43 protein-coding genes and 1 pseudogene (2 of these 44 cut by a window edge) are annotated in these 57671 nt (G+C 61.2%); 28 read left to right on the top strand and 16 right to left on the bottom strand.

What is annotated here, in order from left to right:
- From MAIT1_RS02070 to MAIT1_RS02005, 14 genes are all read left to right on the top strand, one after another.
- Positions 1 to 664, top strand: the 3' portion of a protein-coding gene (locus MAIT1_RS02070; RefSeq protein WP_085440356.1) for a hypothetical protein. The gene continues 602 nt to the left of window position 1, outside the view; only the last 664 of its 1266 coding nucleotides appear in the window; its start codon lies beyond the left edge, outside the window; its stop codon occupies positions 662 to 664.
- 39 nt (positions 665 to 703) lie between these two features.
- Positions 704 to 1933, top strand: a complete 1230-nt coding sequence (locus tag MAIT1_RS02065) for a type II secretion system F family protein (protein ID WP_085440355.1) — start codon at positions 704 to 706, stop codon at positions 1931 to 1933.
- Between the two features lie 16 nt (positions 1934 to 1949).
- Positions 1950 to 2315, top strand: coding sequence for a hypothetical protein (locus MAIT1_RS02060; protein ID WP_085440354.1), 366 nt, complete (start codon positions 1950 to 1952; stop codon positions 2313 to 2315).
- Positions 2312 to 2803, top strand: a complete 492-nt coding sequence (locus MAIT1_RS02055; protein WP_085440353.1) for a pilus assembly FimT family protein — start codon at positions 2312 to 2314, stop codon at positions 2801 to 2803. Before MAIT1_RS02060 ends, MAIT1_RS02055 begins: the two co-directional genes overlap by 4 nt.
- Before the next feature lie 11 nt (positions 2804 to 2814).
- Complete coding sequence (locus MAIT1_RS02050; RefSeq protein WP_158089261.1) at positions 2815 to 3210, top strand: type IV pilus modification PilV family protein; 396 nt, start codon at positions 2815 to 2817, stop codon at positions 3208 to 3210.
- A gap of 4 nt (positions 3211 to 3214) precedes the next feature.
- The gene (locus tag MAIT1_RS02045) at positions 3215 to 3700 is read left to right on the top strand and encodes a PDZ domain-containing protein (RefSeq protein ID WP_085440351.1); all 486 of its coding nucleotides are present in this window, start codon (positions 3215 to 3217) and stop codon (positions 3698 to 3700) included.
- On the top strand, positions 3697 to 4146 hold the full coding sequence (gspG, locus tag MAIT1_RS02040; RefSeq protein ID WP_085440350.1) for a type II secretion system major pseudopilin GspG: 450 nt from the start codon (positions 3697 to 3699) through the stop codon (positions 4144 to 4146). Before MAIT1_RS02045 ends, gspG begins: the two co-directional genes overlap by 4 nt.
- Positions 4124 to 4705, top strand: coding sequence for a PulJ/GspJ family protein (locus MAIT1_RS02035; RefSeq protein ID WP_158089260.1), 582 nt, complete (start codon positions 4124 to 4126; stop codon positions 4703 to 4705). The genes gspG and MAIT1_RS02035 overlap by 23 nt, the downstream gene beginning before the upstream one ends.
- Before the next feature lie 173 nt (positions 4706 to 4878).
- Positions 4879 to 5754: a helix-hairpin-helix domain-containing protein gene (locus tag MAIT1_RS02030; RefSeq protein WP_338038431.1), complete on the top strand. Its 876-nt coding sequence runs from the start codon at positions 4879 to 4881 to the stop codon at positions 5752 to 5754.
- The gene (locus MAIT1_RS02025) at positions 5751 to 6977 is read left to right on the top strand and encodes a PilN domain-containing protein (protein ID WP_158089259.1); all 1227 of its coding nucleotides are present in this window, start codon (positions 5751 to 5753) and stop codon (positions 6975 to 6977) included. Before MAIT1_RS02030 ends, MAIT1_RS02025 begins: the two co-directional genes overlap by 4 nt.
- A 10-nt stretch (positions 6978 to 6987) precedes the next feature.
- Entirely contained in the window at positions 6988 to 8532 is a 1545-nt protein-coding gene (gene pilO, locus MAIT1_RS02020; RefSeq protein WP_085440346.1) for a type 4a pilus biogenesis protein PilO, read from the top strand.
- A 29-nt stretch (positions 8533 to 8561) separates the two neighbouring features.
- Entirely contained in the window at positions 8562 to 9563 is a 1002-nt protein-coding gene (locus MAIT1_RS02015; RefSeq protein WP_143814604.1) for a Do family serine endopeptidase, read from the top strand.
- 36 nt (positions 9564 to 9599) lie between these two features.
- Positions 9600 to 11201, top strand: coding sequence for a secretin N-terminal domain-containing protein (locus tag MAIT1_RS02010; protein WP_158089258.1), 1602 nt, complete (start codon positions 9600 to 9602; stop codon positions 11199 to 11201).
- A 30-nt stretch (positions 11202 to 11231) separates the two neighbouring features.
- Entirely contained in the window at positions 11232 to 13661 is a 2430-nt protein-coding gene (locus MAIT1_RS02005) for an ATPase, T2SS/T4P/T4SS family (RefSeq protein WP_085440343.1), read from the top strand.
- A gap of 267 nt (positions 13662 to 13928) precedes the next feature.
- On the opposite strand, the gene MAIT1_RS02000 is transcribed toward MAIT1_RS02005, so the two are convergent.
- A complete protein-coding gene (locus MAIT1_RS02000; protein WP_085440342.1) occupies positions 13929 to 14957 on the bottom strand; it encodes an integrase core domain-containing protein in 1029 nt (342 codons plus the stop codon).
- Between the two features lie 42 nt (positions 14958 to 14999).
- Between MAIT1_RS02000 and MAIT1_RS01995 the strand changes: the two genes are divergently transcribed.
- Together MAIT1_RS01995 and MAIT1_RS22555 are read left to right on the top strand one after the other, a co-directional pair.
- The gene (locus MAIT1_RS01995; RefSeq protein ID WP_085440341.1) at positions 15000 to 15956 is read left to right on the top strand and encodes an Rpn family recombination-promoting nuclease/putative transposase; all 957 of its coding nucleotides are present in this window, start codon (positions 15000 to 15002) and stop codon (positions 15954 to 15956) included.
- 300 nt (positions 15957 to 16256) lie between these two features.
- Positions 16257 to 16514 (top strand): IS1/IS1595 family N-terminal zinc-binding domain-containing protein, encoded by a 258-nt coding sequence (locus tag MAIT1_RS22555; RefSeq protein ID WP_085440340.1) that lies wholly within the window; start codon positions 16257 to 16259, stop codon positions 16512 to 16514.
- Here MAIT1_RS22555 and MAIT1_RS01985 read toward each other — a convergent pair.
- Positions 16498 to 17429 (bottom strand): annotated as a pseudogene (locus MAIT1_RS01985) (IS3 family transposase). The gene MAIT1_RS22555 and the pseudogene MAIT1_RS01985 overlap by 17 nt on opposite strands.
- Before the next feature lie 130 nt (positions 17430 to 17559).
- Here MAIT1_RS01985 and MAIT1_RS22410 point away from each other — a divergent pair.
- A complete protein-coding gene (locus MAIT1_RS22410; protein WP_275531620.1) occupies positions 17560 to 17691 on the top strand; it encodes a hypothetical protein in 132 nt (43 codons plus the stop codon).
- A 351-nt stretch (positions 17692 to 18042) separates the two neighbouring features.
- Here the strand turns inward: MAIT1_RS22410 and istB are convergent, their stop codons facing one another.
- Together istB and istA are read right to left on the bottom strand one after the other, a co-directional pair.
- Positions 18043 to 18843: an IS21-like element helper ATPase IstB gene (gene istB / locus MAIT1_RS01980; RefSeq protein WP_085440234.1), complete on the bottom strand. Its 801-nt coding sequence runs from the start codon at positions 18841 to 18843 to the stop codon at positions 18043 to 18045.
- Complete coding sequence (gene istA, locus MAIT1_RS01975; RefSeq protein WP_143814603.1) at positions 18840 to 20339, bottom strand: IS21 family transposase; 1500 nt, start codon at positions 20337 to 20339, stop codon at positions 18840 to 18842. Before istA ends, istB begins: the two co-directional genes overlap by 4 nt.
- A 582-nt stretch (positions 20340 to 20921) precedes the next feature.
- Here istA and MAIT1_RS01970 point away from each other — a divergent pair.
- The 9 genes from MAIT1_RS01970 (at position 20922) to MAIT1_RS01930 (ending at position 40108) form a co-directional block, all read left to right on the top strand.
- The gene (locus MAIT1_RS01970) at positions 20922 to 21266 is read left to right on the top strand and encodes a sulfur globule family protein (RefSeq protein WP_085440339.1); all 345 of its coding nucleotides are present in this window, start codon (positions 20922 to 20924) and stop codon (positions 21264 to 21266) included.
- A gap of 692 nt (positions 21267 to 21958) precedes the next feature.
- A complete protein-coding gene (locus tag MAIT1_RS01965) occupies positions 21959 to 23410 on the top strand; it encodes a PfaD family polyunsaturated fatty acid/polyketide biosynthesis protein (protein WP_158089257.1) in 1452 nt (483 codons plus the stop codon).
- 7 nt (positions 23411 to 23417) lie between these two features.
- A complete protein-coding gene (locus MAIT1_RS01960; protein ID WP_158089256.1) occupies positions 23418 to 27452 on the top strand; it encodes a type I polyketide synthase in 4035 nt (1344 codons plus the stop codon).
- A 47-nt stretch (positions 27453 to 27499) separates the two neighbouring features.
- Positions 27500 to 28960 carry an SDR family oxidoreductase gene (locus MAIT1_RS01955; RefSeq protein WP_085440336.1) on the top strand — a complete coding sequence of 487 codons (1461 nt, stop codon included), beginning with the start codon at positions 27500 to 27502 and terminating at the stop codon, positions 28958 to 28960.
- Complete coding sequence (locus tag MAIT1_RS01950; RefSeq protein WP_158089255.1) at positions 28953 to 37700, top strand: beta-ketoacyl synthase N-terminal-like domain-containing protein; 8748 nt, start codon at positions 28953 to 28955, stop codon at positions 37698 to 37700. The genes MAIT1_RS01955 and MAIT1_RS01950 overlap by 8 nt, the downstream gene beginning before the upstream one ends.
- A gap of 243 nt (positions 37701 to 37943) precedes the next feature.
- The gene (locus MAIT1_RS01945) at positions 37944 to 38246 is read left to right on the top strand and encodes a transposase (RefSeq protein ID WP_085440078.1); all 303 of its coding nucleotides are present in this window, start codon (positions 37944 to 37946) and stop codon (positions 38244 to 38246) included.
- An 11-nt stretch (positions 38247 to 38257) separates the two neighbouring features.
- Positions 38258 to 38767 carry an IS3 family transposase gene (locus MAIT1_RS01940; protein WP_143814601.1) on the top strand — a complete coding sequence of 170 codons (510 nt, stop codon included), beginning with the start codon at positions 38258 to 38260 and terminating at the stop codon, positions 38765 to 38767.
- A 43-nt stretch (positions 38768 to 38810) separates the two neighbouring features.
- A complete protein-coding gene (locus MAIT1_RS01935) occupies positions 38811 to 39113 on the top strand; it encodes a transposase (protein WP_085440078.1) in 303 nt (100 codons plus the stop codon).
- A gap of 11 nt (positions 39114 to 39124) precedes the next feature.
- Positions 39125 to 40108: an IS3 family transposase gene (locus MAIT1_RS01930; protein ID WP_198947775.1), complete on the top strand. Its 984-nt coding sequence runs from the start codon at positions 39125 to 39127 to the stop codon at positions 40106 to 40108.
- 310 nt (positions 40109 to 40418) lie between these two features.
- On the opposite strand, the gene MAIT1_RS01925 is transcribed toward MAIT1_RS01930, so the two are convergent.
- The 4 genes from MAIT1_RS01925 to dinB form a co-directional block, all read right to left on the bottom strand.
- On the bottom strand, positions 40419 to 41627 hold the full coding sequence (locus MAIT1_RS01925) for a multidrug effflux MFS transporter (protein WP_085440333.1): 1209 nt from the start codon (positions 41625 to 41627) through the stop codon (positions 40419 to 40421).
- A 66-nt stretch (positions 41628 to 41693) separates the two neighbouring features.
- Positions 41694 to 44489: a cyclic nucleotide-binding and patatin-like phospholipase domain-containing protein gene (locus MAIT1_RS01920; RefSeq protein ID WP_158089254.1), complete on the bottom strand. Its 2796-nt coding sequence runs from the start codon at positions 44487 to 44489 to the stop codon at positions 41694 to 41696.
- A 121-nt stretch (positions 44490 to 44610) separates the two neighbouring features.
- Positions 44611 to 45192: an RNA 2',3'-cyclic phosphodiesterase gene (gene thpR, locus MAIT1_RS01915; RefSeq protein WP_085440331.1), complete on the bottom strand. Its 582-nt coding sequence runs from the start codon at positions 45190 to 45192 to the stop codon at positions 44611 to 44613.
- A 22-nt stretch (positions 45193 to 45214) separates the two neighbouring features.
- Complete coding sequence (dinB, locus tag MAIT1_RS01910; RefSeq protein ID WP_198947774.1) at positions 45215 to 46348, bottom strand: DNA polymerase IV; 1134 nt, start codon at positions 46346 to 46348, stop codon at positions 45215 to 45217.
- 130 nt (positions 46349 to 46478) lie between these two features.
- Here dinB and MAIT1_RS01905 point away from each other — a divergent pair, with 130 nt between their 5' ends.
- Together MAIT1_RS01905 and MAIT1_RS01900 are read left to right on the top strand one after the other, a co-directional pair.
- Positions 46479 to 47069, top strand: a complete 591-nt coding sequence (locus tag MAIT1_RS01905; RefSeq protein WP_085440329.1) for an invasion associated locus B family protein — start codon at positions 46479 to 46481, stop codon at positions 47067 to 47069.
- A 358-nt stretch (positions 47070 to 47427) separates the two neighbouring features.
- Complete coding sequence (locus MAIT1_RS01900) at positions 47428 to 48471, top strand: IS110 family RNA-guided transposase (protein WP_085440328.1); 1044 nt, start codon at positions 47428 to 47430, stop codon at positions 48469 to 48471.
- Positions 48472 to 48967: 496 nt separating this feature from the next.
- On the opposite strand, the gene MAIT1_RS01895 is transcribed toward MAIT1_RS01900, so the two are convergent.
- From MAIT1_RS01895 to hypB, 8 genes are all read right to left on the bottom strand, one after another.
- Positions 48968 to 50422 carry a nickel-dependent hydrogenase large subunit gene (locus tag MAIT1_RS01895; protein WP_085440327.1) on the bottom strand — a complete coding sequence of 485 codons (1455 nt, stop codon included), beginning with the start codon at positions 50420 to 50422 and terminating at the stop codon, positions 48968 to 48970.
- Entirely contained in the window at positions 50419 to 51414 is a 996-nt protein-coding gene (locus MAIT1_RS01890; RefSeq protein ID WP_085440326.1) for an NADH-quinone oxidoreductase subunit B family protein, read from the bottom strand. The genes MAIT1_RS01895 and MAIT1_RS01890 overlap by 4 nt, the downstream gene beginning before the upstream one ends.
- Positions 51411 to 52793 carry a PAS domain-containing sensor histidine kinase gene (locus MAIT1_RS01885; protein WP_085440325.1) on the bottom strand — a complete coding sequence of 461 codons (1383 nt, stop codon included), beginning with the start codon at positions 52791 to 52793 and terminating at the stop codon, positions 51411 to 51413. Before MAIT1_RS01885 ends, MAIT1_RS01890 begins: the two co-directional genes overlap by 4 nt.
- On the bottom strand, positions 52777 to 54276 hold the full coding sequence (locus MAIT1_RS01880) for a sigma-54-dependent transcriptional regulator (protein WP_085440324.1): 1500 nt from the start codon (positions 54274 to 54276) through the stop codon (positions 52777 to 52779). Before MAIT1_RS01880 ends, MAIT1_RS01885 begins: the two co-directional genes overlap by 17 nt.
- Before the next feature lie 253 nt (positions 54277 to 54529).
- Positions 54530 to 55561, bottom strand: a complete 1032-nt coding sequence (hypE, locus tag MAIT1_RS01875; RefSeq protein ID WP_085440323.1) for a hydrogenase expression/formation protein HypE — start codon at positions 55559 to 55561, stop codon at positions 54530 to 54532.
- Positions 55558 to 56709 carry a hydrogenase formation protein HypD gene (gene hypD / locus MAIT1_RS01870; RefSeq protein WP_085440322.1) on the bottom strand — a complete coding sequence of 384 codons (1152 nt, stop codon included), beginning with the start codon at positions 56707 to 56709 and terminating at the stop codon, positions 55558 to 55560. Before hypD ends, hypE begins: the two co-directional genes overlap by 4 nt.
- Positions 56706 to 56957: a HypC/HybG/HupF family hydrogenase formation chaperone gene (locus MAIT1_RS01865; protein WP_085440321.1), complete on the bottom strand. Its 252-nt coding sequence runs from the start codon at positions 56955 to 56957 to the stop codon at positions 56706 to 56708. The genes hypD and MAIT1_RS01865 overlap by 4 nt, the downstream gene beginning before the upstream one ends.
- 6 nt (positions 56958 to 56963) lie before the next feature.
- Positions 56964 to 57671: the 3' portion of a hydrogenase nickel incorporation protein HypB gene (gene hypB, locus MAIT1_RS01860; protein WP_085440320.1), read on the bottom strand. It continues 237 nt past the right edge of the window; 708 of the gene's 945 nt are visible here — the last part of the coding sequence; the start codon falls outside the window, past its right edge — the gene reads right to left on this strand; its stop codon occupies positions 56964 to 56966.

The following is a 57671-nucleotide window of genomic DNA, read 5'->3' as shown; positions in this document are numbered from 1 at the left end:
GAAAAGCTGGAGCGAACCTTTTCCCGTCGCCAACGGCGCCGCTTTGAACACGCTCGGGGTAGAGCTCAAGGGCGTTGGTCTGACCCTAGAGAACGTTGACCTGAACTATGCACTCGATTTGATCTTCTCCTGGAGCGCCAGCGCCAAGGGAACGGGCACCTTGCTGATGAACGTGGGGCTTAATCTTGATGCGCAAGGCCGCGCGCGTGGCTGGAGCGATAAGGTCACGCCGTTGCCCATGGTCGCCATTGGCGGAGCCGGGGCGGGTCTGGCGTCGGCGCGGGTGGATAACAAGCCCCAACCCGACTTCATCGCCGCTTGGGGGGCGCCGCAAGGGTTCCCGGGCGGGGTGCGCGAGTATGTGGCGTTGAACCAGGAGCCCGTGCCCGCTTATCAGCCCACGGAAGCGGATCTCAACACGCAGGGGGACGAGACGACCGGACTCAGCCGGGCGTCGGTCAACACGCAGATAGCCAAGGGGATCTATAGTCCCGCCATGTTGGAGGAATACGTCCGCGCACACATGACCGACACGCCGATCATCCCCGAGCAGATCGAGCAGGTCAATCGCGCCTTGGACGCTTTGGCCGTGGATGATACGGTGCGGGGCGAATTGGAAGCCTTGATTCTACAGCGATTGGGCATTCAAAGCGGGGCCCTGTAAATGCCGCGCGGTATGCGCGCGCTGCAATGAGATCACTCCATGGCCAAATTTGCCTATACTGCGTTGGACAAAGGGGTCAAACGCAGCGGAGAAGTGGACGCATCGGACCGTCGCGAGGCGGTCGGATTGTTGCGTCAGATGGGACTCAAGCCGACCTCTGTACAAGCTTGCGACGAGTCAGCGGAGGGCGTGGGCGGCGCGTCAACAGAGGGTTCGCTGTTCGCCTTCAAGAAAGCCGTCAAGCCAAAGGAGATAACGCGGGTAACGCGGCAGATGGCGACTCTGCTAAACGCCGGTTTTCCTCTGGCCAAGGCGCTGAAATTTATTAAGAAACAAGAGAAGATTCCGCAGTTGTCGGATGCCCTCGGTCAGGTGGATGAAGATGTGCGCGCCGGGGCAACCCTGTCGGAGGCGCTGACTCGACATCCGGGCTATTTTAACGCGCTGTATGTCAATATGGTCCGCGCAGGCGAGACTGGTGGAATCCTCGATCAGATGGTGGAGCGTTTGGCGGACATGCGCGAAGCCGATGAGGAGTTGGCCGCCAAGATCAAGGGCGCGATGACCTACCCTGCGTTGATGATGTTGGCGATGTTGGGTTCGATCTTGATTCTGTTCGTTTTCGTCATCCCCAAGTTTGCGGTGATGTTTGAAGACATGGGGCAGGCGTTGCCAACGCCGACGCTGATCATGCTGGGGATCGGCGATGTGCTGCAGCAGGGGTGGTGGCTGATTGTTGGAACGCTGGTGGGTCTGTATGTCGGCGTGCATACCTATGGTCAAACGCCTAATGGACGTCTGACACTGGACCGGATTCAACTCAAAACGCCGTTAATCGGCGATTTTGTTAGTAAGGTCGCCATGGCGCGACTGTGCCGGATTATGGGCACCTTGTTGGATTCGGGCGTGCCGTTGCTGACTACCTTTGAGGCCGGTAAAGGGGTGGCGGGCAATGCGGTGATCTCAGATGCGATAACCGGATCGCTCAACGCCATACGCGAGGGTGGACGCATCGGACCGACGTTTGCGGCGACTGGCGCGTTTCCGGAACTGGTGACGGAGATGATTACGTTGGGCGAGGAGTCTGGCCGGGTGGGCACGATGATGCTGAAGGTCGCCGCCATCTACGAGCGCCAGACGGATGAGACGGTGAAAACCCTCACCTCCATCCTGGAGCCCGTCATGATCCTGGTGATGGGGGGCGTTGTCGGCATGGTGGTGGTCGCCATGCTGATGCCCATTTTTGAAATGAATCTGATTGGTGGCTAAACGGGGAGAAACGGTGATGGCGCGTGCGGTTTTCGCCTTGGTTTTCACGCTTGCGGCCAGCGTTGCGTCGGGGGTGTCGCACGCCCAGTCGGCTGCCTCCGATTTTAGCGCGCCGCCAGCGCCGAATGTTACTTCGGAGCCGTTGAGCCTGGAAGGGATGTCGACTCTGCTGGAAAAATTAGATTTGTTACGCAGCGACGTGCAGCGGGTGACAGATACGCAGTGGGAGTATCGTCTGATGCAGCGTAATCGGTTGGAGCAATTAGAGCCGCGCTTGGCGGAGCTGGGCGATGCGGGGTGGGAACTGGTGGGCGTGACCCGCGATGAAGGGTTTGTGTTCAAGCGACGCAAAGGGCGCGCGTCCTCTGACGCCAGGCCATGAGTGCAATTGACAGAGGCTTTTCCCTGATCGAGTTGCTGGTGGTTATGGCGATCATGAGCATTGCCTTGGCGGTGGTTGCGCCGCGCTTTTCCGACCGCTTGACCACAAGCCGCCTGTCGAACGCGGCCAGAAGCTGCATCACGATGGCGCAGATGGCGCGGTTTGCCGCTCTAAAGAGCGAGCATCTGATTTGTCTGCGTTTATCCCAAAGCGGGAGGGCGCTGATGGTAACCGAAGCGAATGCGCATGATGTCTGTTTGCCGGAGGCGGCTCAGGCGGATGGAATGCCTGCGCCCCGCACTCTACCGGAGAGCGTGACGGCGGTTTTTCAGCCTGTTGGAGGGCAGCAGGGCGCGGCGCGCAATCAGTTGCGATTTTGGCCGGACGGTTCGTCCGATGCCGGAACAATGACGCTGGCGGCGCCAGGCGCTGAGGAGTTGGTATTGGTCATGTCGGCCCCGCTTGGCCGTTTGAAATTGGCGCCATGAGACGCCGTCGGTTGTGTGCTTGGTTTGGCATAAGCACAGGCTTTACGCTGCTGGAAGTGATGGTTGCGCTAGCGGTGCTCGCTGGCGGATTGAGTGCGGTTCTGAGCGTGTTTTCCAACGCGGCGTGGTCTACGGGTTTGGCCAGCGACTATGGCCGTGCGCGCGATCTGGCCGAGAGCCGGTTGGTCCTGGCGGTGACCAATCACCCGCTCCAGGCAACCCGTGAAGATGGAGATGATGGGCGTTTTCACTGGCGTATTGAGGTGTCTGAGGATTCGCGCCAGAAAGCGCTGTTCCATATTGTGTCAATCGTCTCATTTGTCCGTGGTGGGCAGAGCCGGGATGTGCGCTTGGAGACGTGGGAAGCTCAACGGATATTGGAGCGTCAGGGTTTGAAGGAAAGCTGAAACGATGCAGGTAAAAATCAGGCGAATATTCGGACGCGTTGTGTTCTCCGTTCTTCTATTGTCTTTCTTGGCTGGTTGCGCTCAGTCAATGCAGTTGGACAATTTGTTGGCGTCGAATGCTTGGAATTCCGTTCATCAGGATCGTGCTAAATTAGGCGTTATGGTGACGGTGGCCGACCGGGCGACTCTTCCGGAAGATATGACGATCTCTGCGGAGCCTGTGCTACGGATCACGCGAATTACCCCCAACTCTCCCGCCGCCAGGGTGGGGTTGACGGTTGGAGATACGCTGGTCGCCATCAATGGTCGGCGCATCAGCGGCATGGGCAGCGCCTATGCGCAGATGATGGAGGTCCATGCAGAGCCTTCTGTGCGGCTGTCGGTCGTGCAGGCTGGGACACTCAGGGAGGTCACCGTGTTGTTGGGGCCATTTGAACCGAAAGAGGCGTCCGAAACCAGCGAACTCAATGAGAATGAGGAAAGACCATGAGCCGTGCTGTGCGCAGGAGGTTTAATGAAGCTGACAAGGGCTTCAGCCTGATTGAATTGCTGGTGGTGATTGTGATTATTGGCGTTTTGGCGTCCGTTGTGGGGCCGCGCTTTTTTGGAAAAACCGAACAGGGCAAGATTGCTGCGGCCCAGGCGCAGATCGAGAATCTTGCCATGGCGTTGGATAACTACCAACTGGACAACGGCTACTACCCCAGTTCAGAGCAGGGGCTCAAAGCGTTGTTGCAACAACCCAGCGGCAAACCGCCAGCGCGTAATTGGCGTGGTCCCTATATGAAAGCGCGGGAAGTCCCCATGGACCCCTGGGGCAATGCCTACCAGTTCGTCTCTCCAGGAAAAATCAATCCGCAATGGTACGACATCGTCTGTTACGGCAAGGATGGCTCCGAAGGGGGAGAGGGGGATGATGCCGACATCACCAACTGAGCGGCGCAAGCTGGCGGGCTTCACCCTCATTGAGTTGATGATTGCGTTGAGTTTGGCCGGTTTGGTCTCTTCGGCCATTTATGGCGCCTGGAGCATGGGCGCTGAAACAAGCAGGCGGGTCCAGCAGCGACTGGAGGCCGATCAATATTGGCGGTATCTGATCACACAGTTGCGCCGTGATCTGAGTAATCTGACAGCGGCGCCGGGCCCATTTCTTGGCAGCCCACAGGGGTGGAGCGGCGATATCGCCTCCACGGATGGGGTCATCTACTCTGTCGCATACGTCAACAAACAGAGTTCTGATAGCGTGGATGTATGGCGCAACGTGCGTAATGATTCGGCGGAGCCCTCATCCGGTGTTGTGGTATACAGCGCGCAGCAGCCAGTGAGCTTTCGCTATCTGACCCCAGCAGGGTGGAGTGATAACCTGTCTGGAGATGACGCGCAAGGGGCTCCGCTGGCGCTGGAAGTAAACGCAGTACAGGGTGGACAACGTCGCGTGATCATAGGCGTTGAGGTCGATTCCCCGCCCCCTGTCGAAGTGCTGAGGAAGCGGTGAGGCGCGCTGAGCAATACTCCTCTGGGTTTGTGCTGCTCATGGCGCTGTGGGTCATGGTGATCCTGGGCGGCGTGGCGGCGACCCTCGCGTATAACGTGCGTCTGGAGGCGCGCGCGCAGACCCTGGCTTTGACGGACTCTCGCCTGCGCTGGGCGGCGCGAGGCGGAATCCATTTGATCGCGGCGCGGATTCTTCAGGAGTCGGCGCGGCCAGTTCATGCTTTGGGAGACACGTGGCGAAACGACGCCGATTTTTTTGCCGAGCAGCTCCTGGGAGAGACGCTCTTCTCCGCGCAAATTCCGGAGTTTGAGCAAGTCACGCCGCAACAGCAAAAAGAGGAACCGGTCTTTGGGGTAGTTGATGAGAGCGCCCGCTTGAATATCAATGTCGCAACGGCGGAACAGTTGGCGCGCGCCCCCGGGCTCTCAACCGTGTTGGCGGAGGCGATCATCCGTTTTCGTAACCAACTGCCGGGGGCGGAACAGGCGCAAGCTTGGCTTAATATGCAAAAAAACCACAAGCAGGGTGGTCCGCCGCAGTCAATGCTCGTGACGGGACCAATTCAATCCCTACAGGCGTTTGCCCAACTGAGTGAGTGGGGTGGACGCGATGTTCGCGCCGCCCAGGTTGACGCACCGCCGCTGAGCGCGTTGTTAACTTGCGTCTCCTCTGGTCGCGTTAATCTGAATACTGCGCCAAAACAGGTGTTGACCATGCTCGGTTTTGACCAAAAACAGGTCGCAGAAATTCTCAAACGTCGCGGCGCCAACGGACAGGGCGTCGCATTCCGAAATATGGAAGCCGTGGTGAAATTTTTCCTGCCGAAGGCGTTCTTACAGGAGGGTGCAGGCAAATCTTCGCCGCAGATGATTCAACGCGCCAAAAAGTGGCGCAGCATGGCGCCGTACGTGGCGGTGAAATCCGATACCTTCAGCATCTATGGCGTGGCGCAGGATCCACAGCGCAAGGCGGAGCAGAAAATCCGCGCGACCGTGAGTCTGGATGCGCGCCGTTTGTTGTTTCCGGTATGGCGGGAATCCTGGAAATGAGCGCTCCGTTGCAACAATCGCGCAGCGGCGCAGTAGACAAAAGCAGTTGGCGGCAACAGCAACTGCCGACGAAGCGGTGGTCGCGCACACCCCAGGTCGCGTTGCTCGGTGGCGAAGGGCAACTCTTGTTACGACGTTTGGATTGCCAGGGCGTAGAGCCAAAGGGGTTGTCGGAGTTCTTGGCTTTAACGGCAGAAGAGACGCTTCCGCAGGGTGTGGACGCCTACGCGATTGACCATTGGCGAATTGATGAAAACCATGTGTGCCTGGCTGCGTTGCCACGCGATGCCATGCAAACGTCACTTGCCGATCAGAGGATTGATGGCGCGCAGGTGACACGGGTTTGGATGCCGGAGTTGCGCACCCCTCCCGGCCAAGGTGTGCGCTTGGTGTTACGGCACGCCGCTCAGCGTCTTTCCGCCTATGTGTGGCGAGACAATATATTGATTGACTGGTGTATTTTTAATGCTGAACGGCAACGCACATTGGCGCTTCAGTGGATCAATCAAGCGGCGCCGGAGCCGCCAGCGCGGGTTTTTGTTTCCGGCTGTTCGGACCCAACATTAATGGCGCAGACGTTTGCTGCGCTTTGGCCCCGGGCGACAGTCGAAGAGTATGACTTCAACGCATTTGATCCCAGCCAAACGCTTTGCGCAGGCGTCACCTTCACGGCGTTTTTGAAGGAGTTGGACAATCTGCCGACGGATGCGGGCGCCAAATTGCGTTTGGGGGCCGCTGTCGCGGGTTTTGCCGCGGCTCTGCTATTTCTTGGTTTTGCCAATTTGCTGACTTTGGAGGAGCAGGTTCAGGCGCTCGAGCGTCAAGTCTCGACGCTGAAAATGCGCGCCAACCGTTCCAACCAAGTCGCCTCTCGCATTGGCGAACTCACTCAACAGTTGGATGAGATCAAGACGCTGACTACGGAGAGAATCAGCGCGCTGCGCGCGTTGGGCGCTATCGGCGACACCATGCCTGGCGCTGTGGCTCTGGAGCGCATCGCCATTGAACGCAGTGGTTTGATTGCGCTGGAAGGCGTGGCGGACAGCGAACTGGAGGTGGGTCACCTGCTGTGGCGTTTAAGCAATGCGGATCTGTTTGAGGATGTGCGGACGCCCCTGTTGCAAAAAGGGGAGAATCAGGATCAGGCGCAGGTCAAATTTCGCATCGAGATGCGGCTCATTGCGCCACTGTTGACGATGCCGGAAGAAGCGTCGGAATTATAATGGGGCGCAGATGATTGTTCAGGCATACAAAAATCTGAAACCCAGCGACCGTCGCGCGCTGCATCTTTGCGTTGCGTTTCTTGTCGTCATTGGCGGCTACGTCAATGTGGTGGAGCCTTTGCTGCAGCGTTTTGAAGCCGTCGCCGCCAAACAGGAAAAGCTTGAGAAGAAACGTCGGGAGTATGCGCGCAATGTGCGCATGCTGCCGCGCCGGGAAGCAAAATTGAACGCCTATCGTCAGGAGATGGCGCAGTTCGCATTGCGTTTCCCGGCATTGCAGCCTTCCAGTACGGAGTTGGAGACCGTACGCACCATCCCGGAATTGATGCGCTATGCGCGCCTCTCCGGGGTGTTGGTCAAAGAGATCCGGCCGTTGGCTTCCAGTACGCAGAGCGGCTATGTCGATCTCCCGTTTGAACTGCGGGTCAATGCGACAAACTACGATGACTTCCAACGTTTTCTCTATTATCTGGAAGCGTCTGGGCGCCTATTGATCGTAACCGATCTGGATGTAAAGGCGGATCTGAAAGGCGCGCGTAAAGGGCTGGACAGGTTTCAGGCGCGCGTCAAATTCTCCAATGTGCTCAAACACGCAGACGAAGAGGCGTTTGCAAGCGCGCTCCCAGATTTGGGTCGAAGGGCGGAAACTCTGCGCATTTTGTTGCCAAAACGTCCTTGGCACGCCCCACTTCTGCTTGCCGCGGAGCGGCTTAACGCAGAGCAAGGCAATCGAATCAAGCTGGAATTCATAGAGGACGCCATCTCAGCCGAAAGTATGCTCCTGGGCGCCAATGTGGATGGCGTCGTGATGTCGTTGACCCGCTTTCTCAACGCGATCAGTCGCGGAATGGAGCTAAAAGCACTGACCGTGCTCTCTCATGGCGCCGCTCAGAGGGGGGTGGTCGCCAGTTGGGAGTCTGGGATCCAAAGTGTATCTCAATTACAAGGACGCGCCATCGGCGTAGAGAAGGGCGGTGTTGGCCGGTTCCATCTGTTCGTTGCGCTCCAACAAGCTGGATTGTCTTTGGACGCGGTGCGGATGGTGGAAGTCAGCCCGCAAGACGTCACGCGCGCGGTGTCGAACAATTTGTTAGATGCAGGCGTGACCGAGGGGCGCTTCCTCAGGCAGGCGACGGCAAATGGCGGCGCGCGCTTGATCCCGCCGCCAGACGACAGGCGGCTGGATACGCTTTATGTTTTGGCTGTTCCCCAGGAGCGGCTGGAATCACAGCGCAAGCCACTGATGGCGCTTCTATCGGCTATTGTGGAAAGCGGCGAGAGATTGGCGGACCCCGCACTACTCTCGCGATTGTTGACCGGATGGCGGTTTGATGCCGATGTCGCTCAACAAGACCTCAATGGCGTTCACTTTTATGATGTCGCGTCGCTACGCGCGCGTTGGAGCAGCAGTGGCATGGCGGAGCCACTGGCGGTTCGAGAACGCTATTTCCAGGAGAGCCGTTTGCAATTTCCCGATTTGCGCCAGACGGATCCCTTCCTGTTCGAGTGGTTGAGCGAGGCTCTGGATCCCAAACGCGCGAGGGTTGCGCGATGATGAAGCGGGCAAAGGCGTCCTCACTAAGCATGAAACAGGCTCAATCGCTGATGCGCGCGTGTTTGGCGGCGACAGTGCTGACCCTTGCTGGCGGCATCGCGCTCCTCTTCGGCGTGGAGCCTGTGACAACTGAAAAGATCGATGTGATTCCAGCCGCGCAACGGGAGATCACAGACGCCTTCTATGGCGCGCCGCAATTTGCGGCATTGATCTCCGCCCAGCGTACCTCGCCATTCGAGTTTGATCGCCATCAACTGCGAGACATTACCCTGCGGCCCGTTGTCGTCGCGCCAACCAAAACTGAGACCAAATCCGCACCGCCGCCCCCGCCGCCACCTAAACCCGACATACAGGGGCTTGCTTTGCTGGGCTCGATGCCGGGAGAGCGCATCTCCTACGCTTTGATCTCAGACTCCCGCCAAGGCGGCGTAACATTGGTGGTCACTCCCGGGCAGTCGTTGCGCAACGCCCAAGTTGAGCAGGTGCTTCCCGACCGAGTCATCGTCGCATTGGGTGAGCAGAGGGAGACGTTGCGCCTGCCCAAGGTGCGAGGCAGTTTGGAAACTGCGGAAATGGCCAAACGTATGGCATCAGATTGGGGGTGGATTGCCGGGCGGAGCGAAGCGGGGGTAAGCCCGTTGCAGGCAAAGCGCGATGTTGCTTTGCCCAACTCCGCCATGGCGCAAGAGAACCCGAGGCAAACGCTTAGTTTGGAGGAGAGGGTCCGCAGCTACAAGCGTTCCCAGCAGTCTGCGAAAAGCCTCGGGATAGCTGGGCGTTTGCTGAGCAGACAGCAGGCGCGTGAACAGGGCCTTGCTGGCCAAGCCATTGAAGTGACGTCGGTCAAGCGTGCGCAGAGTCCGTTTCAAAGTGGCGATCTGATTGTGAAGGTCGGAGGAGAGCCGGTTGTGAGTCTGTGGCGTACGACGCGGCAGGTGCGCGCGAGTAAGCAGGATCAACTGGTCGTGTCCGTCCTGCGCAATGGGGAGCAGATGACGTTGACCACGCCCCTTGTTGGCGGCGCAGAGTAGTCGGACCAATTGAGAGAAGAGCCAATGAGAATACGATTGAAAAAGAACGCAGCCCTGGCGGTTGCGCTGACGGCTACCCTCTGTTGCAGCGGATTGTCGATATCCGTCGCGATGGCCAACGACAAGTCAGGACGGCAAATCTCCAAGGAAGAAAAAATCCTCATCAATTTTCGTGATACAGAGTTGATGGCGGTGTTGGAGTATTACGCCAAGCTGATAGGTAAGACGTTCGTCCCAGAAGAGAATATCAAAGGCCGCGTGACCGTACTATCGCCCGAACCGGTTTCCCGCGCCAACGCTATCAAACTGCTGTTTTCTATTTTGGATATGCGCGGCTACGCTGTGGTCGAGGTGGATGGTTTCTATAAAGTTATTAAAAAACAAGTTGCTATGAAAAGCTCAGTGGCGGCGTTCAGTCCCAAAGAGGCGGGCGACCGTCTGGTGACGGAAGTGATCCAGCCTCGGCATGTCAAAGCCCGGGCTATGGTGGACAGTTTTCGACGTTTGATCTCATCTGAAGGGAGCGTCACCGCCGATGAGTCCGCTAATTTCCTTGTGATTACAGATAGCGCCGCCAATGTCAAAAAGCTTAAGAGTCTGATCTATCGCATCGACAAGCCGGGCGATGAACCCGTGACGCAGAACTATCGTTTGCACTATCTGACGGTCAAGGAGGTGGCGCCGACGCTGGAAAAATTGCTGGCTGATTCGAATGTTCAGCAAAATCAGAAAGCGCCTAAGGTTCTATTCGATGAGCGCACCAATACGGTGATCATCTCTGCGGTTCCCGCATTGCAGACGCAAGCGGAAAAGACCCTCAATGCGCTGGATGTGCGCACGCTGCAAGTTCTCTTGGAGGCGCGCATCGTGGAGGTGACCCTCGATGAGAGCTCGCGCATGGGATTGAACTGGGCGGCTTTGATCAAAGGGGACGATTTCAATACGACCTTGTCACTGGTGGAGTCCGGCGGCAATTCCACCACCGCTTCGACAGGCATTAATGCTTCGATCGTTCAAGCCGGGGCCTATTCGGTCATCCTCAACATGCTGGAGAGCGATACCCGCGCGCGCGTCCTCTCCAGCCCACACTTGGTGACTTCCAACAATCAGGAAGCCTCTTTGTCGGTGGGCGAGGAGATTCCCATGCTTAAGGAGTTTCGTCTCGACGCCAACAATAATCCCATTGAGACCTATGAGCGGCAAAAAGTGGGCTTGGATCTGACCATTCGTCCCACCATCGCCGACAATCATGATGTGACATTGAATTTGAATATGAAGCTGAGTTCCGTACTGCAGGAAATCGACGCTGGTCGTTCTTTCAGCACCTCGCAACGCGAGGTGAAGACCACCGTCGTTGTGAAAGACGCCCAGACCCTGATCATCAGTGGATTGATCCGAGACGATTTCAGTCGCGGCTCCATCGGCGCGCCCTTTCTCAAAGACATTCCGATACTGGGTAAAGCATTGGGCGCCCAAAGCGATGTGGGCGCCAAGCGGGAGTTGTTGCTGCTGATTACGCCGACCGTGATTCGTACGGAAGCAGATGTGAACGCCGCCTCGGATCGAGAGTCGCGCAAACACCCTGAGGCGGTTAAGGCGGGCGCGGTTCATGCCGAACCAGGGGAGTTTGAGTTATGAACCCGCGTGCATGCCCGGGAGGGGAGCCTGATGCAAAGCGATGAAGCGCTCTCAACAGGTCTGCGTCCTGCGCCATCCCAGATCAAGGCTCTGTTTGGCGGTGGGGGAGCGGCGTTTTCTGCGCTGTTAACAGATGAGTGGGTCGACTGGCTGGTTGAACGGTTAACGGTTCTCACGGTGGATGCCGGAGACTATTTATGCCGTCAGGGAGAAGCGTCTCCCGGCTTGTCCTGGGTTGCTCAAGGGCGCGCGCGCGCCGTCAATGATGAGCATCCGCGCAATCCGTTTGTCATGCAGGTGTTTGGCGAGGGGGGTTATTTCTGCGAAGAGGGGATGTTTGAGGCGCACGCGGCGTTCTCCATTCAGGCGACCGAGAAGCTTTCAATATTTCGCCTATCGCCACAACATAGCGCGGAACTCGCCGCGCGTTTGCCGCAGCTGGCTGAGCAGTTGCAGTTCCAAAGGCGATATCTGGATAAAATCAAATTCCTGAGCAATGTCAAATTGCTCCAGGAGTTGGTGTTGCTGGATCTGGAGCGACTGGCCGCCACCATGGAGACGGTGGCCCTGGAGTCTGGCGAGTATCTTTTTCACGAAAATGACGCTGGAGGATCCGCCTTTGTGATCTATCAAGGCGCTCTGGAGATCATCAAGGAGAGCACTGGCAATCTTCACGTTGTGTCATTGTCCGTCGGCGATGTGGTGGGCGAGATGTCCCTGGTGGATGGGCTGCCACGTAATGCGGGCGCTCGCGCCAGTCAGCCCACAGTGGTTTGGCGTTTGCTGAGCGGAAGCTATCTGGAGGTTATTGACGCCAGCTTGAAAAAGCAGGTGGATGAGCGCTTGGTGGTGCATCAGGCGATGGCTTTCGACAGCCATACATCCAAAGGGCAACGCAATATCGTCAGCGCCTTCTCACACGCGGAAGATCTGCAACGTTACTGGGAATTGATCAAGCAGGAGCGCAAACCGATTGTTGAGGCGTTGGCGGAAGTGGCGCAGGTGTTGGAAATGGACTACCTGGCTCCGTCGAGCAATGTTCTGATGGACCCCGAGTTGCTGCGCCATGTGCCGCACCATTATGCGCAGGCGCATCAAGTCCTGCCAATCTATCGGGTTGGCGATCGGGTGGAGGCATTATCGGTTACGCCATTTCTCGGCGGCGTATTGACCGAATTGACCTCATTGCTCGGGCAACGGGTTGCTTTGCGTTTAACCGAGCCCGAATTCCTGAATAAATTGATTGAGAGCCGGTACGGGGCTGATACTGGCCTGTCTGGCTCCCTGTCAGATCTAGGCGATATCGGCAATTACGATGAGTTGGACACGATTGAGGATCTTGTCGATCAGGCGCAGGCGGCGCCGATCATCAAGCTGGTGAATAACTTCTTTGTCGATTCCATCGCCAATAAAAGCTCGGACATCCATATCGAACCCTATGAAGAGCATCTGGAGGTGCGTTTCCGCACCGATGGCATTCTGCACCCAGTTTCGACGTTTCCACGCAAACTCCAGGGGGCCATCGTCAGCCGAATCAAGATCATGGCCAATCTGGACATCGCCGAAAGACGTTCGCCGCAGGATGGGGCCATCTCATTGCGACTGGAGGGTAAGAGTTTCGACATTCGCGTCGCCACCGTGCCGACGGTGTTTGGCGAAGGGGTGGTGATGCGGATTCTGGACAAGTCCAATGTTCAGATTGACTTGGAGCAGATTGGTTTTAGTGAACAGACCTTGACCCTGTGGCGAGAGGCGATCGGCAATACCAACGGCGTCATTCTGGTCACAGGGCCGACCGGATCGGGTAAAACGACGTCATTGTACGCCACCTTGAATCATGTCAAATCCCCGGAGGTGAAGGTTATCACTACAGAAGATCCAGTTGAGTATCAATTGGCTGGCATCAAGCAGATTCAGGTGAACCCCAAAGTGAATTTGACCTTTGCCACCGCGCTGCGCAGTATTTTGCGACTTGATCCAGATATTATCATGGTGGGGGAGATCCGCGATGAGGAGACCGCCAACATCGCCATCGAATCCGCTTTGACGGGGCATTTGGTCTTCTCCACGCTGCACACCAACGACGCGCCGGCCAGTATGACGCGCCTGATTGAGATGGGCATCGAGCCCTATCTCGTCGCCTCTGCCGTGAAAGCGGTGTTGGCGCAAAGACTGGTGCGACGCTTGTGCCCAGCGTGTCGTGAGCAGGATGACAGTGGCGTCTGGCGGGCTGTTGGGTGCAAGGCGTGTGGCCAATCCGGCTATAAAGGACGACTGGGCATTTATGAGTTGATGCTGATGAGCGATCCGCTGCGCGCGTTGGTCAATGAGCGTGCAGACGCCCGGGTCTTGTCCCTGAAAGCCCAGGAAATGGGGATGGTGACATTGCGGCAGGATGGTGAGGAGAAGGCCGCCGCCGGATTCACCACGCTGGAGGAGGTGCGCCGGGTTGTGAATTAGGCGCTTGTCCAGAATTCGGCGTCCACGAATAGTCAGAGGGGGACCTGTGCCTCTCGTTTATTCCATCCAGCCACAAATCGGTTCTGCCAATGGTTCCAGCAGGGCTGATTTCTCTGGACTGAACAGTCGGATTCCCCGACAATCGGCCATGTGGACCAAGCTGGGTCTGGTGTGGGGATGGTAGAAAGCCGATTTGCCCCATGGGTAATTGGAACGCTCCCAGCTTGAAGCGCTCTTTGACATTCAGGAACAGGATGGCTGACGACGTTAGGCGGCGACTCGTTCGTAGCGGTGATGCAGACCGCCAAGCACGGGAAATGCGACGACGCTCCCCGCCTCTTTGGGCTGAATATCGCGATGAACTGGGCAGTCCTTGCTCAAGCCCAAGTGGGTGCGTGATCCGTGATAGTAGGCCACGTACTCACCAAGCTTCTGACGCAGGTGCGCTTCGTTGAACACGATGACATGGTCGAAGCAATCCCTGCGAAGTGTACCGATCACTCGCTCAGCGATGGCATTTTGCCAAGGACTTCCAGGAGCAGTAATCACTGTCTCGATCCCCATACGCTTGAAAGCAAATTGACTAGCCATGAAGAGCTGATCACGGTCATGAAGTAGAAATCGAGGAGTTGTATCCCAGGGGAAGGCTTCACGGATCTGCTGAATGACCCAGGCGGATGTCGGGTTGGTGGTGACGTTGAAGTGAATGATACGCCGCCGCTCATGGTCGATGAGAATCAGGACGTGCAGCACCTTGAAGAAAATGGTCGGCACGGTGAAGAAATCCATGGCGACGATCTGATTGGAGTGGTTCTCCAGGAAGGTCCTCCAAGTTTGGGATGGAGGCTTCTCTGGCCTGACCATGTACTTACCCACCGTTGTTTGCCCCACATCATAGCCAAGCATGAGCAACTCGCCGTGTATGCGCGGTGTGCCCCAAAGTGGGTTCTCTCGTGACATTTGCCTGATCAAGTCGCGTAGCTCCTTTGGAACAGGCGGACGACCAGGACGCTTTTTCCGGGACTTCCATCGCCAGTATAGTCTGAAGCCCTTCCTGTGCCACTTCACGACGGCGGAGGGCTTAACGATCACGAGGGCGTTTCGCCAGGCAGGCCATAGCCTCATCAGCCAGACCCAGAACAGACGATCCCACACTTTGAGCGTTGGCCGCTTTGGGCTCTTGCGCTGAAGGACATTGAGTTGATGGCGCAGCGCCAGAACCTCCAATTGGAGTGCCGTTCTGCATTTGAAGAACCCCGTGATGAACCGGATGAGTTCCGATAGGGTGGTTAGCATGGTAAATATCCTTTGGAGCATTAACATCAGAGCAGAGCGTGCATGACGGACATTGCGCAACCCCACGATCGGTTTCTGAAGGCGCTGCTGAGCATTCCGGAGCAAGCGGGAACTCTGCTGCGCGAGCGACTGCCAAAAGAGGTGACGGATCTGCTATCCCCGGAGCCGCCAGAGTTGGTGGATGGCAGTTTCATTGATGGTGAGTTCCGAGAGCATTTAACGGACCGGCTGTTCAAGGTGAAGACGCTGTCGGGGAAAGCGGCGTTCATCTACACGCTCATTGAGCACAAGAGCTACCCTGACGAATGGATTGCGTTTCAACTGTTGCGCTATCTGGTTCGTATCTGGGAGCAGGTGAAGAAAGACAGGGCAGGGAAGCTGCCACCCATTGTTCCGCTGGTCGTCTACCACGGGGCGCGCACGTGGAGTGTTTCGCCGAAGTTCTCGGCGTTGATCGAAGCGGATGAATCGCTGTTGCCGCATCTGCTGGATTTCAGCTTTGCGGTGGCCGACCTGGGCCGGATTCAGGACGAGGAGTTATCGCAGGATAGGCGTTTACGCGCCGCCTTGATGGCGATGAAGTATGCGTTTCAAAAAGGTGACGGCATCCTGATCATTCCCGAGATCGGGGAGGGGGTTCAGGGTGATCCAGAGTTTGCAAAGCTGGTGTTGAGATATCTGATTCAGACGCACAAGGGGCTGACGATGGCTGATGTTCAGACATACGCGGAAAAGGCGTTTCCTGGCGAAGCGGAGCACTACGCTTCGGTGTTCGCCGAGGAGATGATGTCCAAAGGGCGTCAGGAAGGGCGTCAGGAAGGGCGTCAGGAAGGGCGTCAGGAGGAAGCCGCAGCCATGTTGACCCGGCTTTTGAAGCGCCGTTTCGGCTCTCTGCCCGACTGGGTGGAGACAAAGATCACGGCAGCTAGCTTGCCCGAAATCGAGGACTGGATGGACACTATATTTGATGCGGAATCGTTAGATGCTGTTTTTAAATGAGAAGTGAGTTTTCGTTCCGGCTTACTCGCCTACCGATATCAACGGTTTGCAAACTCAAACTGGTTGCGGGTGAAATGGAGAATGGTTCGAGGTTGGTAGCACTCGGTCAACCAAAGTAAACAAGAAGCCCCAAGTCCCCTAGGATTTGGGGCTTTTTGCGTTTTCCGTATTTTATTATAGCGAATTTTCCGAGCGTTTCTGCTAATTCACGAAAGGGTCGTCTCGCACCCTGGTTGAGTCTGTATATATCAGCTACAGTTTTATAGACCTGTTCATCCACACGGAGCGTGGAGAGATTTCATGGCTATGATACCCGTCACCTGCCCCAGTTGTGGCAGCGAAAACACCGTCAAATACGGCAAGCGCCCAAACGGCACGCTAAGGTTTCGGTGCGATAACCCGGAGTGCAAGCGCCGGTACTTCCAACTCACCTATGCTTACAAGGGGAATGAAGAGGGCATGGGTGAGAAGATTCTGGATATGGAGAAGTGGCCCCATTATTTGGACAGATCAGAGGCCTCGATAAAGTTGAGTCCGCCAGTTACGCTGCTTTGTTGAAGGCCTGCCCCTGATAGACCTCATCTGGCGTCCCCCCGCCAAGGCGGAATGAGGCAGGTTATTGTTGTAGAAAGAGACTCATTCGCCAATGCCCTGTCGAGCCTGTGAGCCGGTTTCAAAGGCGTTCAGGTAGACGCACTCGTATTTCAGGGAACGCCATAAGCGTTCGATGAAAACATTGTCCAGCCAACGGCCTTTGCAATCCATGGAGATCCGTGCGCCAGCGTCTTTCAACACATCCGTGAAGGCTTGGCTGGTGAACTGGCTGCCCTGGTCGGTATTGAAGATCTCTGGAGCGCCAAACTTGGCCAACGCCTTTTTCAGCGCCGCCACACAGAACTCCGCCTCCATGGTGTTGGAGAGCCGCCAGGAGAGTACGCGCCGACTGAGCCAATCCATGATGGCCACCAGATACAAATACCCTCGACGCATGGGAATGTAGGTGATGTCTGCACACCAGACCTGGTTGAGTCGGTTGATGGGTAGATCCCGCAACAGGTAGGGATAAATCGGATGCGCCGGATGCGGTTGAGTGGTCCTGGGTTTCTGATAGATCGGGACCAATCCGATTTTGGCCATCAAATGCCTGACACGCTTACGACTGACATAATATCCTTCATGATTGCGCAGGTATCGCGCCATCTGGCGGGAGCCATAAACGGCGTCTCCAGAAACTGCTTGTCGATCAGCTGCATCAGCTCCAGGTTCAGCAGGCTTTCGCCTTTGGCCTCATAGTAGAACGAGGAACGACTGATCCCCACCAACTCGCACGGTCTGACAATGCTCACAATTTCGTGACCAGAGTTGGGTGAATGCCGTATTTGGTCGCCATCTCCATAAGGTCAATTCTCCACGGATGGCGTCCAGCGCCACACGCGCTTTGAATTCCTCAGAATGCTGTTTGCGTTTCGCCATATCATTCTCCTGCTGCTCAATGGGCGAAACTCAACCTTAACCACCTGTCCGACAAATTGGTGCCACCTCTCTCGCTGCAATGGCGTCCGTGCGCTTGCGCACGTTGGGAATGAAGTGGAGAAACGTCTTCTTGAGCGACTACTACGCGGATTTGTACCAACCGCAGAGCCAAAGCTTTCATCTGGCGCAACAGGCCATCGCGCACATTCGGAGTTTCTGCGCGCAGCGTCGTATTCCACTGGTGGGGCTGCTGATTCCGTAGATGCACGATCTCTCTGTTGAAGGCCCTTACCCTCCCACCTACGCCATTATCCATGCGATGTTTCGCCAACAGGGGATCCCCTTAGCGGACCCGTGTCAATGGCGCCCGAAAAATGCAGCACCATGGCGCCGCAATAATGCATCACTTGGGCATTGGTTGGGCGCGTAGCGCACAACGGGGTTTGCCGTTTTCCTTTGTCTTTAAAAAAACGAACAAAAACATCTTTTCAACACACTTGAGATTCAGAATGAGGGAGAGGCGGCAGACCTGTGGGAAACGTGTTTTCGTTTTCCACAGGGATAGCGGAGCGTCCGCCTCTCCCGGAGCCGCAAGTGGGCAGGATCGCCAGTTTCAGGAAGGGTCGGTTTTGCTATTTGAGCAGGAAGCTTTTGTTTCTGCAGCGCGCTTTTGCCGTTTGCTTTGATTCAGTCGATAGCTTTCGCCGTTCATCTCCAGGATGTGGACATGATGGGTCAACCGATCCAGCAGGGCGCCGGTGAGGCGCTCGGAGCCGAAGACCTCCGTCCACTCCTCGAACGGCAGGTTGCTGGTCACCATCACTGAACCCTGCTCATAGCGCTGGCTGATCACCTCAAAGAGCAGCTCAGCCCCCGTTTTGGAGAGTGGGACGAAGCCCAATTCGTCGATGATCAACAGCTTGTGTTTACTCAACTGACTCTGGAAACGCTGCAGCTGCTTTTCGTCGCGCGCCTCCATCAACTGGTGTACCAGCGACGCGGCAGTGGTGAAGCCAACCGCCAACCCCTGCTGACAGGCGGCCAGGCCCAATCCCAACGCAATATGGGTTTTCCCGGTTCCGCTGTTGCCCAAGGCGATGATATTGGCTCGGCGCTGAATGTATTCGCAACGCGCCAGCTCCATCACCAGAACCTTGTTCAATGAGGGCATGGCCAGGAAATCAAAGGAGTCCAGGCTCTTGATGGTGGGAAACCGGGCTTGTTTGATACGTCGCTCCACCATGCGCCGCTCCCGCTCAATCAACTCCAGTTCGCTCAGTCGCAGCAGGTATCGGCTATGATCAACGCCTTCCGCCGCGCACTGTTTGGCGATCTTTTCATATTCTCGATAAAATGTGGGCAGTTTGAGCGCTTTGAGGTGGTGCGCCAGGAGGATCTGCGGAGAGTCGTTCATGGTTGCTCTCCTGACGTCAACGCGGCGTAATCCCTGGCGGATGTACGCGCCACATGCACTTCGGGCAAAAAGGGATATCGGGACAGATCCAAACGGAGCGGACGTTGTTCAATGTGCCGGATCAGCAGATGTTTGACCGCCTCAAAGCCAATGGCGCCCAACTTCAACGCCTGTTGCACGGCAAAATGGACCTGTTCAAAGGAGAACGTCTCCAATAGGCGCAGAACCTGAATATATTCCCGCTTGCCCTTTTTACCCAGGCGGGACTCCATCAGACGGCGCAAGGTGGCGAACTCATCTGGCAGTTCCCATCCTTGCAACGGGGCGGCTTGATCCAGCGCCCTGGGTTTCTCCTCCAGCAGCGCCAGATAGTGCAAGGGGTCATAGATGGCGTCCTCACGCGCATAGGAGCGTGGATGCCGGGCAATCACCTCAGCGCCACAGGCGATCACCACTTCGTGGATGTAGCCCCGCACCTGCACATCGTGAAAGCCATAACGCACCGGAACCGAATAGTCATTGGTTCGATAGCGCACCAGCGCCTGGGATGTGACCTTGGCGCTCACCTTCTCGCAAGCGTCGTAGGGAATTGGCGGCAGCGGCAGGAACGCCGCCTGGTCTGTGGAAAATCGTTCTCCGATACTCCGCTGACAGCCTCGCAATGTCTGTTGACGACGCTCCAGGCATTTCTGGCGCAGGTGAGCGTTGAGCGCATCAAACGATTCAAAGCGGGGAGCCGGGACCATGAAGTTGCGTCGGGCGTAGCCGACCAGCCCCTCGACCTTGCCTTTGTCGTTACCTCGCGCCGGGCGGCCAAAGCGGCTATCGAACAGGTAATGGGATTGCAGCCGGATCATCTCTTCGGTCAGATCTCGGCGACCATCCCGGTAAACTTTGACCACGGCGATGCTGGTGTTGTCGTACAGAATGCTTTGGGGAACGCCGCCGAAGTGATCACAGGCGGCGTTATGCCCCGCACAAAACGCTTCCGTGGTTTCCGCGGGGAAGCCCATAACGAAGCTGTCGTCGCTGTAGGGCAGACTCATACAGAAAAAGTGGATCTTGCGCTCCACGCCGCCGATCACGCCGTGCGTTTGCCCAAAGTCCACCTGGGCGTGTCCGGGCGCATGGCTGAGGGGAACAAACTTCTCTTTCAGATGCAGACGCTTGCCGCGCACATACTCCTTGACCGCGCCATATTTCCCGTCGTAGCCGTATTCATCGCGCAGCCGTTCATATATCCGCTGCGCGGTGTGGCGCTCCTTCTTGATCTTCTCCAGATCGTTCTTGAGAATCTGATCTATGAACCCGGTGAACGGCCCCAGTTTGGGCAATCTGACCGGCTTGCTCCGCTGGTAGCCTGGCGGCTCAGGGTTCTCCATCATTTTGCGCACCGTGCGCGGATCCAGCTCAAAAGTCTCCGCCGCCTTGCGCTTGCTCATCCCGCCTCTGGTTACCGCCAAACGCACTTCTCTGTACATGCTCACTGAATACATCCTCCCACCCCCTGACCCGGAAACTCTATGACTGAGTTTTCTGAGTTAGAGAGCTTTTTCTGGTGTGGGATTTTTGGACCGCCATTTTTGGACGATCCAAGCTGTTTCAGTGATGCATTTTTACGGCGCCATTCTCAGACCCGACGCCTATTCTCCAAAAGCAGTTTGGACAGCGACCGGAACAGGCCTGGATTGCGCCGGACGATCCACACCCCAGCGTTGCCGCCCAAGCCATCATCGCCAAGCAATTGGACGACTATCTCTTCATGCATCAAAGCTGGCTCGATTCTGTTAGCGAGGCGAATTAGTGATTCTGGATTCAGCTCTGCTCGACTCTTGATTATGACAGGAGTGTCGCGTTGCCGGGGGCTATGTTGCAAATCTGTATCAAGATCCACACGTCCCTCAAAGTTCCGTAACTCTCTGCTTACAATTGTTTATAAGAATATACTGTTATTCTGAATCCCACTCTGCCATGATGTTTCTCAACACAACGACGCTGACCTGCTCTGCCTGGGGTGGTTGTGAAGGGCATAGTGCAGGGGGGCTTTTCAATACTAAACTCGACGATGGAGAACGATCATGCGTAGCAAAAAATCCGCTTTCTTGGCTCTGGCTGCTTTCGCCGCCGTTTCCGCCACCTCTTTGGTCGCCAGCGACGCCAACGCCTGGGGCTGGGGCCCGGGTTGGGGTGGTCCGGGCTGGGGCAATGGTCTGGGCAACGGTTGGGGCAATGGCGTGGGCAACGGTAACGCCAGCGGCAACTTTGGCTTCAACTTCAGCGGCAACGCCGACAGCGCCTTCAGTGGCTACAATGGCTATAATGGCTACAATGGCTACGGTTACGCCCCTTACGGTTACGCTCCGTACGGCGCCCCGGTGGCTCCTTTCGCGGCTCCTCAAGCTCCTGCGCCCGCGACCAAATAAGAGCGCCACTCTTAAGAAATGTTTGAATGTTCGAGTGCTGCACAGTGATCTGTGCAGCACTTTTTTTTTGTGCCCTCTACACGCTATGTCGCAGTGGAGGCAGCCTACGCTATCTGCGTTGTGTGTTTGACAACGACTCTGTGTCCACTTCACTCTCCCTCTTGAGAGATTTCTCCGCAGGACAGACCTCTGATTTGATATCTGACGCACCCCTATGACGATCTCGCTCCGTTGCTGTTTACACCACCAGGGAGTGCTACTGAGGAGCCGCCATCTGTTTGGTTCCTATCTGTTTTCTTCTCAATCACTTCTATGCGTGGCGGGGATGCGCTACACTGCAAATTCATTGACGAGCCCACCTCAGTTGGTCCCTCACAATGGCGTCATGTTTCTTCGCAAATTCAATGCGCTTGTCGCTTTGTTATAGAAGACGACGATGCGGCGCTGAGCGCTAAAGGGGAGCCCTTGGGCGCAGCAAGCGACTTTCGAGATCCGATCACGCGCAAAGGCGAATGGATGTTTGAGACTCAGTTAGGGGTGTGGTCGCCAGGGGAGCATGGCGTCCTCTGTCAGTCGCCAGAAACCGTATTGGCTGCGCTGGATCAGATTCGCGCGCCATTGTTGCTGGCGGGGGGGGCGCTAACCCCTCGTTGACGCCGCTCCAGGGCGGACAGTTATTTCCCGCTGGCGCCGTGACTTCCGAGCCCAACAGCGCTCCTGTTGTGGCGGCGCTGCCGCCTCTTTATCCCGAATGGTTGGGCGATCGCATTTTTACGGCCAAGCATGGCGCGCGATTCCCTTATGTGGTGGGCGAGATGGCGCGCGGGTTGACCACAGTGCGTATGGTGGTGGAGGCGGTGCGGGCGGGCTGTCTGGCGTTTTATGGCAGCGCCGGGCAATCGTTGGCGGTCGTCGAACAGTCGATTCTGCAGATCCAGTCTGCGTTGGACGATCACCCCCACGCCTGGGGCTGTAATCTGATCCACTCCCCGCAAGAGCCGCAGATGGAGGAGCAGTTTGTCGATCTGTTCTTACGCTACAATGTGATGCGGCTGTCGGCCTCGGCCTTCATGCAGCTCACGCCCGATGTGGTGCGCTTCGCCGCCAAAGGGATGCAGCGCGATGCTTCCGGCGCGGTGCGGCGGGCGCGCTATCTCTTTCCTAAAATTTCCCGGCCTGAAGTCGCCAAGCAGTTCATGTCGCCGCCGCCCGAAGCGATGTTGCGCGCGTTGCAACAGGCGGGACAGCTGACCGCCGAGGAGTGCGACTGCGCCGCGCAACTGCCGGTGGCCGAGTCTATTACGGTGGAGGCTGACTCCGGCGGACACACCGACAACCGCACCCTGACTAGTCTGTTTCCAGCGGTGGCCGCTTTGCGCGATGCGCTGGCGGTCGAGCATGGCTATGCCGCACCGATTCATCTGGGGGCGGCGGGGGGCATTGGCTCGCCGGGCGCGGTGGCGGCGGCGTTCGCCCTGGGCGCAGCGTATGTGATGACCGGCTCCATCAATCAGAGCGCGGTGGAGTCAGGGCTCTCCGAAGCGGGTCGAGCGATGCTGGCCAAAGCCGATGTGGCGGATATGGCCATGGCTCCGGCATCGGATATGTTTGAGATGGGGGGGCAGGTGCAGGTGCTCAAGCGCGGCGCGCTGTTCCCGCAGCGGGCGCGGCAACTCTATAGCCTCTATCAACGCTACGAGGGGCTCGACGCCATCCCCGCCGCCGAGCGCGAGAGTTTGGAGAAGAACCTGTTTCGCGCTCCGCTGGAGGAGATCTGGGGACAAACCCGGGACTATTTTCTCACCCGCAATCCGCAGATTGCCAAGAGCGGCGAGGAGAGTCCCAAAGTGCGCATGGCGCTGGTTTTTCGGTGGTATCTCTCCATGTCCAGCCGTTGGGCCATCGAGGGGATCGCCGACCGCCAGGCGGACTATCAGATCTGGTGCGGGCCGGTGATGGGGACGTTCAATCGTTGGGTCTCGGGGTCGGTTCTGGAGCCGCTGGAAAATCGTACGGTGAGTCAAATCGCCTGGAATCTGTTGGAGGGCGCGGCGGTGATTAGTCGCGCGCAGCAACTGCGCAGCATGGGCGTGCAGGTTCCCGATGCCGCGTTCAACTACCGTCCGCGCATATTGCAGGTGTAAAGGCAGGATGATGCAGGAGAACTCCAACAGCGGCGCGCGCCGCCCGTTTCTTCCCTTGGCCATTGTGGGGGTGAGCGCCCGCTTTCCCGGGGAGGGAGGGACCGCCGGCTTCTGGCGCGATATCGTCAAGGGCGTAGACGCCATGCAGGAGGTTCCCGCTTCCCACTGGCTGGCCCATGACTACCTGGACGCCGACCCCAAAGCCCCGGATAAGACCTACTGCGCCCGCGGCGGCTTTCTCAAGCCCATGCCCTTCGATGCGCTGGAGTTTGGTCTGCCGCCCAACGCTCTGCCAGCGACGGATTCCGTGCAGTTGCTGGCGCTCATCGGCGCGCGGGAGCTGCTCAAACAGGCCGGAGAAGCGCGCTTTCCCCATATTGATAGTCAACGCATCGGCGTGATGCTGGGGGTGACCTCGGCCACCGAACTGGTGTCGAGTCTGGCCAGTCGGTTGCAGAAGCCCATGTGGGTGAAGGGGATGCGCGAAGCGGGCATTCCCGAAAGCCAGGTGCAGGCCGCCTGTGAGCAGATCGCCCAGTGCTATGTGCCGTGGCAGGAGGCGTCGTTCCCTGGCCTGCTGGGCAATGTGGTGGCCGGACGCATCGCCAATCGCTTTGATCTGGGCGGGCCTAATTTCGTCTCCGACGCAGCCTGCGCCAGTTCGCTATCAGCGCTGCAGGGCGCTATTCATTCGCTACAGGTGGGCGATACTGATCTGGTGATCAGCGGCGGCGTGGACGCCATGAACGATGTGTTCATGTATGTCTGCTTCAGCAAGACGCCGGCGCTCTCCGCCACGGGCGACTGCCGACCCTTTTCGGCGCAGGCCGACGGCACCATTTTGGGTGAGGGGGCGGGGATGTTCGCCCTGCGCCGCCTGGAGGACGCCGAGCGCGATGGCGACCCCATCTATGCGGTGATCCGCGGTTTGGGGGCCTCCTCCGATGGTCGCGCCACCAGCGTTTATGCGCCGCGCTCCAGCGGTCAGGCGTTGGCTATTGAACGCGCGTTTGCCTCCGCCGCTGTGAGTCCCGCCACTGTGGGATTGGTGGAGGCCCACGGCACCGCCACCCGGGTGGGGGATCTGGCTGAGTTCAACGGCTTGCGGCAGGCGTTTGAACCGGCGGCGGAAGGCAAACGGCAATATTGCGCGCTGGGTTCGGTGAAATCTCAGATTGGCCACACCAAGGCCGCCGCCGGGGCCGCAGGTCTGTTCAAAGCGGCCATGGCGCTGCACCATCGGGTGCTGCCGCCCACCATCAAGGCGGCGCAGCCCAACCCCAAAATGGAGATCGAACAGACGCCGTTCTACCTGAACACCCGGGCGCGTCCGTGGATCGCCAACCCCGACCATCCGCGCCGCGCCTCTGTGAGTTCGTTTGGTTTTGGCGGCAGCAACTTCCATGTGGTGCTGGAGGAGTATGTCGGCGCTGGGCGACGGCCGGACAAACTGCGCGCGCTGCCCGCCGAATTGATTCTCCTCAGCGCGGATTCCAGCGCCGCGCTGAAAACGGCGGTCGGAGCCTTGCGTGGACGTTGTGAACAGGAGCCTTTGGCGCAGATGGCGCGCGCCACTCAAGAGGCGTTCAACGCCACGGACCCTCACCGTCTGGCGCTGGTGGCCGAGAGCGGCGCCGAGCTGGCGCGGTTGCTGGATGAGATCTCCGCCTATCTGACCAGCCACCCCGATCAGCCGCTGGATCGCCCCGGTTTGCACTACGGCGTGGGCGCGCCGTTTACTGACAAAATCGCCTTCCTGTTCCCCGGCCAGGGCGCGCAATACCCCAATATGGGCGCGGATCTGGCCCTGCACTTCGATATGGCGCGAGAAACGTTCGACGCCGCCGCCGCCCTGCCGCCGTTGCGCCAGAGCGGGCTGATGGATGCGCTGTTCCCCATTCCGGCGTTTGACGCCGAGAGCGAGCAAGCGCAGGTCCGCGCCATCACTCGCATGGCCCACGCCCAGCCGGGCATTGGCGCGGTGAGCCTGGCGCAACTGGCGCTGCTGGACGCGATGGGGGTGAAACCGGATTCGGCGCTGGGCCATAGCTTTGGCGAAGTGATGGCGTTGCATGTTGCGGGGGCCTTCTCCCGTGAAGCGGCGCTGACCATAGCCAGCCAGCGCGCCGCGCGCATGGAGCAGGCTTCTGAAGGAACCGACGGCGGCATGATCGCCGCCCTGGCCGGACGCGAGCAGGTGGAGGCCGCGCTCACCCCGTGGCCCGACGCGGTGGTGATCGCCAATGACAACGCCCCGCAGCAGGTGGTGTTGGCTGGTCCCCATTCCGCGCTTACCGAGGTGGAGGCGCAGCTCACGCAGGCGGGAGTCCGCTGCAAGGCGTTGAGCGTAGCCAGCGCGTTCCATTCCCCTCTGGTGGCAGACGGGGCCGTTGGTTTCCTGGAGGATCTGAACGGTATCGAGTTCGCCGCGCCGCAGTTGCCTGTCATCGCCAATGAAACCGCCGAGCCCTATGCCGGGGATGCGCAAATCATCCGCGAACAACTGGCGCGACAGTTGGCGCAGCCGGTGCGTTTCCGGCAGAGCGTGGAGGCGTTGTACGCCGTTGGCGTGCGGCTGTTTGTGGAGGTGGGCCCCAGCGCCGTGCTGACCGGGCTGGTGGGGCAGTGCTTGGCCGATCAACCCCACGCGGCGGTGGCGCTGGATGGCAAGCCGGGTCAGGGCGTGCAGGCGTTTTTGCGCGGAATGGCCAAACTGGCCAGCTTGGGCGTGAGCCTGGACTACGACCTGTTGTGGCGCGAAGCGCCGCCGGAGCCCGCCGAGCCCGCCGCCGCCCACAGCATCCTGATCAGCGGGGCCAATGTGGGCAAACCCTATCCGCCGTCGGAAGGGGCGGCGGGTCTGCCTGCGCCCAATCCCGAACCGGCGCCGTCGATTGCTCAAAACACAGCGCCTCAGCCTTCCCAACCGACGCTTCAACCTACGCAACCAATAGAGTCTTCTCCTATGGCCCGTCCCAACGCGCAAACGCCCCCCATGCCCCCGGTTACGCCGGAACAGCCGAGCAGCGCCGCGCCAGCCGCGCCCGACGCCCAGTGGTTGAGCGCGTTTGAACGGTTCCAGCGCCACACGGTGGAGGCGCAGATCCATTTTCAGCAGACCATGAGCGCCAGCCATCACGCCTTTCTCCAGACCATGGAGCGGGCGTTGACGGCGTTGGGACAGGACGCGGGCGGCGCGCCCCTGCCGCCGCTGCAACCGTTGGCTCCGATGCCGCCCATGCCTGCGCCTGCTCCCATGCCGATGGCGGCTCCCGCACCCATGGCGCCGCCATCCATGGCTGCGGCTCCCAGCGCCCAGAGCATGGCGCCGCCAGCCATGAGCGCGCCCGCGCCCGTTGCTGCGGCGCCAATTGCGGCGGCTTCCGTTGCGCCGCCGCCCGCTCCGGTTGTTCAAACACCGGTCGCGCCGCCGCCCGCGCCAGCCGCCAGCCCGGCGCAGGATCCGCAAACCCTGCTCTATGCGGTGGTGGCGGAGAAGACCGGCTACCCGGAGGAGATGCTGCAGGCGGAGATGGAGATCGAAGCGGGGTTGGGCATCGACTCCATCAAACGGGTGGAGATCTTCTCGGCGCTGCAGGAGCGCATGCCGCAGTTGGAGGAGGTGGAGCCCGCGCAGATCGCCGATTGGCGCACCCTGGGGGATATTCTCAATCACCTGGCCAGCCAGAGCGCGCCTGTGGCTGAAGCCGCCTCCACTCCGGTTGCCGCTGCGCCCGCCGCCGCCGGGCCTGCTGTGGACGTCACCCAAACGCTGTATGCGGTGGTGGCGGAGAAGACCGGCTATCCGCCGGAGATGCTGCAGGCGGATATGGAGCTGGAGTCGGGCTTGGGGGTGGACTCCATCAAGCAGGTGGAGATTATGGTGGCGCTGCAGGAGCGCATCCCGCAGATGCCCGAACTGGAGCCCGCGCAGTTGGCGCAACTGGGCTCGCTGGGCAAGATCGTCGCATTCCTCGAGCAAGTCTTGGGGCAGTCCGCTGCGGGAGACGTCAGCGCCCCAAAGTTGCGCCCCTCCGCATAGCGGACTCTGTGCGGGGGGAGGCCAGCGCCAGCAGCTTGATACGCAGCGTGCTGCAATTACAGACGGAGCCGCCGAGCGGCGCGGCGCTGCGCGGGTTGCGCACGGCGCGCAACGTGGTGGTGACGCCCGCCGGGCCGCATGCGCCCGAAGGGCTGGCGCAAAGCGTGGTGGCGAAATTGGGTGAAGTGGGCGTCAATGCGCGGGTGGATGACGCGCCGGGCGACCAGGACGACGGACTGATCCTGTTGGCCGGGGTGGGCGCGGATGGCGGTTATGCGCAGTCGCAAGCCTTGCATGCGCGCGCTTTTGAGATGGCCAAGACCCTTGCGCCGCGTTTGCAGCAATCGGACGGCTTTCTGGTCACCGTGCAGCAGAGCGGCGCGAGCTTTGGAATGCGCGATCTACCCGCAGATCAGGCGTGGTTGGGGGGCTTGACCGGGCTGGTGAAAACCGCCGCCCGCGAATGGCCCCAGGCGGGGCTCAAGGCGCTGGATGTGGACACGGCGGGCGCCTCTGCTGAAGATTTGGCGCAGCGCATTGTCTCTGAGCTGCTGCAAGGCGGCGATGAGCGTGAAGTGGCGCTGCCCGCTGCGGGAGAGCGTCTGGCGTTGCGCGCGCTGGAAGCCCGCCAAGAGAACCCGGGCGCGTTCCCGCTCCAGCCCCACGATTTCCTCGTCGTCTCCGGCGGCGCGCGGGGCATTACGCCGGATATTCTGGCCGCATTGACGCGCCACACGCCGCTGCGTCTGCTGTTGTTGGGCCGCACCCCGGTAGAGGAGGAGCCTGCAGCGTTGGCGCAGGCGGGCGATGAGACGGCGCTCAAGCGGGCGCTGTTCGCTCAAGCGGGCGCCCGTGGCGAGACGGTGACGCCGCAGCAGATCGGCGCGCAGACCGCGTCGATCCTGGCGCAGCGGCAGATCCGCGCAACATTGGAGAGCCTGCGCGCGGCTGGCGCCGAGGCGCGCTATGTGGCGGCGGATATCGCCGACGTGGCCGCCGTGGGCGCGGCGCTGGATGCGGCGCGCGCCCAGTGGGGACCGGTGGCGGGGGTGATCCACGCCGCCGGGGTGCTGGCGGATAAACGCATCGCCGATAAAACACTCGACCAGTTCAACCGCGTCTTCGCCACCAAGGTGGATGGCCTGCACACCCTGCTCACCGTTACCCAAAACGATCCGCTCAAAGTCATCTGCCTGTTCTCCTCGGTGGCGGCGCGGGAGGGCAACCCGGGGCAGTGCGACTACGCCATGGCCAATGAGGTGTTGAATAAAGTGGCGCAGGCCGAGGCGCAGCGCCGTGGCGGCGCGTGTGTGGTCAAGTCCATCAACTGGGGTCCATGGGATGGCGGCATGGTGGACGCCGGGCTGCGGCGTCACTTCCACAGTCAGGGCATCGGTTTGATTCCGCTGACCGAGGGGGCGCGCTTCCTGGTGGATGAGCTGCGCTGCAGTCAGGGCGACGCGGTGGAGGTGGTGGTGGGCGCGCGCGGGACCGACGCCCATGACTGATTTCCCGCGCAAGCCGCCGATGACGCCGGTGGCCATCGTCGGGCGTGGCTGCGTTCTGCCTGGCGTCCACTCGCCCGAGGCGCTGTGGCGCGCGGTGGCGGCGGGGGAGGATCTCATCAGCGACGCCCCGCCTGGGAGTTGGCGTCTGCCGCCAGAGAGTCTGATCAAGCCGGGCGCTGATCTGCGCGGTGAGGGGATCTGGACCCAGCGCGGCGGCTATGTACGCGATTTTGAGAAACTGTTTGATCCCAGCGGCCTGGCCGTGCCGGAGGAGCGACTGCGCGCGCTGGATCCGGTGTGCCAATGGAGCGTGCAGGCGGCCCGCGCCGCGCTGAGCGAGGCGGTGGGCGTCGATCCCGCAACGCAGCGGGTAGGGTTGATTCTGGGTAATCTCTCCTATCCATCCCGCGGGCTGACAGACTATGCGTTGCAGGTCTGGCGCGGCGAGGATGGCCCGATTGCGCCGGAGAACCGCTTCAACTCCGGCTTCCCCGCGCTGATCGCCGCCCAGGCCTTGGGGCTGAGTGGCGAGGCGTTCGCCCTGGACGCCGCCTGCGCCTCGTCTCTGTATGCGATTCAACTGGCTTGCGAGCGGCTCGCCGCGCGCCAGTGCGACGCCCTGCTGGTGGGCGCGGTCAACGCCGCCGATCCCATGATGATCTTTATGGGTTTCACCCAACTCCAGGCGCTCAGTCGCAGCGGTCAGAGCCGTCCGTTTCATCGTCACGCCGACGGCCTGCTGCCCGCCGAAGGGGCGGTGTGCATCGCGCTCAAGCGGTTGGATGACGCCATCGCCCATGGCGACCGCATCTTCGGTGTGATTCGTGGCGTGGGTCTGTCCAACGATGGGCGACGCGGCGGCGTGCTGGCGCCGGACTCCGAAGGCCAGCAGCGCGCCATGCAGGCGGCGTATGATCTGAGCGGCGTGGATCCGGCCAGCATTGGCTTGATGGAGTGCCACGCCACCGGCACGGCGGTGGGCGATGCGGTGGAGATCCGCAGCATGCTGCCCCTGTTCGGCGCCCGCGATGACCTACCCATCGGCTCGCTCAAATCCAATATGGGCCACCTGATCACCGCATCGGGACTGGCCAGTCTGCTGAAGATTCTCGGCGCCTTCGAAGCGCACACGCTGCCTCCCACGCTGCATGCAGAGCAGCCGTTGACGGAGCTGGCGGGCACGCCGTTCCGGCCCTTGGCCGAGGCGGAGCCCTGGCCCGAGGCCGCTGAAGGGCCACGCCGCGCCGCCATCAACAATTTCGGCTTTGGCGGCAACAACGCTCATCTGATTGTCGAGGAGTGGCGTGGCGTCGAGACGGCGTCCAGCACGTTCGCTCCGCCCGAGGTCGCCAGCGAATGCAGTGATGACGCCGACATCGCCATCTGCGGGATTGCCGTGATGACGGGTTCGGCGCAGAGCTTTGCGCAATTCCAGCAGCAATTGCAGGCGAAGCCGCCGACAGACGGCCCAGTGGAATCCCTGTTTGGCGTGTCGCTACCCATGGCGGGGCAGGCGGTGACCCCGCGCGATCTGCAAGCGGCGCTGCCGCAGCAGAACGCCATGCTGGCGGCGGCCATCGACGCCATGGCGGGGGTAGCGCCCGCCGCGCCTGAGCGCAGCGGCGTCTTCGTGGGCATGGGGTGTGATGCGGAGATTGCGCGCTATAGCCAGCGTTGGCTGCTGCGCGACGCCGACGCCAAAACCCGTGACTCCATCATTCCGGCGCTGGATGCGGCAGGGGTGGTGGGGGCGATGCCCAATATGCCCGCCAACCGCATCCATGCGCACTTCGATTGGCGCGGTCCGGGCATGACCGTTTCTGCTGAGGAGCTTTCCGGCGTCTCGGCGCTCAAGATCGCCTGTCGCATGTTGCGCGCCGGCACGTTGGACTTGGCCCTGGCCGGGGCGGTGGATCTGGCCCACGAGCCGGTGCAGAGCGCCGCTGTTCGTGCGCTGTTGCATGCTGTGCGCCACGTTATGGGCGATGGCGCAGTGGCGTTTGTGCTTAAACGCGCCGAGGACGCGCGCCGCGCTGGCGATCCCATCTACGCGCTATTGCCCAATCTCCCGGATGACGCGCCGAGCCAATCCTGTGCCGAACTCGATCTGCATGATGCCGATGCGCCCAGTGCGGTGACGGCGCGTTTTGGCCATGCTCACGCGGCGTCCGGGTTATTGCATCTGGCCGCCGGTGTGGCGGCTTTGCAGGCGGCTCAACGTCCTGTCGCTGCGCAGACAGAAGAGTCCCTGTTGGTGAGCGACGACGAGCCGCTCGTCGTCACCCTCAGCGATATGATCGGACAGCAACAGCGGGTGGCGCTGGCGGCGGGCGAACCGTTGCTGAATGAGGCGGTGGCCGCCACGCCGATTCTGCGTCTGTTCGCCGCGCCGGATCGTGCGGCGTTGCGTGTGTGCATTGCGGAAGGTGAGGAGTCCGTTGGCGCCAGCGCAGACCCGGCGCGCATGGCCTGGGTGTGTGATGATGCCGCTCAGGATGCGGCGTTGCGCCAGCAGGCGTTGGCGTATCTGGATGGTGAGAGTGATCGTTTGCCGCAAGCGATTCACTTTGCCCAACAGCCGTTAGGCGGTGAGTTGGCGTTTGTCTTCACCGGCGCGGCGGCGGCCTGCGGCGGCATGGACGATGGCATGGCGCGGGCGTTTCCCGACATGCGCGCTGCGCTGGCGCGGCAAAATCCCTACCTGGAGTCGCTGCTGAGTCTGACGCAGCCGCAGAATCAGGCGCGATGCCCACAGCCCGACCCGCTCACCCAGCTTAAAATCAGCAGTCTGTGGTCGCAACAGCACGCCTGGTTGGCGCGCAATCTGTTGGGCTTGCGCCCGCAAGCGGCGCTGGGACTCTCTTCGGGGGAGAGTAATTCCCTGTTCGCCTTTGGCGTGTGGCGCGACATGGCGCAGATGTTCGCCGATATCGACGCCTCGCAGATCTATGGTCGCTGGCTCACCGGTCCGTGTGTGAGCGCCGCGCGCGCCTGGGGCTTGCCGGAGTCGGCGTCGATTGTGTGGCGCAACTGGCGACTGTTGGCCCCGCTGGAGGAGGTGCAACAGGCGGTGGCGCGCCAGGAGCGTGTGAGCATCTCCATTATTCAATCGCCGCAGGATTGCTGTATCGGCGGCGATGAGGCGGCGTGTCTGGCGGTGGTGCGGGAGATCGGCGCTAGCCGCGCCTTCCCCTTGGGGCAGGATATGGTGGCCCACTGCGCCGAACTGGAGCCGGTGGCTGACATCTGGCGTTCAGTGCACCTGCGCCAAACCCATCCGCCTGCAGACGGCGTGCGCATCTATTCCAATAGCAGCAACACCCACTATTCGCCGGACACGCACAGCGCTGCCGACGCCATTACCCGACAGGCGACGACGCCGGTGGACTTCCGCCAGACGGTGGAGAACGCCTACGCCGACGGCGTGCGCATCTTCCTGGAGATGGGGCCGCGCACCGCGCTCTCCCACGCCATCAATCAGACCTTGGGTGAGCGTACGCATCTGGCCCTGGCCATGGACAACGCGGCGGGCGATCCGCTGCGCCAGCTTGCCAGCGTGGCGGCGCAACTGTTCGTCGCCGGGGTGGAACTCCACGCCGAGCCGCTCATGCGGCGTTTGCAGCTCAGTTGGGAACAGGCGCAGTTGCGGGATTCGGCAGCCAAGCAGCCGCGCTTGCGCCTGCCCGCCCACCGCGCGGCGGTGACGCTGAACGCTCTGTCCCAGGAGGCCAATGAACCGGCGCAATCCATGCCGCCTGCGCCTGCGCTGTCGCTTCCGCCGCACTGGGCGCCCATTGCGCCTCGCTGTGCGCCTTTGCCCGTTGCTGCGCCCGCTCTGAACGCTTCCTCCCCGGCAACGCCGCCGTCTAAAGCCGAGGCCATCCGCATGGCGTGGGAGCCGATTCGCGAGCAGCATGCGCGCTACTTGGAGCAGCAGGCCCAGGCGCAGCAGCAATTTCTCACTCTGCAAGCGGCCATCGCCCAGCAGTGGTTTGGGCGCGGCGGTGGGGCGTCTACGTCCGCTGTTCAGTCTCCTGTCGCCGTTGCGCCGCCGGTTGCGCTGGTTACTCAGACGGTTACGCCGTCCGCTGTTGAAGCCGATGCGGCGCCATCCGTTGCAAAAGGGCGGGAGACGACCGCGCCGAGTCTTTCCGACGCGCCAATTCCCGAAGGTCCGCGTTTTACCCGCCAGGAGTTGCAGACGCTGGCCTCGGGGCGCATTTCCACTGTGTTCGGCGCGCAGTTCGCCCCGCAGGATGACTACATCCGTCAAGTGCGTCTGCCAGAACCGCCGCTGCTGCTGGTGGATCGGGTCACCGGCCTCAAGGGCGAGCCCGGCGCCATGGGGCTGGGGACCATCTGGACCGAAACCGATATCGACAACCACCCTTGGAGTCTGCATCAGGGGCGCGCCTCGCTGGGGACGCTCATCGAATCGGGCCAGTCGGACCTGCTGCTGATCTCCTGGCTCGGCGCCGATTTCCACAATCGCGATGAGCGGGTCTATCGGCTGCTCGGGTGTGAATGCACCTTCCATCGTGCCGGACTCCCCGGCGCGGGCGATACCCTCAGCTACGACATCCATGTGGATGGCCACGCCCATAGCGGCGCGGTGCGGCTGTTCTTCTTCCACTACGACTGCCGCGTGGAGGGCGGATTGCGCCTATCGGTGCGTTCTGGTCAGGCTGGCTTCTTCACCGACGCCGAGTTGGCCGCCTCCAAGGGCGTGCTGTGGTCCGCCGAGGAGGATGCGCCCCAACCTGACGCGCGGTTGGATGCGCCGCCGCAACTCTCCGCCAAGCGCGCCTTCAGCGCTGAGGAGCTGGATGGGTGGCGCAATGGCGACGCCTACGGCTGCTTCGGCGGCGGGTTTGAACTGGCGGGGGCGCATCTGCGCACCCCCACCATCGCCTCGGGCCGTATGAAGCTGCTGGACTCCGTGAGCGCGTTTGATCCCAGCGGCGGGCCGTGGGGGCGCGGCTACCTGTGCGCCAACGCCCATGTGCCTACCGATGCGTGGTTCTACGCCGGGCACTTCAAGAACGATCCCTGCATGCCCGGCACCTTGATGGCCGATGCGGCGATTCAGGCGCTGGCCATCACCATGGGCGCCATGGGTTTCACTATTCGTCGGGATGGCTGGCGTTTTGAACCGGTGGCCGATGAACCCTTTACCTTCGTCTGTCGCGGACAGGTGATCCCCGATGCGCCCCACGACCTGCGCTACGAGGTGTTCATCGAAGAGGTGATCGATGGGCCCGAGCCGCGCGTCTATGCGGCGCTGCTCTGCTCCAGCGACGATCTGAAAGTGTTCCTATGCCGCCGCTTCGGTCTGCAACTGGTCCACGATACGCCTTTCGATCCCGCCCTGATCCCCGCCGACCCGAGTGCGCGCCACTGGCTCGACGCGGCGCGCACCATTCCCGGCGACTACCCGGCCATTCTCTCCTGCGCCCAGGGCTCCTACGTGCAGGCGTGCGGCCCCGCTTTCGCCGATTACGACGGGCCCTGGCGGCGCATGCCGCGTCTGCCGTCACCGCCGTTCCTCTACATCACCCGCATCGACTCGGTGGATGCGCTCCAGGGAACGCCCAAACGCGGCGCGCGAGTGGTGACCCACTTTGAGATTCCGGCGCAGAACCATCCGCTGATCGCCAGCCACAGTTCCGCCTCGGCGCCCTTCGCCATGCTGCTGGAGGCGCTGCTGCAACCGTGCGGCTGGCTGTGTGTCTACCTCGGCTTCGCCACCCACGAGCAGAAGGATTACAAACTGCGCAATCTGGATGGCGACGACTGCATCCTGCACCAGGAGACGTGGCCCGCATTCGGTTCGCTGCGTTGCGAAACCGTGTTGACCGACTTCGTCATGACCGCCTCCAGCCGTTTGGCCTTCTTCCGCATCGACGGCTATGTGGGTAAGCAGTTGGTGATGAGTCTGCAGACCAATTTCGGCCTGTTCCTGCCCGAGCAGCTGGAGCATCAACGGGGGCTGCCCACTACAGACGCCCAGCGCGAGGCGATGCAGCGTCCGGGCGACCTGTTTTACGATCTCCAGCATGCGCCGGAGGCTCTGCCAAGCGGTCCGGCTCTGGCCCGTGAACCGCTCAATATGGTGGATCGCGTGACCCTGTTCGAGGCCGATGGCGGCGAGCAGGGGTTGGGCTGTATTCGCGGCGAGCAGACGGTGGACCCGCGCGCCTGGTACTTCTCGGTGCACTTCTATGAGGATCCGGTGCAGCCCGGTTCGCTGGGGCTGGAGGCGCTGGTTCAACTGCTGCAAACCTTTATGCGCCTGAAGGGGCTGCATGACGGGTTTGCGCAGCCGCGTTTCCAATCCCTGGCCACCGAGTCGCCCTTCTCCTGGCGCTATCGCGGGCAGGTGGTGCCGACCCATGATCTGGTGGTCACGGAGTTGAGCATCACCGCCATCGAGCGCCAACCGGGACGGGTCACCGCCACCGCCAGCGGCTCGCTGTGGGTGGATGGACTGCGCATCTATGAAGCGCGCGATCTGACCATGGCCATTGTGGAGGGCGATCCGCCCCAACCGCTAAAAGAGATCGCATCGGAGAGCGCCGCGCCCAGTGGCGCGACCCATCGCGCGCGCTTCGGCTTCGATCTGCAATCGCAGCCGTGGTTGCGCAGTCACTGCCCCACCTACGTGGTTCCCGCGCTGCCCATGACGGTGCTGGCCGACCTGATGGCGCAAACGGCGCAGCCATTATTCCGTGAGTTGAAACTGGTGGCGCTGGAGGATCTGCAAGCGTTGCGCTGGAGCATCATCCCCGAAGGGGCGCGCATCACTCTGGAGGGCGTAGCCACGGTGAGCGAGGCGGGTCACAGCGCCGATGTGGAGATTCGACTGCTTGAAGATGGCGAGGACGGCGACTCCGCCAAGCCGGTGGCGCGGGGGCGGGCGCTGTTCGCCGCCGACTATCCGGCGCCATGCGCGCCGTTGCTGCCGCTGGTGGACGCGCCGTCCATCGCTGACCCCTATGTGGACCGCTCGGTGTTCCATGGCCCGGCGTTCCAGATCATGAGTGGATTGCGGCGCAACCGCGAGGGGGCGACGTTCCAGCTCAACGCCGGATCACAGGCGGTTCCTCAAGGCGTGGTCAATCCGCTGCTGCTGGACGGAATATTCCATGGTCCGCCGCGCGATGAGCCGCATCTGTGGTTCCCTGGCGCGGCAGTGGAAGAGACCTCATTCCCCACCCATGTGGCGCGGATTCAGTTCTTCGCGCCGCCGGTGATGGATGGCGTGGTGGATTGCGAAGTCCGCGCCGCCGGGCAGGAGGGGCGGCATCTGCATTTTACCGCGCAACTGCAGCGTCAAGGCCAGCCGTTGCTGGAGATGCGCTATACCGAGATCACTTTCCATAAAGGGTTCATGGCGGCGTTCAGCGCGCGGGATCGCGCAGCGTTTCTGGAGCGCGGCGAGCCGCTGTCGGGGGCGTCGCTCTCCACGATCCTCGCCGATGGCGCCACTGAACTGGCCAGCGCCGAAGTGATGCGCAACAACCGCCTGCCTGGCACGTTGGAAGCTCTCTATCGCGTGAGCGGCACAGTGGCGGAGATCACCGAGGCCATCGCCATCAAGGAGCATGTGGCGCGGGGCGCAGGCGTCCACCCGCGTGAGGTGGAGATTGCCGACGCCCATTCCGCCTGGGTGGCGCGCATGCCGCTCAACCGTTTCCCATACGCCGCGCAGCGCCAGGGGCGCAGCGTCATCGTGCGTGACGGCGCGGGCGATACGCTGCATTGGCCTGTGTTGCAGCAGGCGTGGCGCACGCGGTTGCGGCTGGATGGGCCGTGGCTGGGGGAGACCCTGTTCGTGGCCATGGCGCGGCAGTGGGTGGGGCGGGTTGTGTTGGTCGATCCCGCGGCGTTGACGGCTCTGCGCGGCAAACCGGCGCTGTTCGTGGCCAACCATCAGGTGGGCGTTGAATCCATTCTGTTCGCCATCCTCGCCCAGGCGCTGCACGGTGGCGATCTGGTTACCCTGGCCAAGGTCGAGCATCGCGACAGTTGGTTGGGGCGGTTGCTCAGTGTGTGCCAAGCGTTCCCCGGCGTGACTCTGCCGCAGACCATCTACTTCTTCGACCGCGAACAGCGCGAGAGCCTGTTCGACTGCCTCAAACAGGTGCGCGAAGCGATGATGCAGCGCGGGGCGTCGTTAATGGTCCATGTGGAGGGCACCCGCTCGCGCCAGTGTCGTCAGCCGGTGACGCAACTGAGCGGCGTGCTGATCGATTTCGCCTTGGAGGCGGGCATTCCCATCGTGCCGCTGCGCTTTGTGGGCGGTCTGCCGGTGGCGCCGGTGGCGGAGTCGTTGGAGTTTGCTCCCGGATTTGCGCGTCAGGATATCTATTTGGGCGCGCCGTTGGCGGCGGAGGAATTGCGCAAACTCCCTTTGGTGGAGCGCAAGGCGCGCGTTCTCGATGCGCTCAACGGTCTGGGACCGGATCTGATGACAGAGACGCCGCACACGCCCAATGAAGCGTTTGCCCAGCGAGTAGCGCAACGTCAGCAGGGGCAGGGGGTGGAGTTTGTGCGCGCGGCGCTGTTGCAGGCGTTGGCGGAGTTTCCGCAATTGGGCGAGCACGAGCGCGCTTTGCTAACGGCGTTGGAGCGGGGGGGGACGATCCCCGGCGAGACGGAGCAGGCGGCGTGGCTGCGGGAGTTGCAGGGGTGGTTCCAGCAGGGAGTGGCCGGATATAGTCGCTTGAATCCAGAGTGACACAAATCCAAAGCGCTCAATGTTTGCGTGACGAAGGCTGAGCTTGCGCTGACTATGGGACAAATTTCCAATGGAAATTTGTCGGGATTCTTAAGGGTCTGTGACCCTTAAGCGGGTATGGGCGGAGCCCATGGTTTGGATTTTGACCTTGGGAGCTCGAGGGCGTAGCCCTCGATGTTTCGGTTCAGATGGAAAATGACAAACCAATCGTTCATAATGTAGAGATATTGAGCGGAGGTTTGTATGGAACGGAAGAAGCGGAGATTTACGGCTGAGCAGAAGGTAGGCTATGTGCGCCGTCACCTGGTCGAGAAGGTGGTTCTCTCGGATCTGTGTGACGAGGCGGGCATTCAGCCCAGCCAGTACTATCGCTGGCAAAAGGCTTTGTTTGAGAACGGCGAAGCGGCCTTGTCTGACAAACGCGGCCAAAAGGCTTGTGACCGACAGATTGCCGAACTAGAAGCGAAGTTGGCAACCAAAAATGAAGTTATGTCCGAGCTTCTTGAGGCGCATGTTGCGCTAAAAAAAAGTCTTGGGGTGAGCTGAACGGCTGCTGGGTGGAGCCGGACATACGGGATTCGGTGGTGGATTTCGTGGCGTTTTGGTCAGACAAGAGCGAAATCGACACGAGCCGAATTATCAACTGGATAGGCGTGCAAAGGGGCAAGTTCTATTCATGGCGCAAGCGCTATGGAATGGTTAACGACCACAATGGCCGTATTCCCCGAGATTTTTGGCTGGACGATTGGGAAAGGGAAGCGATTGTCGCCTTTTTCCATGAACATCCGTCAGAGGGCTATCGGCGCCTGACCTACATGATGCTGGATGCAGGCGTGGTGGCGGTCAGCCCCTCTTCAGTGCTGCGTGTGCTCAGAACTGCCGGGCTGATGCGTCGTTGGAGCCCACCGCCCTCGCAGAAGGGCACAGGGTTCAAACAGCCTTCGGAGCCGCATAAACACTGGCATGTGGACATCTCCTATCTGAATATCCAGGGGACGTTCTACTATCTGTGCAGTGTCCTGGATGGATGTAGCAGGTTTATCTGTTTCGGTTCAGATGGAAAATGACAAACAATCGTTTATAATGTGTAGATATTGAGCGGAGGTTTGTATGGAACGGAAGAAGCGGAGATTTACGGCTGAGCAGAAGGTAGGCTATGTGCGCCGTCACCTGGTCGAGAAGGTGGTTCTCTCGGATCTGTGTGACGAGGCGGGCATTCAGCCCAGCCAGTACTATCGCTGGCAAAAGGCTTTGTTTGAGAATGGCGAAGCGGCTTTGTCTGACAAACGCGGCCAAAAGGCTTGTGATCGACAGATTGCCGAACTAGAAGCGAAGTTGGCAACCAAAAATGAGGTTATGTCCGAGCTTCTTGAGGCGCATGTTGCGCTAAAAAAAAGTCTTGGGGTGAGCTGAACGGCTGCTGGGTGGAGCCGGACATACGGGATTCGGTGGTGGATTTCGTGGCGTCTTGGTCAGACAAGAGCGAAATCGACACGAGCCGGATTATCAACTGGATAGGCGTGCAAAGGGGCAAGTTCTATTCATGGCGCAAGCGCTATGGAATGGTTAACGACCACAATGGCCGTATTCCCCGAGATTTTTGGCTGGACGATTGGGAAAGGGAAGCGATTGTCGCCTTTTTCCATGAACATCCGTCAGAGGGCTATCGGCGCCTGACCTACATGATGCTGGATGCAGGCGTGGTGGCGGTCAGCCCCTCTTCAGTGCTGCGTGTGCTCAGAACTGCCGGGCTGATGCGTCGTTGGAGCCCACCGCCCTCGCAGAAGGGCACAGGGTTCAAACAGCCTTCGGAGCCGCATAAACACTGGCATGTGGACATCTCCTATCTGAATATCCAGGGGACGTTCTACTATCTGTGCAGTGTCCTGGATGGATGTAGCAGGTTTATCCTCCACTGGGAGATTCGTGAGTCGATGAAGGAAGATGAGGTTGAAGTGGTCCTGCTCCGAGCTCAGGAGGCCTATCCGGAAGCTAAGCCGCGGCTGATCTCAGACAATGGGCCGCAGTTCGTTGCCAACGATTTTAAGGCGTTCATCCGGGAATCCGGCATGACGCATGTGAGGACTTCGCCTTACTATCCGCAGAGCAACGGAAAGCTGGAGCGTTTTCACGGTAGTTTGAAGCGTGAGTGCATTCGGCCTCAGACGCCATTATCGCTGGAAGATGCCCAGCGGGTTGTGGGAAAGTACGTCGAGCATTACAACACCCGGCGGCTCCATAGCGCCATCGACTACGTCACCCCACAGGATCGCCTGGAAGGGCGGCATGTGCAGATCCTGGCCGAACGAGATCAAAAGCTTGAGGCGGCCAGAGAACGGCGTCGGACGACGTACCAAAAGCAGTCTTTTCAGCCATCCCAAAAAATGGCTGAAAAGGCGAACGGCTAACTGATATTTTGGCTTAGGCGGTTGTCATGTTTCCGCTGAACCAGCACATCGATATCTTTCAGCGCCCATATGTGCACTTTTGAATGCGAGCGACTATAAAAAGACAAACTGGCGCTATTCCGTGAAGTGAGCTACAGAGTTAATGCGTGCACCCAAGTGAAAGTCACGAGGGTTCAGGGAAATCATTTCCCTGTCGGGTGCAGGGCAGCGCCCTGCCGGGTCGAGGGCACAGCCTTTATGGGGTCTGGGGCGAAGCCCCAGTCTCTTTCATCTCCCACTATCTTTTCCCCCCAATTAAACACAACACCCTCTATTTCTCCCGGATCAGCAGCGCCGCCGCCGCCAGCAGCATCAGGGCGGCCATCACGCCCACCATGGGGTAGGGCGTATCGCTTTGCAGCATGGCCACCAACTGCGCCGCGCCTGCGCCGATCACCATCATCAGGAAGCCGATCAAGCCCGAGGCGGAGCCGGAGGCGGCGGGGATGGCGTCCACCGCCGCCGCTTGGGCGTTGGGAATCGCCACGCCAGCGCCAAACGCCATCACGGTGGCGGGCAGGAACAGCGCCCATGGGCTCCACAACCCCAGCCCCATCAATACGCCCAGCAGCACCACCGCCGCCAGCGCCATGGCCGCGCCCAGCACTACCAGACGCGCCACGCCGTGGGACTCGCTCAGACGCGCCGAGGTCATGTTGCCGCCGATGTAGCCCAGCGCGGCGGGAATCAGCCACAGGCCGAACTCGGTGGCCGGGCGCTCAAACACATTGACCATGACGTAGGGCGCAGCGCCGATGAAGCCCATGAACACGCCCCACATCAGCGACGAGTGCAACGCATAGCCGAGGAAGGTGCGCGAGCGCAGCAGATCCTTGAACCAGCCGACCACGTCGCCCAGGGAGGCGTCGGTGGCGCGGCTGGAGTGGGTTTCGCGAAAGCGCAGATGCACGTAGAGCAGAATCCCCAAACCGATGGAGGCCATGAACACGAAGATGGCGCGCCAGCCGAGGGTGTCCACCAACACGCCTCCCGCCAACGGCCCCAGCATGGGCCCCACCGCCATAGCCGCCAGGGTCATGGAGATGATGCCGCCCGCCTTGTCGCGTCCGTAGACGTCCAGGGCGATGGCGCGCGACAGCACGATGCCCACCGAGCCGCCGCAATCCATCAGCACGCGCCCGGCGATGAGCAGGGCGATATCCTGCGCGGTAAAGCAGATGGCGTTGCCCAGTAGAAAGGCGAACACCCCGAACAGCAGCACTTTGCGGCGCCCGGCCTTGTCCGACCACGGTCCATAGCCCAGGTCGGAGAAGGCCATGCCCAGCATGGGCAGACTCAATCCCAACTGCGCAATGCCCGCGGTGACGCCGAAGTCGGCCTGAATGGCGGGCAGCGCCGGCAGAAACACCTGGGTGGAGGCGGGCCCCAGGGCGGTGATGAGCAGCAGCATGATGAGCAGGCCGCGATCATACTGCGGCGCGCTCTCGGGTTGCGGCGCGTTGGCGGCGGAGTTTGACATGGAATGATCCTGATGTTCGGGCTAACGGCGTCTGAATTGACGGCTCTGTGTGGCGCAATGCGCCCCTTAGCGGGGAATCGACGCCACCGCTTCCATGAAGGTGGGGTGCTGCTTAAGCTCCTCCACCGCGTGGGAGTAGGTGACATCCATCAAGGCGTCGATCTGCGCCTTCTCCTTGAGGCCAAAGTAGCCGCTGGAGGCGACCCCCTTGTTGAAAAAGACGGTCTGCTCCAGATCGCGCAAGGAGTTGGCGATCTCCTGCTGGCGGAAACTCTCAATGCACATGCTCTGCACGATGGTCTCGGCCAGGGAGGGGTAGTGGTTGCGATCCTTGCGCAACAGGCGCCGCCACAGAATGCGCCAGCCGGAGAGCACCGTGCCATACTCGTGCACGTCGGCGAAGGGCTGATAGGGCGGATTGGGGTCAGAGACCAGAATCCAGCCGTTGGAGACCGCCTCATCCAGATATTGCAGCGGCGTGTTGTTGAGAATGCCGCCATCCACCAACACGCGGCCATCCTGACACACCGGCGGCCAGAATACCGGCAGCGAACTGCTGGCGCGCACCCCCATCCAGACGTCGCCTTCGTCGATGGCCACCAGTTCGCTGTGGCGCAGATCCGCCGCCATTACCTTGCAGGGGATGAACTGATCCTCCAGCAGGGCGTAGCCGTAGGCCTCTGTCAGGGTCTTTTTGGCTTCGCGCCCATGCATCAGCGAAACATAGGGCAGGGTGAAGTAGGAGGGGCGCGGGGTGGCCTCCAGGGAGATCTTCACCACCTCCTTGTAGATCCGTTGCCAGGACCAGCCCATGGCCACCATGGCGGCGACGCCGGAACCGGAGCTGACGCCGATCACCTGATCGACGGGAATCTCATTCTCCTGCAAGGCTTTGAGCACGCCCACATGGGCGATGGCGCGGGAGGAGACGCCGGTGAACACCAGACCGATGGCGCGATTGGTGAGAAAACGCGCCACCCGCGCGGCGTCGGCCAGACTCTCCAGGCGCACATGGTAGTGACGGCGCAACTGACGCGATTTGAGCCAGGCGCGGGTGTTGTGTCCAGAGAGCGCCTTGGGGGGGTGCATCAGCACCAGATCCGGCAGGGTATCCGAACGTTGCAGAATCTCCACCGCCTCGCGCTCTACCGCAGAGGGCGTGGGATCCTGCGCGCCCAGCCCCACCAGTAGCGTGTGGTCGGACTGGCGCACAATGCGCGCATTCCATGGCCCGGGCTCAGGCTCGCCGATGAGTAGAATGTAGTGGTTGTTCTGCTCGATCTGCTGGAACCACTCGGCCAGGATAATGCTGCCGTAGTCGCTCTCTTCGGTGGTGGAGATGGCGCAGCCGAACTGCTCTGAGACCTCTTTGACGGAGATGGCGCGCGCTTTGCCCATGGCGGACAGCGCCCGCTGCAGCCGGTTGGTAAAATCCGCAAACGCAGCCAGATGCTCCGGAGTGTCGCCCAAAGGAACCAGCGCCAGGGTGTAGGCGGTCTCGCCAGGATTCCAGTCGGTGATGCGATCGGCCAAAATGCGTGACAGGTTCTCCTGCACCTGGGGCAGGAGTTTTTTCAGCTCTTCAAAACGCTCGCGCGACAGACACAACACCAGCGAGTCGCGTTTGGCGGTAAGGGTCGCTTTGCGCTTGGCGTCGGCCACCACCAGACCCATCTCGCCCGCCACATCGCCGACGCTGAGTTCGCCGATCTTTTTGCCGTGGCGTATGGAGGTGAGGCGTCCGGTAGCGACGATATACAGCTCATTGGCTCGGTCGCCCTGTACGCAGAGGTTCTCGCCGGCTTTGAGAAAACGCTCCTCAATACAGGCGTCAGCGATCTCCAGGCTCTCCATATTCACCCCTTTGAACAGGGTGATGTCGGCCAGTTGGTTCTGGCGCGACAGGCGCGCGCTGTGGTGCAACGCCAGCGCGCCGATGCGCTGCTCGTCGCTGATATCGACCCGCGTAAATGAACTGGTCTGACGCGGATGCAGCCAATCGTAGCTACAGGCGCTGCTGGGCGCGGGGTTGTCCGCATCCTCCAGCAGCAGCAGGGTGGCAATGTTGATGCTGCTGAAGACTTGATTGTTCCACAAACCCTGTTCGGCGGGGCGTACAGACGGATCATCGCCCAGACGCGCCACAGCCAGATAGCGTTTGCTCTGACGCAACGCCAGGGCGTTCCACTCGGTGGGGTCGGGGTCTAGCAGGTAGAGCGCGGTCTGGCTGCCCTGCTCCATCTCCGAGAGGGTGACCAGCAGCTGCGCATGTTGTTCCAGCGTGATCTTCTGGCGCGGATCGAAGCCCAGTTTGCGCGTCAGCAGCTCTGAGTCGAGCACCTCACACTCGCCGATGGCCTGCTCGGCGGCGACCACCACCCGTTTCAACGTTTTTCGGTCGTCGAACAGCGGCGCAATGGCCATGCGCATGACCGGGTCGCGCACGCCGGTGAGCTGATAGTCAGTGAGGCGATTCAGAGCGATTTTGGCCAGTGCGGCGGTAAATGCCGGGAATTGCTGCAACAGGGTTTGGATCTTGGTGAAGTCGGCCACCAGAATGAGCGAATCACGCTCGGCGGTCATGGTGGCCACGGGCAGGGTTTCGCCAAGCAAGCCGATTTCGCCCACCAAGCCGCCGTCGTTCACCCAGCCCACCAACTGCCCTTTACGGGTGACCTGAAAGTGGCCGGTGTGTATCCAGAAGAAACGGTTGTTGGGTTTGCCCTCGACGATGGCGTTCTTCTCGGCGGGCACGATGTCCCACTCCAGGGAGTCGGCCAATTCGCACAACACGTTTTCCGGCAGATGCTTGAGCGCGTGCTGTTGTTTGAGAAACGCAATGATATCCAGCGGATCACTCACCGCAGACTCCTTGATGAACAAATTGGCTGTGCTTGAATAGAGGGGGGGGGGGCGGGCGCAATGAGCATACAATAATGCGCCTGCGGCTGATTTTAAAGGCGGAATCGAGTGCTTGTGCGCGTTAACTCTGAAGCCGAGATGTGGGAATTGTCGGGGGAGAGGCCGCCAATGTGTGGCGTGCGATAACATGATGTTGCGCGCCGTAATCCGTGAGCGTGGAGGCCATCAATTGAATCGATTGCGCGCGCCATGTCAGCGGCGGCAATGGCGTCTGGCCCAACAGCGCTGTCAAAGGCATGGTGTTGCGGCGGCGCGCCACAGTGATGTGGGGCGTGAACGCGGATTGCGGCTCTTGCGTCGGCTCTAGAGCAGCAATCTGCTGCGCCAGCTTGGCTAGGTTTTCGTTCGTGTCGGTGACGCCCGCCCAGAAGATTCGTCCCTGTTGGGCATCGGGAAACGCGCCCCACTGCGTGAGTTGTAGGGTGAATTCCGGAGTGGCGAGGGCGATCTCACCCAGCGATGTGCTGAGGCCATCAATATCCGCATCAGGCGTGTCGCCCAGAAAGCGCAGGGTGAGGTGATACTGCGCGGGGTGAGCCCAGCGCACGCCTTTCACCTGTTTCAGCGCGCTCAGGCTATGGCCAATGGCTTGTTTGATCGCCTCGGGCGGTTCCAGACTGATGAACAGGCGTTGCGTGGTCATGCATGGGCTCCTGTCCGGGGCGTTAATCCGGCGACGGGGCGGAGAACAGCGGCAGGGAGAGCTGCTGGCCGCCCAGATCCTCCGCCTCACACGGGGTGGAGACGGTCAGTCCCAGCAGGCGCACGCCGATGGCGGGGATCTCGATGGGCTCGAACAGGCGCATGGCCAACGCCATCATCTCCCGCGCCTGGGTGATGGGGTGATCCACCGTCTTGCTGCGGGTGATCTGCTGAAAGTCGGCGAATTTGACCTTCAACGTCAGGGTGCGGCCCAGATAGCCGGTTGTGCGGATGGCCAGCTCCACTGCATAGGCGATCTGCAACAGCTGGCGGCGCATGATCTCGCGGTCGTGGAGATCCTGCTCGAAGGTGTCTTCAGTACCCACCGAGTGGCGCGGCCGGTTGGGGGTGACCGGGCGGCGATCCTCATTGCGCACGACATCATAGTAACTGCGCCCCGCCTTGCCAAAGGCGCGGACCAGATCGCCCAGCGACCACTGCAGCAGGTCAGCGCCGGTGGCGATGCCCAGATGACGCATGCGCCCGGCGGTGACCGGGCCGACGCCGAAGAACTTCTCCACCGGCAGTTGCGCGATGAACGTTGGGGCCTGCTCCGGGGTGATCACCGACAGACCATCGGGCTTGTTCAGGTCCGAGGCGATCTTGGCGAGAAATTTATTGAATGAGACCCCCGCCGAGGCGGTGAGGCCGGTGGTGTGGCGAATCTTCTGGCGGATCTCTTCGGCGATGCGCGTGCCGGAGGGGTTGTTCATCTTGTTTTCGGTTACGTCCAGAAACGCCTCATCCAGCGACAGCGGTTCGATCAGGTCGGTGTAGTGGCGGAAGATGGCGTGGATCTGGTCGGAGACCTGTTTGTAGAGCTCTTTGCGCGGTTTAACCACCACCAAGTTGGGGCAGCGCTGCAGCGCTTGACGCATGGACATGGCCGAGTGAATGCCGAAGGTGCGCGCCTCGTAGCTGGCGGCGGCCACCACCCCGCGCGCGCTTTTGCCGCCCACCACCAGGGGCAGGCCCTTGTAGGCGGGCGTCTCGCGCTGCTCCACCGAAGCGAAGAAGGCGTCCATATCGATATGGATGATTTTACGCGAGGCGTCCATGGGGGAGGATAATAAAGGCTGCGCCGAATTCCAGTCCATTGCATCCTGATGAGAGTAGCGCGGGAGGCGCGCAGGCGGCAAGGCGCTGACCTCGGCTCGTCGGGGTGTTATGGTGAAGCGGTCGGGGCGCGCGTTCGCTCTGTCATGATGCGCCCAATGAGGAGTGTGTATGTTCATCATCCGATTCGCCGGGTTGATTTTGGTTCTGACGCTGTTTGCCATGAGCGCGCTGATTCCCGTGGCGGCGCAGGCGAATGATCTGCCCAAAAGCGGCGACCGCTTTGGCAATTGGAGCCTCACCTGTGTGGCGCTGGGGCCGCAACAGACACGCTGCGGATTGACCCAGCAGGTGATGTCCAAAAAGAGCGGCAAGCCGGTGTTCAAGCTCTCCCTGGCCTACGCCAAATCCAGCGACCGTCTGCTCTTGACCGCCAAGACGCCGCTCAATGTGCTGCTGCCGTCTGGCGTGCTGTTGACTGTGGACAAGCATAAACCCCAGCGTATGCGCATGTATCAGTGCAAACGCACGGGCTGTTTGGCGGTGACCAAAGTGGATGATGCGCTGTATGCGCAGTTGATTGGCGGCAAGGTGGTGGAAGCGCGCATCTGGCTGACGCTGAAGGGCAACAAGGTGGCCAAACTGCCCATCAAGCTGCGTCTGCCCGGGGTGAAGGAGGGGCTGGCCGCGCTCAAGCAGGATGGCTCCGGCATGCATGAGGACGAGGTCAACTCGATGCTGGGCGAGACGCCCATGTTTTAACGCATTTCTATATTATAATACGCAAATGCAATATAATATTTACGTGCGCGAATATATTGTGATGGATTTTAATACGTTCGCAGATAAGATTGCACAGAGCGGCCAATGTTTGCGTAACGTAGTTTGAGCTTGCGCTGACTATTAGCCGCCGACTGGTCGGCGGCGGGGTGATTCGGGCCATCCATGGCCCTCACCCTTCGGGCTCGCTGCGCGAGTCCGATTCGGCAATCCTGCCGAATCGTCTGGGGGCCGCGCCCCCAGCGGGTGTAATGGAATGGTCCGCTCCGCTACCCAAACGGCCTCGCAATGGGCCAAGATGGTGGTGTGTTTTTCCATCTAAACGGAGTCGGAGCGGACCATGAGCAATCATATCGAAAACGGACAGGTACGGGTACTGGGTATTGATCTGGGCAAGAGCGTGTTTCAGTTGCATGGCGTCGATGCGAGCGGCAAAAGCGTTCTCAAGAAGCGACTGAAACGAGACGAGCTCCTGGAGTACATGGCGCAACTGCCGCCGTGCCTGGTGGGGATGGAAGCCAGTAGCGGCGCCCACCATTGGGCGCGGAAATTTCAGGGATATGGGCATGATGTGCGTTTGATGGCGCCGCAATATGTGAAGCCCTACGTGAAGCGGCACAAGAACGACAGCGTGGACGCTGAGGCGATATGTGAAGCGGTACAGCGTCCGAATATGCGTTTTGTGGGGATCAAAAGCGTTGCCCAGCAAGAGATATTGTCGCTGCATCGGATACGCAGTCTGGCGGTGAAGAACCGCACGGCGTTGGTGAACCAGATTCGCGGACTGCTTGCCGAGTATGGGATTGTCTTTCCCAAGAGCATCAAACAGGCGCGGCGGGCGATTGTGCTGATTTTGAGTGATGAGAGCTCGGAAATGAGCGCCAATTTTCGCGTAATTCTGGAGGATGAGCGCGATGAGCTGGCGCATTTGGATGAGCGCATCGGCAAATATGAGCGTGAGATTGAGGCGCTGGCCAAGGCGGAGCCGCAGTGTCGATTGCTGATGACGATCCCGGGAGTGGGACCGATCACGGCGACGGCGCTGTTGGCGTCGGTGGGGGATGTGCGGGCGTTTAAGAATGGCCGGGAGCTGTCGGCATGGATAGGGTTGGTTCCGAATCAGCACTCCACAGGGGGCAAGGCGTGGCTGACGGGGATCAGCAAGCGGGGAAACGGTTATCTTCGCACCCTGTTGATTCATGGGGCGCGGGCGGCGTTGCGCGTGTGTGAAAACAAGCCGGATCGCCGCAGCCAGTGGGCAGTGTCGGTGTCGGAACGTCGCGGCGCAAATAGAGCAGTGGTGGCGCTGGCCAACCGCATGGCGCGCAGCGCGTGGGCGATGCTGGTGAAGCAGGAGGCCTATGGGGCCAGCGCCGCTGTGTAGAGAGAGCGCAATACAACTCTAAAAGAAAAACAGGCCGATAAGGAAAGAGAAAGAGATCCCACCAGCCAGGTTGCGAGAGAGAGTCGAGATTGATGGCGTGAAACGGCATAGCCCTGCGTGGTCAAGAACCTGTTTCGCCCAAGGGCCCATTGAGGCCGAGGGTGTGTTGAGGAGGGCCACGCGCAAATTCCATCAGGGCCAGAGGGCGACAAGCCCCTCATCAACAGGCCGGATACATGGGCGCGACTAAGCCTCACACATCAGTGGACATTTTCTCTTGCCGTGGCGGAGCGGACCATACATGGGCGGAGCCCACGATTTGGCAGGAATGCCGAATCGGACTCGCGCAGCGAGCCCGAAGGGTGAGGGCCATGGATGGCCCGAATCACGGTTTGGTTTTTGGGAGCTCGAGGGCAAAGCCCTCGATATCTTATAGCTTCCCAATGTTCACGGATGAAAGCTAAAAGAGTCCGCGGATGAATGCTAACAGATTGATTTAATGCACCGTGCACACCATGCAGGGGTCGAATGAGCGCACGATGTGCTGCACTGTCACCGGCTCCGCTTCGCCTGACGCCACCGGCGCGCCGATGAGCGCCTGCTCCAAGGGACCCAGACCGCCCCCGGCGTCGCGCGGGGAGAAATTCCAGGTGGTGGGGGCGATGATCTGATAGTTGGCGATGCGCCCGGACTCCACCGTAATCCAGTGCCCCAATGCGCCACGCGCCGCCTCGATGAGTCCGGCGCCGCGCCCCTGTTCAATGGCGGGCGCCTGCGCGCAGTAGGGCGCGCGCGGCTGCAACGCCCACACCCACTGCTCCATGGCGAGGGTCACCCGCGCCACCTCCAGCAGGCGGGCGATCACCCGGTTCTGCACATTGCCGCCGCTGTGGGCGATCAACTCGGTCATCAACGGCTGCTGCGCCATGGCTTGGCGGGCCAGCGCCCCCACCTCCATGGGGGCCTGCGCCAGTCGCGGCGCTTTGCACCAGCTATAGCCGCGCTGGCGATCCTCCGCCGGGCGCGTCACCCCCTCGTATGGGTGCTGCCGCGTCTGTGCGGCGGCCATCCAACTGTGGCTGTGGTCTTCAGAAATCTGCGCGCTCTCCAGGGGGGAGATCGCCCCGTCGCGCATCACCCCTGGAGCAAACAGATGGCTCTCTTCATCGCTATAAGCGCCGTAGCTGAGAAACTGATCCTGGGCGCGGCCCAGTTGATCCAGCTCCAACGCCTGACACAGATGCAGAAAAAAGCGAAAGTCGCTCTGTTCGAACGGCTCTTGGGCGGCCCAATGCTGCAGCGCGGCCACGGAGTCCAGATTGGCGATAGTCTCCAGGGAGTCGCCGAACAAGCGCGTCTCCAAATAGTGGCGGAAGTCGTGCAGCAGCGCCGCCATGCGCCCCTGCTCGCGCGGTTCGATGGGGCGGGTGGAGCCGCCGGGCTGAATCGCCAATGAGTGCGGCCACTTGCCCGCCAAAATGCCGAGCAGATTGAGCAGTTGCGCGCGGGCGGGCAGGGCGTGGCGCGCCGACTCGCCGCTGACCGCCTTGAAACGTTTGACGGCGGCGTCGAACCACGGCGCGTCGCGGTAGGCGTCGCGGGCGAAGTCGGGCATGAAGAAGAGGCTGAAGTGGGTGAGGTGGTCGGCCACGTTCTCCACCGCCAGAATCAGATTGCGCGCGCGCTGGCCGTTGGGGGTGGGCGTCACCCCCATGGCCGCCGCCAGCGCCTCGCCGCTGGCCACAGACTGCGCCACCGAGCAGATGCCGCAGATGCGCGGCACATAGACCAGCGCATCGAAGGGGTTCTTGCCCTGGAGCATCTGCTCATAGCCGCGATAGAGCGGTGACGTCACCCAGGCGTCGGCGACGGCGCCGTTGCGCACGTCAATCTGCACCTCCAAGTCGCCCTCGACGCGGTTGAACGGGCCGAGAATGCGCCGCGCGCTCATGGTTTCTCCTTGGGGGTGGCGGGGGGCGCGATGATGTGGTCGGCCACCGCATTGCGCCGCAGCCGCTCGGGGGTGGCGGCTTTGGAGAGGGAGGCCAGGGCGACGAACCACGCCTTGGGCATATCGGTGGGCAACCCCACGGGGATGCCCGCAATCTTCGGCGTGGCGGTGAAGGGGTGGCCCGGCTCCTGGAACTCCGGCGCAGTGCAGTTAATGCAGGCGTAGCCGCCGCGCAGACAGGAGCCTTCGCCGTTCCACAGTCGCACGTTGCAGTCGGCGTGGGCTTGGGTGCCCAAACAGCCCAGATGCTCCATCAGACAGCCCTGATCGGTGCTCTTCTCGGCGCTGGCCTTGTATTCGTAGAACTCGTTGCGCGGACAGCCGTGGTGGGCCAGCAGATCGGCAAAGTGTCGGGGACGCCCCAACGGGTCCAGATCTTCTGTGCGTAGATTTCCTCGCGCCAGCATGCCCAGGGTGTCCAGCAGCCAACTGGGGTGTATGGGACACCCGGCGACGTTGATCACCGGCAGACCATTGGCGGCGCGGAACGCTCCCCCCAGCAGCCCGCCGCGCAAGGCGCCGTCATACTGCAGGCCGATGGCGTCGGTGGGGTTGTCGCCGCCAGCGGTCATGCCGCCGTAGGCGGCGCAACTGCCCACCGCGATGACCTGTTCCGCCACCGCGGCCAGATCGGCGATGATATCCTTCATGGGCCGACCGGAGCCGGAGAGGCGATGAAAATCCCCCGTGCCATCGGGGCCGGTGACCACGGCGCCCTCCAGGCAGAGGATATCCAATTTCTGCTCACCATTGAGAACCCGCCGCAACAGGGCGTGGAACTCGGCGCCGGAGGCTTCGCTGAGTGCGGGATGCCAGAGGATCTCCACGCCGCACCCCGCCAGGGCCGACAGCAGCCCGGGCGATTCGGCGCACAGCAGCGACATGGAGCAGCCGCCGCAACCGCCCGACTGCACCCACAGCAGACTCTTCATGGGCGGGGCTCTCCCGGCTGGGGCGCGCCGGCGATGGGCAGGGTGAGCACAAAACTGGCCCCGCCCTCGGGGTTGTTGTGGGCGCTCAGTTGCCCACCCTGCTCTTGGGCCAGGCCGTAGCTGATGTAGAGCCCCAGGCCGGTGCCTTTGCCCACCGGTTTGGTGGTGAAGAAGGGGTCGAATAGCTGCTTGAGATGCGCCTCATCAATACCCGCGCCGCTGTCCGACACGGTGATGGTCGCGCTCTGGTCGCTGTAGTCGCAAGCGATGGTCAGGCGTCTGTGCGTCTGCCCCTCCATCACATCCACGGCGTTCTGCGCCAGATTGACCAAAATCTGGTGCACATGCCCTTTGCGGCCGACGATATGGCGCTCGGTCTCGGGGAGTTGGTAAATCACCTCCGGCTTGTCGGCGCGCCCGCTGGTGACCCACTGCACGGCGTTGGCAATGGTCTCATGCAGCGGGTAGGGGCGCGGCGGTTCGTGTTGGCCACCGCTGTAGCCGCACAGATCCTGCACGATGGCGCTGACCCGCTCGGCGCCCTCCAGGGCGCCTTCGATGAGGGGCGGCAGGTCGGCCAGGATACGGTCGATTTTCAACTCTTTGCGCAGCGCCTGCAGCTGTTCGGGGCTTTGATCGGCTTGCAGATAGCGCTCAATGCGTCCGCCATAGCGCTTGAGGGCGTGCATATTGCCGAACACAAAGCTGATGGGGTTGTTCAGTTCATGGGCCACCCCCGCCACCACCCGCCCCAGGGAGGCCATCTTCTCGGCGTGCATCAGTTGATTCTGGGTCTGTTTCAACTCGCTGTGGGCGCGGTGCAGATTGTCATAGGCGCGGCGCAGCTCCCCCACCGGGCGACCGATCAGCACCAGTCCCACCACGCGCCCCTTGTTGTCGGTGCGCGGTGAGCAGTTCATCGCCAGCGGGGCCTGGGAGTCGTCGGCGGCGGTGATGCTGACTTCACAGTCGATCACCCGTTTGTGATCCAGCAGATCGCTGAAACGGTTCTCCAGATTGGGCAGGTCGGTCTGCAGCAGCTCGCGCACGCTCTGTTTGAGCAGCCACGCCTGATCGCGTCCGGTGAGGTTCACCAGCGCCTGATTGACCTCCTGAATGCGCCCGTGGGGGTCGCACACGATGAGCACATCGGTCATGGCGGTGAGCACGCTGGCGATGAAGCGGTTGGCCTCGTTAAGCGCGTTATTCTTCTGCTCCAACTCCACCTGGTAACGCACCAGATCGGCGTAGGCGGCGTCCATCTTCTGGATCACGTCGATCCAGACGTCTTCGGACTGCGGCGTCAGGGTGAGTTGGTCGTCCACCCCGGCGCGATCCATCAAGCTATGGAGTTTGCTCGGCTCATTGTGCGTGGCCATGCTCGCCTCCCGCCGCCGCGCCGTTGACCGGCTCCAGACCGTAGCGCTCCAGCTTGCCGCGCAGCCCCACCCGCGACAGACCCAGCTCCTTAGCCGCGCGGCTCTTGTTCCAGCGGTGACGGATCAGCGTCTCCTTGAGGATGCGCGCCTCCATCACCGCCACGCGATCCTTCAAACTCCCCTCCAGATCCCGGGGCGCATCCCACGTCAGGGCGTCCTCGTCGTCTGCGTCGTTGGCGACGCCCCCTTGCAGCACCCGCGAGGAGAGCAGCTCCGCGCCCAGCAGCGGTTCGTCGGCCATCACCAGCATATGGCGGATTTCATTGGTCAGTTCGCGCACATTGCCAGGCCAGTGGTAGGCTTGAATACAGGCCATGGCCTCGTCGGTGAAACCATCCGCTTCTTTGCCCAGACTACTAGTGGCCGCGTCCAGCAGATAGGTCGCCAAAGCGGGAATATCCTCTCGGCGGTCGCGCAGGGGGGGCAGGCGAATAGTGACGGCGGCCAGGCGGTAGTAGAGATCCTGACGGAAGCGCCCGGCCAGCATGTCCGCCTCCAGATCGCGGTTGGTGGCGGCGATCACTCGCACGTCCACCCGCCGGGGGCGACTACTGCCCACCGGGCGAATCTCCCCCTCCTGCAACACCCGCAACAGCTTGACCTGAAACGCCGGCGAGACGTCGCCGATCTCATCCAGAAAGATGGTGCCGCCGTCGGCGCGCTCGAATAGGCCGACGCGATCCTCCACCGCGCCGGTAAACGCGCCCTTTTTGTAGCCGAACAGTTCGCTCTCCAGCAGTTGATCCGGCACCGCGCCGCAGTTCTCCACCACGAACGCCTTGTCCCAACGCAGGCTGCTGTAGTGCAGCGCCCGCGCCGCCAGCTCCTTGCCGGTGCCCGACTCGCCGGTGAGCAGCACCGAGATATCGAACGGCGAGACCCGTTTGAGTCGCTCGCAGATGGCGTTCATGCTGCTACGCTCGGTGCGCACGATGCCGTCGGCGTCGCTGAAGCGGGCGCGCAGAGTTTCGCGTTGCTTGCGCATGGCCGCATCGGCCCGCTGTGGGGTGACCTTCATCTCCGCCAGCAGCGCCTCGTGCTGGCGTTGCAGGGTGAACAGCCGCGTGGCGTTCTTGAGGGTGAGAATCAGGTTCTCCGGGCGCCACGGTTTGGTGATGTATTGATAGATGCCCGCATCGTTGACCGCGCTGATGATGTCCGCCGGGTCGGTGTAGCCGGATATGATCATGCGGATCACCTCGGGCCACTGCTCGCGCACCTGTTTGAGGTATTCCACGCCGGTTTCGCCGGGCATGCGTTGATCGCATAGCACCACCTGAATCCATTCGCGCGCCAGAATCTCACTGGCCTCGGCGGTGGTGGCGGCGGTTTTGACCTCGAAATCCTCTTCCAGAATGCGCGTGAGCGACTCCAGGCTGCGCACCTCGTCATCGATGATCAATATGGTGGGCATCTCAGACATACGGGCTCCAAACCGGTGTCGGGTTTCACAAGTTTGTGTAGAGATTGTAAGGGGAGATGAAAGAGACTGGGGCTTCGCCCCAGACCCCAGCAGGGCTTTGCCCTGCACCCACGGGGCTCCGCCCTCGACCCGCTGGGGGCGCGGCCCCCAGACCCCGGAAAAGCTGGCCATAAATGTCCAGCTTTTCCACCTGTTGAGTTGGTTGCATCAGGCGGCTTGTTTACTTGAGCGACCAGTATTTAACAGATTTTGATTAACAAATTCTCGGTAGCGGCGTTCCGGCCAGCCAATCGAGAATTCTTCTGCCGCCGAATCCCGTCACCAACTGCACCATGCCCGCATCCGCTTCGGTCACTTCGCCAATAATGGCCGCGTTTTCGCCCAACGGATGGGCGCGCATCGCTTTCAGCAGCGTCTGCGCCTGATCCGGCGGGCAGATGGCGATGAGTTTGCCCTCATTGGCCAATGTCAGCGGATCCAACCCCAGCAGTTCGCACACCGCCGCCACCTGGGGCTGAATGGGAATCGCCGACTCCTCAATCACCATACCCACGTTGGATTGCTCGGCCAGTTCATTGAGGGTGGTGGCCAGCCCGCCCCGGGTGGGATCGCGCAGGCAGTGGATGTTGGGGACGATGCGCAGCATATGCGCGATCAGATCATGCAGAGCGGCGCTGTCGGACTGGATGGCGTGGTCGAAATCCATCGACTCCCGCGCCAGCATGATGGCGGCGCCGTGATCGCCCATGGAGCCGCTGATGAGGATGGCGTCGCCGGGCTGGGCGGCGTCGCCGGAGATGCGCGCAGAGCCGGGTGGAATCACGCCGATGCCGGTGGTGGTGATGAACACGCCGTCGCCGTGGCCGCGCTCCACCACCTTGGTGTCGCCCGCAATAATCTCTACGCCCGCATCCTTGGCGGCGCGGGCCATGCTCATGACGATGCGCTCCAGATCCGCCAGGGGGTAGCCCTCTTCGAGGATGAATCCGGCGGTCAGATGCAGTGGGACCGCGCCAGACATGGCGACATCGTTGAGGGTGCCATGCACCGCCAGCGCGCCCAGATCGCCGCCGGGAAAGAAGATCGGCGAGACCACATGGCTATCCACGCTCATCACCAGCGAACCCGGCGGCGCGTCGAAGCGCGCATTATCGTTGTTCTGGCGCAGATAGGGATTGTCCAGATGCGAGGCGAACAGTTCACGAATCAGGGTGTGGGAGGCGCGTCCGCCGCTGCCGTGGGACATCTCCACCACGCCGTTTTGAATGTCCAGGGTGTGGCTCATGCGGCGCTCTCCTGTGTGGTTTGAGAAGAGCCAGAACGGTGGCGGCCATAGCTCCAGTAAGCCGCGCACGCGCCCTCGGAGGAGACCATGCACGAACCCATGGGGTTCTCCGGCGTGCACACTGTGCCGAACAGTTTGCAGTCGGTGGGGCGCTTGCGCCCGCGCAGAATCTCCGGGCAGGCGCAGCCTTTGATGTCTTGTGCTGTGCTGGGGGTGAGATCAAAGCGGCGTTCGGCGTCAAAAGCGGCGTAGCGCTCGCGGATCTTCAGCGCGCTGTTGGGGATCACCCCCAGGCCGCGCCACTCGAATTCGCCGCGCATCTCCATCACTTCGGCCACCAGCGCCTGCGCCTTGCGATTGCCTTCGGGCGTGACCACGCGGGTGTATTGATTCTCCACCGTGAAGCGTCCGGCGTTGAGCTGCTCAATGAGCATCAGCGCCGACTGCATCACGTCCAGCGGCTCGAATCCGGCGATCACCACCGGGCGGCGGTACTTCTCCGTCAGCGCCACATAGGGCTGGCTGCCGATGACGCTGCTCACGTGGGCCGGACCGAGGAAGCCGTCGATGGCGACGGCGTCCTGTTCGATGTCTGGGGCGTCGAGAATGGCCTGGATCGCCGCCGGGGTGAGCACATGGTTGCAGAAGGCGGAGAAGTTCTTCAGCCCCATGGCGTCGGCCTGTTTGATGGCCACCGCCGTGGGCGGGGTGGTGGTCTCAAAGCCGATGGCGAACATCACCACATCGCGGGTGGGGTTCTCCTGGGCGATCTTCAGCGCCTCCTGGGTGGAGTGCACCATGCGGATATCGGCGCCGTCGGCGCGGGCCCGTTGCAGGCTGATGCGATTGCCGCCGGGCACGCGCATCATGTCGCCGTAGGAGCAGAGAATGGCCCCGTGGCGCTGGGCGATCTCCACTGCCATATCGATGCGGCCAATGGGCAGCACGCACACCGGGCAGCCGGGGCCGTGCACAAAACGCACATTGTCGGGCATCAGGTCGGGCACGCCGTAGCGGAAGATGGCGTGGGTGTGGCCGCCGCAGAACTCCATCAGGCGGTAGATACGATCCGGTTTGGCGGCGGTGCGGATGCCCTCGGCCAGCTTCAGCGCCAGATCGCGCTGGCGGAATTCGTCGACGTACTTCATGGCGCGGACTCCGACGGCGCGGCTTCGCTGACGATGCCCGCTTCGGCCATCAACTCCAGGGTTTTGCGCGCTTCCTCTTCGCTGATGACGTTGAGGGCGTAACCCACGTGCACCAGCACGTAGTCATCCACACTGACGTTCTCCACCAACGCCAGGGAGATCTGTTGCCGCACGCCGCCCAGCTCCACGCTGGCGGTGTCGGCGTCTGAATCGATGGCCACGATGCGGGCCGGCAGGGCCAGACACATGGGCGGTTACTCCGACTGCGAGAGGGTGGGGTGGCCGGTCAGGGCGATGGCGCGGGTGGCTTCAATCCAGCGGCGCCAGGCGTCCATGCCTTCGCCACTGACGGCGGAGGTGAGCAGCACCTTGATGTTGGGATTGACCTGGCGGGCGTAGCCGATGCATTTGTCCACATCGAAGGTCAGATAGGGCAGCAGGTCCACCTTGTTCAGCAGCATCAGGTCGGCGGCGTGGAACATGTCCGGGTATTTGATCGGTTTATCCTCGCCCTCGGTGACCGACAGAATCGCCACCTTATGCGCTTCGCCCAGATCGAACGCCGCCGGGCAGACCAGATTGCCGACGTTTTCGATGAACAGCAGCGAGCCGGGTTTGGGCTCCAGCCGCTCCAGACCGTGGCCTACCATATGGGCGTCCAGGTGGCACCCCTTGCCGGTGTTGATCTGCAGCGCGCGCACGCCGGTGGCGCGGATGCGCTCGGCGTCGTTGGCGGTCTGCTGATCGCCCTCGATCACCGCTACCTCGAACTGATCCTTCATCAACTCGATGGTGCGGGTGAGCAGGGTGGTTTTGCCCGAGCCGGGGCTGGAGACCAGATTCAGCGCCAGAATCCCCTGTTCATTGAATGTGCGGCGGTTGGCCAGGGCGTACTGATCGTTCTTGCTGAGGATATCCTGCTCAATCTGCACCATGCGCGACTGGCTCATGCCCGGGGCGTG

It is taken from the genome of Magnetofaba australis IT-1 (genome assembly GCF_002109495.1).
GTDB classification, from domain to species: Bacteria; Pseudomonadota; Magnetococcia; order Magnetococcales; family Magnetococcaceae; genus Magnetofaba; species Magnetofaba australis.
Note: the sequence above shows the minus strand (reverse complement) of the source record. Positions and strands in the feature narration are given on the sequence as shown.

What these genes read in the sequence shown, in the direction of transcription:
- MAIT1_RS02065 (WP_085440355.1), top strand. Translation starts at nt 704, where the DNA reads ATGGCCAAATTTGCCTATACTGCGTTGGACAAAGGGGTCAAACGCAGC.
- MAIT1_RS02060 (WP_085440354.1), top strand. Translation starts at nt 1,950, where the DNA reads ATGGCGCGTGCGGTTTTCGCCTTGGTTTTCACGCTTGCGGCCAGCGTT.
- MAIT1_RS02055 (WP_085440353.1), top strand. Translation starts at nt 2,312, where the DNA reads ATGAGTGCAATTGACAGAGGCTTTTCCCTGATCGAGTTGCTGGTGGTT.
- MAIT1_RS02045 (WP_085440351.1), top strand. Translation starts at nt 3,215, where the DNA reads ATGCAGGTAAAAATCAGGCGAATATTCGGACGCGTTGTGTTCTCCGTT.
- gspG (WP_085440350.1), top strand. Translation starts at nt 3,697, where the DNA reads ATGAGCCGTGCTGTGCGCAGGAGGTTTAATGAAGCTGACAAGGGCTTC.
- MAIT1_RS02035 (WP_158089260.1), top strand. Translation starts at nt 4,124, where the DNA reads ATGATGCCGACATCACCAACTGAGCGGCGCAAGCTGGCGGGCTTCACC.
- MAIT1_RS02025 (WP_158089259.1), top strand. Translation starts at nt 5,751, where the DNA reads ATGAGCGCTCCGTTGCAACAATCGCGCAGCGGCGCAGTAGACAAAAGC.
- pilO (WP_085440346.1), top strand. Translation starts at nt 6,988, where the DNA reads ATGATTGTTCAGGCATACAAAAATCTGAAACCCAGCGACCGTCGCGCG.
- MAIT1_RS02015 (WP_143814604.1), top strand. Translation starts at nt 8,562, where the DNA reads ATGAAACAGGCTCAATCGCTGATGCGCGCGTGTTTGGCGGCGACAGTG.
- MAIT1_RS02005 (WP_085440343.1), top strand. Translation starts at nt 11,232, where the DNA reads ATGCAAAGCGATGAAGCGCTCTCAACAGGTCTGCGTCCTGCGCCATCC.
- MAIT1_RS02000 (WP_085440342.1), bottom strand. Translation starts at nt 14,957, where the DNA reads ATGCTAACCACCCTATCGGAACTCATCCGGTTCATCACGGGGTTCTTC.
- MAIT1_RS01995 (WP_085440341.1), top strand. Translation starts at nt 15,000, where the DNA reads ATGACGGACATTGCGCAACCCCACGATCGGTTTCTGAAGGCGCTGCTG.
- MAIT1_RS22555 (WP_085440340.1), top strand. Translation starts at nt 16,257, where the DNA reads ATGGCTATGATACCCGTCACCTGCCCCAGTTGTGGCAGCGAAAACACC.
- istB (WP_085440234.1), bottom strand. Translation starts at nt 18,843, where the DNA reads ATGAACGACTCTCCGCAGATCCTCCTGGCGCACCACCTCAAAGCGCTC.
- istA (WP_143814603.1), bottom strand. Translation starts at nt 20,339, where the DNA reads ATGTATTCAGTGAGCATGTACAGAGAAGTGCGTTTGGCGGTAACCAGA.
- MAIT1_RS01970 (WP_085440339.1), top strand. Translation starts at nt 20,922, where the DNA reads ATGCGTAGCAAAAAATCCGCTTTCTTGGCTCTGGCTGCTTTCGCCGCC.
- MAIT1_RS01960 (WP_158089256.1), top strand. Translation starts at nt 23,418, where the DNA reads ATGATGCAGGAGAACTCCAACAGCGGCGCGCGCCGCCCGTTTCTTCCC.
- MAIT1_RS01950 (WP_158089255.1), top strand. Translation starts at nt 28,953, where the DNA reads ATGACTGATTTCCCGCGCAAGCCGCCGATGACGCCGGTGGCCATCGTC.
- MAIT1_RS01945 (WP_085440078.1), top strand. Translation starts at nt 37,944, where the DNA reads ATGGAACGGAAGAAGCGGAGATTTACGGCTGAGCAGAAGGTAGGCTAT.
- MAIT1_RS01935 (WP_085440078.1), top strand. Translation starts at nt 38,811, where the DNA reads ATGGAACGGAAGAAGCGGAGATTTACGGCTGAGCAGAAGGTAGGCTAT.
- MAIT1_RS01925 (WP_085440333.1), bottom strand. Translation starts at nt 41,627, where the DNA reads ATGTCAAACTCCGCCGCCAACGCGCCGCAACCCGAGAGCGCGCCGCAG.
- thpR (WP_085440331.1), bottom strand. Translation starts at nt 45,192, where the DNA reads ATGACCACGCAACGCCTGTTCATCAGTCTGGAACCGCCCGAGGCGATC.
- dinB (WP_198947774.1), bottom strand. Translation starts at nt 46,348, where the DNA reads ATGGACTGGAATTCGGCGCAGCCTTTATTATCCTCCCCCATGGACGCC.
- MAIT1_RS01905 (WP_085440329.1), top strand. Translation starts at nt 46,479, where the DNA reads ATGTTCATCATCCGATTCGCCGGGTTGATTTTGGTTCTGACGCTGTTT.
- MAIT1_RS01900 (WP_085440328.1), top strand. Translation starts at nt 47,428, where the DNA reads ATGAGCAATCATATCGAAAACGGACAGGTACGGGTACTGGGTATTGAT.
- MAIT1_RS01895 (WP_085440327.1), bottom strand. Translation starts at nt 50,422, where the DNA reads ATGAGCGCGCGGCGCATTCTCGGCCCGTTCAACCGCGTCGAGGGCGAC.
- MAIT1_RS01890 (WP_085440326.1), bottom strand. Translation starts at nt 51,414, where the DNA reads ATGAAGAGTCTGCTGTGGGTGCAGTCGGGCGGTTGCGGCGGCTGCTCC.
- MAIT1_RS01885 (WP_085440325.1), bottom strand. Translation starts at nt 52,793, where the DNA reads ATGGCCACGCACAATGAGCCGAGCAAACTCCATAGCTTGATGGATCGC.
- MAIT1_RS01880 (WP_085440324.1), bottom strand. Translation starts at nt 54,276, where the DNA reads ATGTCTGAGATGCCCACCATATTGATCATCGATGACGAGGTGCGCAGC.
- hypE (WP_085440323.1), bottom strand. Translation starts at nt 55,561, where the DNA reads ATGAGCCACACCCTGGACATTCAAAACGGCGTGGTGGAGATGTCCCAC.
- hypD (WP_085440322.1), bottom strand. Translation starts at nt 56,709, where the DNA reads ATGAAGTACGTCGACGAATTCCGCCAGCGCGATCTGGCGCTGAAGCTG.
- MAIT1_RS01865 (WP_085440321.1), bottom strand. Translation starts at nt 56,957, where the DNA reads ATGTGTCTGGCCCTGCCGGCCCGCATCGTGGCCATCGATTCAGACGCC.